The 54,987-nt window shown below is 65.9% G+C and carries 56 protein-coding genes and 1 riboswitch (1 of these 57 cut by a window edge); of the genes, 27 read left to right on the top strand and 29 right to left on the bottom strand.

Annotation, left to right across the window (positions count from 1 at the left end; translation table 11 throughout):
* Nucleotides 1-27 precede the first annotated feature (27 nt).
* From UB43_RS07465 to UB43_RS07475, 3 genes are all read right to left on the bottom strand, one after another.
* Entirely contained in the window at nt 28-1,938 is a 1,911-nt protein-coding gene (locus tag UB43_RS07465) for a M48 family metallopeptidase (RefSeq protein ID WP_045209794.1), read from the bottom strand.
* 21 nt (nt 1,939-1,959) lie between these two features.
* Nucleotides 1,960-2,556, bottom strand: a complete 597-nt coding sequence (locus tag UB43_RS07470) for a LemA family protein (RefSeq protein WP_045209795.1) — start codon at nt 2,554-2,556, stop codon at nt 1,960-1,962.
* Nucleotides 2,557-2,772: 216 nt separating this feature from the next.
* Nucleotides 2,773-3,321, bottom strand: coding sequence for a cysteine hydrolase family protein (locus tag UB43_RS07475; RefSeq protein ID WP_045209796.1), 549 nt, complete (start codon nt 3,319-3,321; stop codon nt 2,773-2,775).
* Nucleotides 3,322-3,430: 109 nt separating this feature from the next.
* On the opposite strand from UB43_RS07475, the gene UB43_RS07480 reads away from it, so the two are divergent.
* Nucleotides 3,431-4,429, top strand: a complete 999-nt coding sequence (locus tag UB43_RS07480) for a GlxA family transcriptional regulator (protein WP_045209797.1) — start codon at nt 3,431-3,433, stop codon at nt 4,427-4,429.
* On the opposite strand, the gene UB43_RS07485 is transcribed toward UB43_RS07480, so the two are convergent.
* Nucleotides 4,419-4,724, bottom strand: a complete 306-nt coding sequence (locus UB43_RS07485) for a DUF3303 domain-containing protein (RefSeq protein ID WP_045209798.1) — start codon at nt 4,722-4,724, stop codon at nt 4,419-4,421. The two genes, UB43_RS07480 and UB43_RS07485, sit on opposite strands and share 11 nt — an antisense overlap.
* 191 nt (nt 4,725-4,915) lie before the next feature.
* Nucleotides 4,916-5,284, bottom strand: coding sequence for a cupin domain-containing protein (locus tag UB43_RS07490; RefSeq protein ID WP_156160367.1), 369 nt, complete (start codon nt 5,282-5,284; stop codon nt 4,916-4,918).
* 172 nt (nt 5,285-5,456) lie between these two features.
* On the opposite strand from UB43_RS07490, the gene UB43_RS07495 reads away from it, so the two are divergent.
* From UB43_RS07495 to UB43_RS07545, 11 genes are all read left to right on the top strand, one after another.
* Nucleotides 5,457-5,885, top strand: coding sequence for a VOC family protein (locus UB43_RS07495; protein WP_045209800.1), 429 nt, complete (start codon nt 5,457-5,459; stop codon nt 5,883-5,885).
* 182 nt (nt 5,886-6,067) lie between these two features.
* Complete coding sequence (locus UB43_RS07500) at nt 6,068-6,739, top strand: hypothetical protein (RefSeq protein ID WP_045209801.1); 672 nt, start codon at nt 6,068-6,070, stop codon at nt 6,737-6,739.
* A 52-nt stretch (nt 6,740-6,791) separates the two neighbouring features.
* Nucleotides 6,792-6,999: riboswitch (cobalamin riboswitch) on the top strand.
* 93 nt (nt 7,000-7,092) lie between these two features.
* Nucleotides 7,093-9,048, top strand: coding sequence for a TonB-dependent receptor (locus UB43_RS07505; RefSeq protein ID WP_082085810.1), 1,956 nt, complete (start codon nt 7,093-7,095; stop codon nt 9,046-9,048).
* The gene (locus UB43_RS07510; protein WP_045209802.1) at nt 9,048-9,752 is read left to right on the top strand and encodes a ferredoxin; all 705 of its coding nucleotides are present in this window, start codon (nt 9,048-9,050) and stop codon (nt 9,750-9,752) included. Before UB43_RS07505 ends, UB43_RS07510 begins: the two co-directional genes overlap by 1 nt.
* A 131-nt stretch (nt 9,753-9,883) precedes the next feature.
* A complete protein-coding gene (locus tag UB43_RS07515; RefSeq protein WP_256204905.1) occupies nt 9,884-10,753 on the top strand; it encodes an ABC transporter substrate-binding protein in 870 nt (289 codons plus the stop codon).
* A gap of 92 nt (nt 10,754-10,845) precedes the next feature.
* On the top strand, nt 10,846-11,940 hold the full coding sequence (gene ddlA / locus UB43_RS07520) for a D-alanine--D-alanine ligase (RefSeq protein WP_045209804.1): 1,095 nt from the start codon (nt 10,846-10,848) through the stop codon (nt 11,938-11,940).
* A gap of 102 nt (nt 11,941-12,042) precedes the next feature.
* On the top strand, nt 12,043-12,867 hold the full coding sequence (locus tag UB43_RS07525) for an aldo/keto reductase (RefSeq protein ID WP_045209805.1): 825 nt from the start codon (nt 12,043-12,045) through the stop codon (nt 12,865-12,867).
* Nucleotides 12,868-12,957: 90 nt separating this feature from the next.
* A complete protein-coding gene (locus tag UB43_RS07530; protein WP_045209806.1) occupies nt 12,958-13,329 on the top strand; it encodes a nuclear transport factor 2 family protein in 372 nt (123 codons plus the stop codon).
* A gap of 1 nt (nt 13,330) precedes the next feature.
* Complete coding sequence (locus UB43_RS07535) at nt 13,331-14,152, top strand: class I SAM-dependent methyltransferase (protein ID WP_082085802.1); 822 nt, start codon at nt 13,331-13,333, stop codon at nt 14,150-14,152.
* A 69-nt stretch (nt 14,153-14,221) separates the two neighbouring features.
* Nucleotides 14,222-14,677, top strand: a complete 456-nt coding sequence (locus UB43_RS07540; protein WP_045209808.1) for a DUF3237 domain-containing protein — start codon at nt 14,222-14,224, stop codon at nt 14,675-14,677.
* A 73-nt stretch (nt 14,678-14,750) separates the two neighbouring features.
* Nucleotides 14,751-15,146 (top strand): thiol-disulfide oxidoreductase DCC family protein, encoded by a 396-nt coding sequence (locus tag UB43_RS07545; RefSeq protein WP_045209809.1) that lies wholly within the window; start codon nt 14,751-14,753, stop codon nt 15,144-15,146.
* A gap of 219 nt (nt 15,147-15,365) precedes the next feature.
* Here UB43_RS07545 and UB43_RS07550 read toward each other — a convergent pair whose 3' ends face one another.
* Both UB43_RS07550 and UB43_RS07555 read right to left on the bottom strand, forming a co-directional pair.
* Complete coding sequence (locus UB43_RS07550) at nt 15,366-16,109, bottom strand: TorF family putative porin (protein ID WP_045209810.1); 744 nt, start codon at nt 16,107-16,109, stop codon at nt 15,366-15,368.
* Nucleotides 16,110-16,257: 148 nt separating this feature from the next.
* The gene (locus UB43_RS07555; protein WP_045209811.1) at nt 16,258-18,015 is read right to left on the bottom strand and encodes an amidohydrolase; all 1,758 of its coding nucleotides are present in this window, start codon (nt 18,013-18,015) and stop codon (nt 16,258-16,260) included.
* Between the two features lie 118 nt (nt 18,016-18,133).
* Here UB43_RS07555 and UB43_RS07560 point away from each other — a divergent pair, with 118 nt between their 5' ends.
* Nucleotides 18,134-19,042, top strand: a complete 909-nt coding sequence (locus UB43_RS07560; protein ID WP_045210235.1) for a LysR substrate-binding domain-containing protein — start codon at nt 18,134-18,136, stop codon at nt 19,040-19,042.
* A gap of 4 nt (nt 19,043-19,046) precedes the next feature.
* Here UB43_RS07560 and UB43_RS07565 read toward each other — a convergent pair whose 3' ends face one another.
* The 6 genes from UB43_RS07565 to UB43_RS07590 all read right to left on the bottom strand — a co-directional run bounded on the left by UB43_RS07565 (nt 19,047) and on the right by UB43_RS07590 (nt 25,597).
* A complete protein-coding gene (locus UB43_RS07565; RefSeq protein WP_045209812.1) occupies nt 19,047-19,655 on the bottom strand; it encodes a LysE family translocator in 609 nt (202 codons plus the stop codon).
* Between the two features lie 52 nt (nt 19,656-19,707).
* Nucleotides 19,708-20,544: an AraC family transcriptional regulator gene (locus UB43_RS07570; protein ID WP_045209813.1), complete on the bottom strand. Its 837-nt coding sequence runs from the start codon at nt 20,542-20,544 to the stop codon at nt 19,708-19,710.
* Between the two features lie 106 nt (nt 20,545-20,650).
* Nucleotides 20,651-21,112 (bottom strand): hypothetical protein, encoded by a 462-nt coding sequence (locus UB43_RS07575; protein ID WP_045209814.1) that lies wholly within the window; start codon nt 21,110-21,112, stop codon nt 20,651-20,653.
* Nucleotides 21,113-21,317: 205 nt separating this feature from the next.
* A complete protein-coding gene (locus tag UB43_RS07580; RefSeq protein ID WP_045209815.1) occupies nt 21,318-22,928 on the bottom strand; it encodes an FMN-binding glutamate synthase family protein in 1,611 nt (536 codons plus the stop codon).
* Between the two features lie 329 nt (nt 22,929-23,257).
* Complete coding sequence (locus tag UB43_RS07585) at nt 23,258-24,637, bottom strand: L-serine ammonia-lyase (RefSeq protein WP_045209816.1); 1,380 nt, start codon at nt 24,635-24,637, stop codon at nt 23,258-23,260.
* Nucleotides 24,638-24,817: 180 nt separating this feature from the next.
* Complete coding sequence (locus tag UB43_RS07590; protein WP_045209817.1) at nt 24,818-25,597, bottom strand: helix-turn-helix transcriptional regulator; 780 nt, start codon at nt 25,595-25,597, stop codon at nt 24,818-24,820.
* A gap of 150 nt (nt 25,598-25,747) precedes the next feature.
* Here UB43_RS07590 and UB43_RS07595 point away from each other — a divergent pair, with 150 nt between their 5' ends.
* The 3 genes from UB43_RS07595 to UB43_RS07605 all read left to right on the top strand — a co-directional run bounded on the left by UB43_RS07595 (nt 25,748) and on the right by UB43_RS07605 (nt 28,753).
* Nucleotides 25,748-26,569, top strand: coding sequence for a carbon-nitrogen hydrolase family protein (locus UB43_RS07595; protein ID WP_045209818.1), 822 nt, complete (start codon nt 25,748-25,750; stop codon nt 26,567-26,569).
* A gap of 159 nt (nt 26,570-26,728) precedes the next feature.
* Nucleotides 26,729-28,051, top strand: a complete 1,323-nt coding sequence (locus UB43_RS07600; RefSeq protein WP_045209819.1) for an APC family permease — start codon at nt 26,729-26,731, stop codon at nt 28,049-28,051.
* A 57-nt stretch (nt 28,052-28,108) separates the two neighbouring features.
* The gene (locus UB43_RS07605) at nt 28,109-28,753 is read left to right on the top strand and encodes a glutathione S-transferase family protein (protein WP_082085803.1); all 645 of its coding nucleotides are present in this window, start codon (nt 28,109-28,111) and stop codon (nt 28,751-28,753) included.
* Nucleotides 28,754-29,382: 629 nt separating this feature from the next.
* On the opposite strand, the gene metR is transcribed toward UB43_RS07605, so the two are convergent.
* Together metR and UB43_RS07615 are read right to left on the bottom strand one after the other, a co-directional pair.
* Nucleotides 29,383-30,303: a transcriptional regulator MetR gene (gene metR / locus UB43_RS07610; protein ID WP_024765378.1), complete on the bottom strand. Its 921-nt coding sequence runs from the start codon at nt 30,301-30,303 to the stop codon at nt 29,383-29,385.
* A gap of 127 nt (nt 30,304-30,430) precedes the next feature.
* Nucleotides 30,431-30,874, bottom strand: coding sequence for a CopD family copper resistance protein (locus UB43_RS07615; protein ID WP_045209821.1), 444 nt, complete (start codon nt 30,872-30,874; stop codon nt 30,431-30,433).
* A gap of 194 nt (nt 30,875-31,068) precedes the next feature.
* Here UB43_RS07615 and UB43_RS07620 point away from each other — a divergent pair, with 194 nt between their 5' ends.
* Nucleotides 31,069-32,079, top strand: coding sequence for an alpha/beta fold hydrolase (locus UB43_RS07620; protein WP_045209822.1), 1,011 nt, complete (start codon nt 31,069-31,071; stop codon nt 32,077-32,079).
* 23 nt (nt 32,080-32,102) lie between these two features.
* Here UB43_RS07620 and UB43_RS07625 read toward each other — a convergent pair whose 3' ends face one another.
* From UB43_RS07625 to glpK, 4 genes are all read right to left on the bottom strand, one after another.
* Nucleotides 32,103-32,429 carry a GlpM family protein gene (locus UB43_RS07625; protein ID WP_177329786.1) on the bottom strand — a complete coding sequence of 109 codons (327 nt, stop codon included), beginning with the start codon at nt 32,427-32,429 and terminating at the stop codon, nt 32,103-32,105.
* A gap of 92 nt (nt 32,430-32,521) precedes the next feature.
* Nucleotides 32,522-34,063, bottom strand: coding sequence for a glycerol-3-phosphate dehydrogenase (gene glpD, locus UB43_RS07630; RefSeq protein ID WP_045209824.1), 1,542 nt, complete (start codon nt 34,061-34,063; stop codon nt 32,522-32,524).
* Between the two features lie 147 nt (nt 34,064-34,210).
* Complete coding sequence (locus tag UB43_RS07635; protein WP_045209825.1) at nt 34,211-34,966, bottom strand: DeoR/GlpR family transcriptional regulator; 756 nt, start codon at nt 34,964-34,966, stop codon at nt 34,211-34,213.
* Nucleotides 34,967-35,144: 178 nt separating this feature from the next.
* Nucleotides 35,145-36,659, bottom strand: coding sequence for a glycerol kinase GlpK (gene glpK / locus UB43_RS07640; RefSeq protein WP_045209826.1), 1,515 nt, complete (start codon nt 36,657-36,659; stop codon nt 35,145-35,147).
* A 171-nt stretch (nt 36,660-36,830) separates the two neighbouring features.
* On the opposite strand from glpK, the gene ybaK reads away from it, so the two are divergent.
* The 3 genes from ybaK (at nt 36,831) to UB43_RS07655 (ending at nt 39,220) form a co-directional block, all read left to right on the top strand.
* A complete protein-coding gene (gene ybaK, locus UB43_RS07645) occupies nt 36,831-37,301 on the top strand; it encodes a Cys-tRNA(Pro) deacylase (protein WP_045209827.1) in 471 nt (156 codons plus the stop codon).
* Between the two features lie 93 nt (nt 37,302-37,394).
* A complete protein-coding gene (locus tag UB43_RS07650) occupies nt 37,395-38,180 on the top strand; it encodes a PhzF family phenazine biosynthesis protein (RefSeq protein ID WP_045209828.1) in 786 nt (261 codons plus the stop codon).
* A 95-nt stretch (nt 38,181-38,275) separates the two neighbouring features.
* The gene (locus UB43_RS07655; protein WP_045209829.1) at nt 38,276-39,220 is read left to right on the top strand and encodes an electron transfer flavoprotein subunit alpha/FixB family protein; all 945 of its coding nucleotides are present in this window, start codon (nt 38,276-38,278) and stop codon (nt 39,218-39,220) included.
* Here UB43_RS07655 and UB43_RS07660 read toward each other — a convergent pair.
* Together UB43_RS07660 and argF are read right to left on the bottom strand one after the other, a co-directional pair.
* Nucleotides 39,217-40,278 (bottom strand): ABC transporter ATP-binding protein, encoded by a 1,062-nt coding sequence (locus UB43_RS07660; RefSeq protein ID WP_045209830.1) that lies wholly within the window; start codon nt 40,276-40,278, stop codon nt 39,217-39,219. The genes UB43_RS07655 and UB43_RS07660 overlap by 4 nt on opposite strands.
* Nucleotides 40,279-40,295: 17 nt before the next feature.
* Nucleotides 40,296-41,213 carry an ornithine carbamoyltransferase gene (argF, locus tag UB43_RS07665; protein ID WP_045209831.1) on the bottom strand — a complete coding sequence of 306 codons (918 nt, stop codon included), beginning with the start codon at nt 41,211-41,213 and terminating at the stop codon, nt 40,296-40,298.
* Nucleotides 41,214-41,527: 314 nt separating this feature from the next.
* On the opposite strand from argF, the gene UB43_RS07670 reads away from it, so the two are divergent.
* The 3 genes from UB43_RS07670 (at nt 41,528) to UB43_RS07680 (ending at nt 45,308) form a co-directional block, all read left to right on the top strand.
* The gene (locus UB43_RS07670) at nt 41,528-43,621 is read left to right on the top strand and encodes a molybdopterin oxidoreductase family protein (RefSeq protein WP_045209832.1); all 2,094 of its coding nucleotides are present in this window, start codon (nt 41,528-41,530) and stop codon (nt 43,619-43,621) included.
* A 132-nt stretch (nt 43,622-43,753) separates the two neighbouring features.
* A complete protein-coding gene (gene grxD, locus UB43_RS07675) occupies nt 43,754-44,080 on the top strand; it encodes a Grx4 family monothiol glutaredoxin (RefSeq protein ID WP_017521010.1) in 327 nt (108 codons plus the stop codon).
* Between the two features lie 64 nt (nt 44,081-44,144).
* Nucleotides 44,145-45,308 carry an MFS transporter gene (locus UB43_RS07680; protein WP_045209833.1) on the top strand — a complete coding sequence of 388 codons (1,164 nt, stop codon included), beginning with the start codon at nt 44,145-44,147 and terminating at the stop codon, nt 45,306-45,308.
* Nucleotides 45,309-45,356: 48 nt separating this feature from the next.
* Here UB43_RS07680 and bfrB read toward each other — a convergent pair whose 3' ends face one another.
* The 4 genes from bfrB to pyrC form a co-directional block, all read right to left on the bottom strand.
* Nucleotides 45,357-45,833, bottom strand: a complete 477-nt coding sequence (gene bfrB, locus UB43_RS07685) for a bacterioferritin BfrB (protein WP_017521012.1) — start codon at nt 45,831-45,833, stop codon at nt 45,357-45,359.
* 218 nt (nt 45,834-46,051) lie between these two features.
* Nucleotides 46,052-46,267, bottom strand: coding sequence for a bacterioferritin-associated ferredoxin (locus UB43_RS07690; RefSeq protein ID WP_045209834.1), 216 nt, complete (start codon nt 46,265-46,267; stop codon nt 46,052-46,054).
* Between the two features lie 363 nt (nt 46,268-46,630).
* Entirely contained in the window at nt 46,631-47,311 is a 681-nt protein-coding gene (rnt, locus tag UB43_RS07695; protein ID WP_045209835.1) for a ribonuclease T, read from the bottom strand.
* Nucleotides 47,308-48,354, bottom strand: coding sequence for a dihydroorotase (gene pyrC / locus UB43_RS07700; RefSeq protein ID WP_045209836.1), 1,047 nt, complete (start codon nt 48,352-48,354; stop codon nt 47,308-47,310). The genes rnt and pyrC overlap by 4 nt, the downstream gene beginning before the upstream one ends.
* A gap of 138 nt (nt 48,355-48,492) precedes the next feature.
* Between pyrC and UB43_RS07705 the strand changes: the two genes are divergently transcribed.
* The 4 genes from UB43_RS07705 to ppnN all read left to right on the top strand — a co-directional run bounded on the left by UB43_RS07705 (nt 48,493) and on the right by ppnN (nt 53,078).
* Entirely contained in the window at nt 48,493-49,491 is a 999-nt protein-coding gene (locus UB43_RS07705) for an OmpA family protein (protein ID WP_045210236.1), read from the top strand.
* Between the two features lie 132 nt (nt 49,492-49,623).
* On the top strand, nt 49,624-50,841 hold the full coding sequence (locus UB43_RS07710) for an argininosuccinate synthase (RefSeq protein WP_045209837.1): 1,218 nt from the start codon (nt 49,624-49,626) through the stop codon (nt 50,839-50,841).
* A gap of 155 nt (nt 50,842-50,996) precedes the next feature.
* On the top strand, nt 50,997-51,389 hold the full coding sequence (gene gloA / locus UB43_RS07715) for a lactoylglutathione lyase (RefSeq protein WP_045209838.1): 393 nt from the start codon (nt 50,997-50,999) through the stop codon (nt 51,387-51,389).
* A gap of 297 nt (nt 51,390-51,686) precedes the next feature.
* A complete protein-coding gene (ppnN, locus tag UB43_RS07720; RefSeq protein WP_045210237.1) occupies nt 51,687-53,078 on the top strand; it encodes a nucleotide 5'-monophosphate nucleosidase PpnN in 1,392 nt (463 codons plus the stop codon).
* A gap of 128 nt (nt 53,079-53,206) precedes the next feature.
* Here ppnN and UB43_RS07725 read toward each other — a convergent pair whose 3' ends face one another.
* The 4 genes from UB43_RS07725 to rsxG all read right to left on the bottom strand — a co-directional run.
* The gene (locus UB43_RS07725) at nt 53,207-53,389 is read right to left on the bottom strand and encodes a PA3496 family putative envelope integrity protein (protein ID WP_017521020.1); all 183 of its coding nucleotides are present in this window, start codon (nt 53,387-53,389) and stop codon (nt 53,207-53,209) included.
* A 107-nt stretch (nt 53,390-53,496) separates the two neighbouring features.
* On the bottom strand, nt 53,497-54,135 hold the full coding sequence (nth, locus tag UB43_RS07730; protein ID WP_045209839.1) for an endonuclease III: 639 nt from the start codon (nt 54,133-54,135) through the stop codon (nt 53,497-53,499).
* Entirely contained in the window at nt 54,132-54,845 is a 714-nt protein-coding gene (locus UB43_RS07735) for an electron transport complex subunit E (RefSeq protein ID WP_045209840.1), read from the bottom strand. The genes nth and UB43_RS07735 overlap by 4 nt, the downstream gene beginning before the upstream one ends.
* Nucleotides 54,838-54,987 carry the end of an electron transport complex subunit RsxG gene (rsxG, locus tag UB43_RS07740; protein ID WP_045209841.1) on the bottom strand. The gene runs 486 nt beyond the window's last position, so only the last 150 of its 636 coding nucleotides appear in the window; the start codon falls outside the window, past its right edge; its stop codon occupies nt 54,838-54,840. The genes UB43_RS07735 and rsxG overlap by 8 nt, the downstream gene beginning before the upstream one ends.

The following is a 54,987-nucleotide window of genomic DNA, read 5'->3' on the forward strand; positions in this document are numbered from 1 at the left end:
GCATGGCGCGCTCCTACAGGGTAACTGTCAGGTGGGCAGCAAGGGCGGCATCGGGCAGTCCAGGATATCCGCCACCGCGCGTATCAGCTCCGCCTCGCCGGCAGTGATGTGGCCGTCATGCTCGATGCAGCGTGCCAGCGCCTTGAGCAGTTGCGGTTTCTGCAGTGGGCGCAGTTGCTCCAGTTGCTTCAGTGCGGTCTCAAGGTCGCGCAGACTGGCAGCAGTTGGGAGCGGCCGCGGCGCGAAGGGCAGGCCGCCCCACGCATCGGCGAATGCCTGCTCGGTCTGCAGGTCGCTGGTTTCGCCAACGCGAGCGAGGAAGGCCAGCAGCGTTGCGCAGGCTTCGGACAGGTCTGCCAGTGCCACGTTGCCGATCTTGCCGCTGCCCGGCCGCAGGTTGCGTTCGATGATGCGCAGCAGCGTCCATTCCAGCAGCTTCACCTTGCCATCCAGCTTGATCAGCAGCGCCATGTTCTCGCGCAGGGCGAGGAAGGCCTTGGCGTCCAGTTGCTTGAGTGCCGGCATCGCCAGGTCCAGCAGCGGCAGGCGCTGGCCGGGGTCGAGTTGCAGCAGCGACTCTTCCAGCAGGTCCAGTTGCAGCGCCAGGCTCAGGTTCAGGCGCTGCTTGATCGCTTCCAGCTGGCGCGTCCGCAGGTCGGGTTCGCTGTCCAGCAGCAGGCCGTACACCAGCGCCTGCGCACCTTCGCTGTCATGGGCGGCGCGCTGCAGGCGCTCGTCCAGGCGCTGCAGGGTGCTGCGGGCTTCCTGCAGGTGCGCAACGGTGGGCGCGCCGACCGCGGCCACCGCCACTTCCACGGCGGAGGGCTGGTAAGGCTGGCCGGTGACGGCGGCGGTCCATGCGTCCTTGTCCATCAGTGCCACGTCCAGGCGCGGCTCGAACTTCGGGTAACGGCCGTCCCAGCCCGGATCGACGCGGCGGATACGATCCTTCAGTGGCGGGTGGGTGTCGAACCAGCTGCTGCCCACGCCATCGCCGAAGTACATGTGGCTGAACTCGGCCGCGCGCGGCGCGCTGAGCAGGGCGCCCAGCGGGTTGCCGCCGATCTTCTTGAGCGCACCGGCGATGGTCGAGGGATCGCGGGTGAACTGTACTGCCGAGGCGTCGGCCAGGTACTCGCGCTGGCGGCTCACCGAAGCCTTGATCAACTGGCCGAAAAAGGTCCCGACATAGCCCAGCACATAGAGCACCACACCGGCGCCAATCACCAGCAGCACCACGCTACCGCCGCCGTTCTTGTCGTTGCTGCTGCTCCGGCTGCTGACACGGATGCCGGTGCTGGTTTCGCTCCAGCCGCGCAACAGCATGCCGCCGATCAGGCCAAGCAGGAGCATGCCGTGGAGCAGGGCGGTCAGCCGTGTGTTGAGCAGCATGTCGCCGTGGTGGATGTGGCTGAACTCGTGGGCGATCACGCCTTGCAGTTCGTTGCGGTCGAGTTGCTCGATGGCGCCACGGGTGATGCCGATCACCGCGTCGCGCGGCGTCAGACCGGCGGCGAAGGCGTTGATCGAGCCGTCCTCCAGCACGTACACCGGCGGCACCGGCGAGCCGGAGGCCAGGGCCATTTCCTCGACGACATTGAGCAGGCGGCGCTCATCGGCATTGCCGGCGCTGAGGTTGAGCAGGCGGCCGCCGAGGCTCTCGGCCACGACCTTGCCGCCGGCGCTCAATTGCACTTGCTTGTACAGCGCGCCCAGCACGACCACGCCGATGATCACGGCGGCCACCGACAGGTACAGCTCCGGGTCGGGCAGGGAGGCGCGCGAGGTCAGGTGCAGCGCCGGCTCACCCAGGTGACGCCAGAGCCAGCCCAGGGCGAAGCTGGTGATGGTGACCAGGCAGACCACCGCGACAGTCAGCAGCAGGACCAGGCGGCCGGTCTGCTTGCGGGCGCGGTCCTGGTGTTCGAAGAAGTTCATCGCGCGTCCTGCGCCGGGGAGTTAGAAGGCGACTTTCGGCGCGGCCTGGATTGCCTTGCTGTCCTCGAAGTCCAGCAGGCTGGCGTCCTTGCTGTGGCCGTAGGTGGCGGCCAGGAAGTTGGCGGGGAACGACTGGCGGTAGGTGTTGTACTCCATCACCGAGTCGTTGTACGCCTGGCGGGCGAAGGCGACCTTGTTCTCGGTGCTCGACAGCTCTTCGCTGACCTGCTGCAGGTTCTGCGAGGCCTTGAGGTCCGGGTAGGCTTCCAGGGTCACGTTCAGGCGCCCCATCGCGCCACCCAGGGCATTCTCGGCGGCGGCCAATTGCGCCATGCGGCCGGCATCGCCGGGTTGTTCGGAAGCGGCTTTCAGGCCGGCGACCGCCGCGTTGCGGGCGGCAATCACTGCCTCCAGGGTCTCGCGCTCGTGCTTGAGGTAGGCCTTGGCGGTTTCCACCAGGTTGGGGATCAGGTCGTAGCGGCGCTTGAGCTGCACCTCGATCTGCGCGAAGGCGTTCTGGTAGCGGTTGCGCAGGGCGACCAGGCGGTTGAACACACTGATCAGCAGGAAGATCACGCCAGCGATGATGGCGAGGGTGATGATCGAGGAAACGCTCATGGGATGTCCTTATCGGCAGGCGATCGAGCGTCGATCATAGCGGAAAGCCAGCAAGGCGGACCTTATCCTTTTTCCGATATTTAGGGCTGATCGCGCTTTTGCCTGGAGCGAGCCCGGCCTGTTCGGTATCTCCCTGTAGGAGCGGGCCATGCGCGCGATCGCGGGNNNGGCCCGCTCCTACAGGAGAGCTTCCGCCGGATAGGCTTTCCCGGCGAATCAGCGGTTCAGGTACTCGGCGACGGACACCACCTCGGCGTAGGCGAAAGCCAGGGATGCCATGTAGGACGCGTGCACCTGGGCTGCCGGAACCTTAACGCCGTTGAACTCCAGGTCCAGGGTGGCGCAGGCGTCGTGCAGCACAGTCACCGGGTAGCCGAAGTCGGCGGCGGCGCGCACCGCGCCATCCACGCACATGTGGCTCATGTGGCCGACCACCACCAGCGATTCCACGCCGTGCTGGTCGAGGATGGCCTTCAGGTCGGTGTCGCGGAAGGCGTTGACGAAGTGCTTGAGCACCACCGGCTCGCCGGGCAGATTGGCGACCTTGCCGTGGATTTTCGCGCCCTCGCTGCCGGGGGCGAAGAACGGCGCGTCGGCGCTTTCGAATTCGTGGCGCACGTGGACCACCAGGTCACCGCGCTCGCGGAACGCGGCCAGCACCTTGGCGGCCTGGTCGGCGGCGGCTTCGATGCCGACCAGCGGCCACTTGCCGGAAGGGAAGTAGTCGTTCTGGATATCCACTAGGATGAGCGCTTGCTTGGCCATTTCCGAAGTCCTTGTTGAACGTTGAGTGGTGAGGAAGTGGAATCAGTATGGTTCGCCGCGCGCCACGCGGGGATCAGGCGGAACGACAATAACCGGGGGAAAACTGACAATGGTTGTGCAACGGAGCGTCGTCGAGATCGGGTTGCTGCTCTACCCCGGTGTGCAGACGGCGGCGCTGCATGGGCTTACCGACCTGTTCGCGGTAGCCGATCGCATCGCCGGCGAAGAAGCCGCGCAGCAGCTGCCCGCTCTGCGCATCAGTCACTGGTCCGGCGAAGAGGGCGGTGAACCCCGCCGTGTCTTCGACACGCATCCGGGGGCAGCCAGCCGGCTGGTCGCCGTGCTGGTGCCGCCTTCGCTGTTCGGCCTGCCCGACGCCGCACCGCTGCGCAACCTCACCGACTGGCTCGCTGCGCGCCACGGCGAGGGCGCCATCGTCGGCTCGGTGTGTATCGGCGGCCTGCTGGTGGCGGAGGCCGGCCTGCTCGACGGGCGCAGCGCCACCGCTCACTGGAGCGGCGCCGAGGCTTTCGGCAAACGCTTCCCTCGCGTGCGGCTGGAAGCGCACAAGCCGATGGTGGACGACGGCGACCTGATCACCTCCGCCGGCCTGATGGCCTGGTCGGAGCTGGGCCTGCGCATCGTCGACCGCCTGCTCGGCCCGAGCATCGCCAGCCGCACCGCGCGTTTCCTGGTGGTCGAACACAGCGACAGCGCCCAGCAATGCGGCAGCAACTTCGCGCCGCTGCTGGGGCATGGCGACGCGGCGATCCTCAAGGTGCAGCACTGGTTGCAGGGCAATGGCGCGGTGGATGTCAGTCTCGCCGCCATGGCCGCCCAGGCCGGGCTGGAGGAGCGCACCTTCCTGCGCCGCTTCCGCGCCGCCACCGGGCTCAAGCCCACCGAGTACTGCCAGCACCTGCGGGTGGGCAAGGCGCGCGAGCTGCTGGAATTCACCAACGGCACCGTGGACCACATCGCCTATACCGTCGGCTACCTCGATCCGGGCTCGTTCCGCAGTACCTTCCGCAAGATCACCGGAATGGCGCCGAGCGACTACCGCAAGCGCTTCGGCGCCAAGCCAGCCGAGGTCGCCCTCAGGGACTGACCGAAGGCGTGTCCGCCGCCTGCTGCAGCATCTGCGCGAGCAGCGGCGCATATTCGGCGTCGGTCATCGCCGGGTGCACCTGCAGGTGCATCAGGTCGGTCCACTGCAACATCCAGCGCTGTACATCGAGCGGGTTCTCGGCTTCCGCCAGGCCGAAGCCGAGCATGTGGCCCATGGCGTGCCAGCGGCCGATCAGCTTCACGCCGGGCGGTGGCTGGCCGCCGGTCTTGAGGAAGCGCTGGATGATCCTGTCGCGGTTCTCGATGGGGATGGTCCAGTTCACCAGATAGAGCATGTCGCACCTCCGGCCCGACTCCGGGCTTCGATGGACGCGGACCCGAACCGGCGACGCCGCCAGAGCCGCGCCTGTGTATCCCAGGCGTGACAGTCTCCGGCTGGGAGCGGCGTTCTTCCGACAGGCATAGCAGCACCCGGCGAAGCGGGAGCGGCCACTGATCGGCGGCCGCCAAGGCAGGTGATCGACGGTCACACCCAGCGATCATTCTCCGCCGTGCGTTCGCCGCCCTGGTCGCCGGTGTTCTTCACGCCGCGCGGTTCGATCAGCATCAGCTGCACCTCGTGTTCGGCGTAGGGCTTGTGCTCCACGCCGCGGGGCACCACGTAGAGTTCGCCGGCGCGCAGGGTCAGCGGGCCGTCGCGGAAGTCGATGCGCAGCTCGCCGTCGAGCACGATGAAGGTCTCGTCGGTGTCGGCGTGGCTGTGCCAGACAAAGTCGCCCTGCAATTTCACCACCTTGAGCTGGTAGTCGTTCATCTCGGCGATGACCCGCGGTTGCCAGGTTTCGCTGATGCGGCCGAGCTTGTCCTGCAGGTTGATCGGTTGGCGTTGGGTCACGGTGGTTTTCTCCTGGGGATCGGTCAGCCCAAACTACTGCCGGCCCCTGGAGCGGTCTTGCAGGAACTTGCGCTTCGGTGTCGCTGTGGCTGCGGGTCGCCGTGTAGCAGCGGGGAGCGAAGAGCGGGCGACTATGCTCAGAACATCGCGCTCGTTTTCTCCGGAGACCGCCATGCCCACGCCCGCTCCCATTGCCCGCCCCAGCGTCATCCCCTGCCTGCGTTACCGCGATGCGCCGCAGGCCATCGACTGGCTGTGCGCCACCTTCGGTTTCCAGCGGCAGCTGGTGGTTGCCGATGAGCACGGCGGCATTGCCCACGCGCAGCTGGCGCTGGCCGACGGCAGTGGGTTGGTGATGCTCGGGTCGCTGCACGACAACGAGTACGGCCGGCTTATGCGCCAGCCCGACGAAATCGGCGGCTGCACCCAGAGCATCTACGTGGTGGTGAGGGATGCCGAGGTGCTGTATCGCGCGGCAATGGACGGCGGCGCGCAGATCGTCATCGACATCAAGGACGAGGACTACGGCGGCCAGGGCTTCACCTGCCGCGATCCAGAAGGGCACATCTGGAGTTTCGGCACCTACGATCCCTGGCACTGATCCACCTCCGTCACAGTCTGTCGATGCCGTTGCGGTTCATTGCCGCAGTTTCCGTACTGCTGAGTGGACACGTGATAAGACCCCCACGGGCTGGGCACGGCAGGTCCTCTCAAGGTCATGGGGGCGGCACAGCGTGCTGCTGGCCCGTTCTTTCAGGAGCCAGGTCAGAAGGGTGTCGTTGGATGGAAAGTGCGATTACGGAATTTACGCCGGTGACCTCACGGCGCAGGCTCATGCCCAGCATGGTCGTATCTGTGCTGGGGATCGTCGTGCTCATGACTCCCACTGTGCTCGCCTTGTTCCTCGCGGGATTTTCCTTCCTCGAAGCGAGTGATTCGAACGCCTTCGATGATCGCGTGGGGGCGGTATTTCTCGGTTTGATCACAGCCCTGTTGATGGCCGTTATCGGCTGGAACATCCGGCGCACAGGCATATATCAGCAGGTGCAGATTGATGAAAGCGGAGTGCATTGCCTGGGCAGGGGCGGCAGGATAACAAGGGAATTCCTCTGGTCAGACTTCACGCCATCCCCGTCCAAGCGGCCTCTTGGATTGTTGCTTCAGTCCGATGTCGACGTGTTGCTCGGCCTCCAGCATGACAGCATGAAAAGGCTCATCTGGTGGTACAGGGGGCAGAAAGTCATCGGGTTCGTGTTCGCCGGCAACTTTCTGTTCCATAACTTTTCCGCCAATAGCGATGAGCTCCATCGCGCCTTTCTTCTCGGCCTGACTCGATATCGCCCGGACTTGAGCATTTCGCCGGCGGTGTTCGCGCTCTATTCGATTTCGCCCGATTCCCTGCACCGTCCTGGCGGAATATCCCCGGCGGCCGGCCCAGTTAAACCCCAGAGTTGAGACGCCTTTGTCGAGAGACGACGTGGCTTGACCCGCCGTGCCTCCCGGTGTTCAGATTCGCCCCGTTTCAGGTGCCCCCCGCCGCCGTGCGTGGGGTGAAACGGGAAGCCGGTGCGTCGCCCTCGTGCGATCAGTCCGGCGCTGCCCCCGCAACGGTAAGCGAGCGGAGCATCCACTAGGCCACTGTGCTCAGGCATGGGAAGGCGGATGCCCCAGGACCCTCGCAAGCCCGGAGACCGGCCTGGAACCTGTTTGGCAAACCCGCGGTGGGCGGGCGTGAGCCGGTTCCCGGGGCGCGCTCGTTCCGGGTGTCGCTGCGCCGCCTGCGAAATCCCGATTTCGAGGCGATCACCTTGCATTCTCCTGCTTTCATCTCCCGGCGCGCCCCGCGCTGGATTCCCGTTTTCTCCCTCTGTGCCCTCAGCTCGCAGCTTGTGGCGGCTCCCCTCGACCTGGCCGATGAAATCGTCAGCGCGCCTTCCGTGGAGTCCACCACGGTGGCCGACATGGCCCGCTACGGCAGCAAGCTGGAGGTCATCGACCGCCAGCAGATCGAGCGCGCCGGCCCCAGCGCCGACATCACCCGCGTGCTGCAGATGTACGTGCCCGGCCTGTTCGTCGCGCCGAAGAACGGCCCGTTCGACTATGGCACCTACTCGCTGCTGGGCGGGCGCAACGATGACACGCTGATCCTGCTGGACGGTGTGCGCCTGAACAACCGCCTCTACGGCGGCATCTACATCGACACCCTGCCGACCACGGCGGTGGAGCGCATCGAGGTGCTCAAGGGCGGCCAGGGCCTGCTGTTCGGCACCCAGGCGGTGAGCGGGGTGATCAACATCGTCACCCGCAGCGCGCGTTCGCGCGAGGCGTCCGGCGAGGTGAACCTCGGCCTGGATACCTTCAAGGGCCGCAGCGGCGATGCCCGCGCCGAGAAGATCGTGCAGAACGGCTTGGGCGACCTCGGCCTGATGGCCTACGTCAGCCACAACCGCTCCGACGGCTACCAGCCGTATCGCGACCGCGACATGACCGACACAGTGAGCGACAAGCGCCGCTCCTATGACGTCAACGTGTTCGGCGCCAAGGCCATCCAGGCCATCGGCGACGCCTTGCGGCTGGAGCTGTTCTACCAGTACGCCGACGCCGAGCTGGATTTTGCCCGGCCGACATCGAACCACCACACCAGCAACAACCGCGTGCAACAGATCGCCACGGCGACCTTCCAGCAGAGCGTCAACGACGACTTCAGCTGGTTCGCCAAGACCCACATCAACGACTGGGATACCCGCTACGACCGCGTCTACAACCTGCAGGGCGGCGGCACCCAGGTGCTCAACCACAACGACTACTGGGGCTTTACCGACTGGGGCGCGCAGCTCGAAGGCAAGGCCAGGTTCGGCGGCGGTCACGAGCTGGTCTTCGGCAGCGACAACCAGTGGTACAAGGGCCAGGACGATGTGCTGATCATCGACAACGACAAGGCCGAGTCCCATGCGCTGTACGCCCAGCTGCGCCCGCGCATCGACGCGCTGCCCGACTGGCACCCGAGCCTGGGCGTGCGCCGCGAGGAAATCTCCGGCGGCGAAGGCGCCACGGTGTGGATGCTGACCTCGCTCTACGACCTCACGCAGCAGCTCAAGCTGCGCGGCCAGTTCGGCACCGCCTTCAAGTTGCCCACCGCCGAGCAACTGTTCGTCAACGAGCCGGGCGACGAAGTCGGCAACCGCGACCTCAAGCCCGAGCGCAGCCGCAATGCCGAGCTGGGCCTGGACTACACCGGCGAGCTGTTCGACCAGCCGTGGAGCGGCAGCGTCACGCTGTTCCGCCGCGAGATCACCGACCTCATCACCCTCGCGGGCGATCAATGGGTGAACGGCAACGGCGAGATCGAAGTGCGCGGCGTGGAAGCCAACGGCCAGTGGCAGTTCGGTCGCCATTGGCAGCTCGCCGCCGATGCCACGCGCAACCTGGTGGACAGCCGCGAGGGCGTGACGGTGAACAACATCCCGCACTTCTTCGCCCGCGTGCGTGCCGGCTACGACGACAACCTCTGGGGCGCCGGTCTTGCCGCGCGCTACGTGGGCTCCATCGTCAGCGCCCAGGACGATGACTACGGCCACTACACCGTGCTCGACGGCGATGCCTATCGCTACCTCGACGCGGCCCGCGCTCACCGCCTGAGCCTGCTGCTGGAGAACCTGCTGGACCGCGACTACGCCACCGGCCGCACCAGCAACGGCATGCGCCAGGTAGACAACCTCGGCCGGCCGCGCACCGCCGAGCTGCGCTACACCTTCAGCTTCTGATGAAGGCCATCCTGCTGGTCGGCCCGTTGGCCGGCGCCCAGGGCGAGCGCCTGCACCGCGAGGTGTCGGCGCACCTGGACGGTGTCGAATGCATCGATACCGGCGAGGGTTTCGACGTGCTCTGGGCGCGAGCGCGCACGCAGCTTGCCGATGGCGTGGCGTTGTTGCTGGTCGACCTGGAACCCGCCACCGATGGCGCCTACCTCGACTGGCTGCGCGCCGAACTGGCGGCACTGGCGGATGAGTTTCCGCAGGCGCCGGTGCCGAATATCACGGCATCGGCGCTGGGCCGGCGTGGGCTCGACGTCGGCGCGGTGCTGGCGGCGATCGATGATCCGGCGCAGCAGCTGGAATGCCGGGGTGTCGGTGTGGTGCCGTCACAGCCGGACTGGTCCGCGCCGCCGCCGCACCGGCATCACCTGTTCCTCTGTACCGGGCCGCGCTGCGTGCGGCGGGGTGCACTGCCGTTGTGGAAGACCTTGCGTCGCGAACTGATTCGCCACGACCTCTACGAGAACGGCGAGGGCGCCTTGCTGACCCGCACCGGCTGCCAGTTCCCCTGCAATCGCGGGCCGGTGCTGACGGTCTACCCCGAACGCGTCTGGTACGGCCTGCGCAGTGATGAGCAGGTTTGCCGTGTAGTGGCGGAGCACCTGCGCGATGGTGTGCCGGTGGCGGAATTGCGCGTGGATGACGAAGCATGAGGCCGGCATGGCTCTTTGTAGGAGCGAGCTTGCTCGCGAACCGCTTGAGGCCATGGGTGCCCGGCTTGGTTCGCGAGCAAGCTCGCTCCTACAGTTCAGTCCTGGCGCTTGGGGTGGCGGCGATGCTGGGCATGGCGACGGCGTCCGCCCAGGACTACCGCAACTGCGGGCAGGACTGGCACATCGACCACCCGCCGCAACGCATCCTCGCCCTCAACCAGCACGCTGCCGACCTGCTGCTGGCGCTGGGCGCCGGGGAGCGGCTGGTCGGCGTGGCCTACATCGATGACGACCTCAACCTGAGTGGCGGCCGCTATCGCGGCGTGCCGCTGCTGGCGCGCCAGTATCCATCGGCGGAAGCGGTCTACGCGCAGCGCCCGGACCTGGTGGTGGCCGGCTTCGCTTCGGCGTTCCGGCTGGGCAACCTGTCTCGCGAAGAGCTGGCCGGCCATGGTGTCGCCAGCTACCTGCTGGATGCGGGTTGTGGCGTGTGGCAGGACGATCTGTTCACAGGCGTCGAGACGGACCTGACGACCCTGGGCGAGCTGCTCGGCGAGCAGCGGCAGGCACAGAAGCTGATCCGCCAGCAACGCACCGCGCTGGCCCAGGCACGCGGCCATTTCTCCGGGACCACACCGCTGGAAGTCTTCTACCTCGACAGCGCCAGCAATGGCCTGGAGAGCCAGGGCCGGCGCGGCGTGGTGACCCAGCTGCTGCACGCCGCCGGCGCGCACAACCTGTTCGAGGATGTCGACCTGGGCAGCTTCACCGCCAACACCGAACAACTGCTGGCGCGCGACCCGGACGTGATCCTGCTGGCCGATGCGCTGTGGTCCACGGCCGAGCACAAGAGGCGAACGCTGCGCGCCGACCCGGTGCTCTCGCGTCTGCGCGCCGTGCGCGAAGGGCGCTTCGTGGCCTTGCCCTTCACCCACCTGTTCCCCGGTGTGCACAGTGGCCAGGCTGCGCGTGAACTGGCGCAGGCATTGAGCCGGTTCTAGGGAGCGGACGTCCGTCTGTTCGCCGGCCACTGTTCCTACCCAAGCGCCGGAGGCCGTGCTAGAAAACGCCGATCGTTCATTGGGAGGCTGTCATGGGCAAGTTGCGCGTTGGGGTGATTTTCGGTGGGCGTTCGGCGGAGCACGAGGTGTCCCTGCAATCGGCGAAGAACATCGTCGATGCGCTGGACCGCGAGCGCTTCGAACCGGTGCTGGTGGGCATCGACAAGGAGGGCCGCTGGCACCTCAACGATGCCTCCGACTACCTGCTCAACCAGGAAAACCCGGCGCTGATCGCCCTCAACCGCTCCAACCGCGAGCTGGCCGTGGTGCCGGGCAAGGCCGAGCAGCAACTGGTGGAAACCGCCAGCCGCCAATTGCTCGACCACGTCGACGTGATCTTCCCCATCGTCCACGGCACCCAGGGCGAGGACGGCTGCCTGCAGGGCCTGTTGCGCATGGCCGATATTCCCTTCGTCGGCTCCGACGTGCTGGGCTCGGCCATCTGCATGGACAAGGACGTGAGCAAGCGCCTGCTGCGCGACGCCGGCATCGCCATCACGCCCTTCATCACCCTGACCCGCGCCAATGCCGCGCGCACGCGGTTCGCCGAGGCGCAGCGCAAGCTCGGCCTGCCGCTGTTCATCAAGCCGGCGAACATGGGCTCGTCGGTGGGCGTCAGCAAGGTCGAGGACGAGGCCGGGTACGACGAAGCCGTGCGCCTGGCGCTGGCCTTCGACGACAAGGTACTGGTGGAGTCCGCCGTGAAGGGCCGCGAGATCGAGTGCGCGGTGCTGGGCAATGAACAGCCGATTGCCAGCGGCTGTGGCGAGATCGTCGTCGGCAGTGGCTTCTACTCCTACGACAGCAAGTACATCGACGAGGAGGCGGCCAAGGTCGTGGTGCCCGCCGATATCCCCGCCGAGGCCAGCGAGCGCATCCGCCAGCTGGCCGTGGACGCCTTCCTCGCCCTGGAGTGCTCCGGCCTGGCGCGGGTCGACGTGTTCCTCACCGAGAGCGGCGAAGTGCTGATCAACGAGCTGAACTCGTTGCCCGGCTTCACCCGCATCAGCATGTATCCCAAGCTCTGGCAGGCCACGGGGATGACCTACAGCGAGCTGGTCAGCCGGTTGATCGACCTGGCCATCGAGCGCCACGCCGCCCGGCGCAATCTGCAGACCAACCGCTGATCCACGCCCCGCCGGCTGCTTCTGCGCTACCCTGAGTGGCCGTCGCCCGGTCTCGGGCGGCCGGCCCCGTGTCCCGTAACGAACAGTCAGAAGGAGCACGAGATGAACACCGTAGTATTTGCCGACGGCACCGTCGTTCCCGCCATCGGCCAGGGCACCTGGCGCATGGGCGAGGACAGCTTCCAGCGCAAGCGCGAGATCGCTGCCCTGCGTGAAGGCATCGAGCGCGGCCTGACCCTGATCGACACCGCCGAGATGTACGGCGAGGGTGGCTCGGAAGAGGTGGTCGGCGAGGCCATTGCCGGTTTGCGCGACAAGGTCTTCCTGGTCAGCAAGGTCTATCCGCACAACGCCAGCCGGCGCGGCGTCCCCGAGGCCTGCGAACGCAGCCTGCGGCGCCTGGGTACCGATTGCCTGGACCTCTACCTGCTGCACTGGCGCGGCCAGTATCCACTGGAGGAGACCGTAGAGGCCTTCGAGCGGCTGCGCGAGGCGGGCAAGATCAAACGCTGGGGCGTCTCCAATTTCGACCTCGACGATATGCAGGAACTGAACGAGCCGGCCTGCGCCACCAACCAGGTGCAGTACAGCCTGGAGGAGCGCGGCATCGAGTGGGACCTGCTGCCCTGGTGCCAGGAACAGCGCATGCCGCTGATGGCCTATTGCCCGGTAGGGCAGGGCGGCAAGCTGCTGCGCCACCGGGTGCTGGGAGAAATCGCCGGTCGCCACGACGCCACCCCGGCGCGCGTGGCGCTGGCCTGGTTGATCCACCAGCCGGGGGTGATCGCCATTCCCAAGGCGGTGGAACCGCTGCATGTGCGCGACAACGCCGCCGCGCTGCAACTGTGCCTGACGCCCGAGGACCTGGAAGCGCTCGATGCCGCCTTCCCGCCGCCGACCCGCAAGCGGCACCTGGCGGTGGTGTGACGCCGCAGCCCCGGTCGTCGCTCGCTAGAGCGCGACCGGGGCGCGGTGCTAGCCTTGCCCCATGGTCACCGACCGGGGAGGGCTGCAGCGATGAGCAACTACACGGCGGACAGCGCCGCCATCAACCGTGTGCTGACGGACTACGTCGAGGGCATGACCTTCGGTGACGAGTCGCGCCTGCGCCTGGCGTTCCATCCGTCCTGCAAGATCATCGGCAACTACCATGGCGCGCTGGAGTGGGCGTCGCTGGACGAGTTCATCGGCGCGATCAAGGCCGAGTCGCCGCCCTCCGAGGGCGCGCCGCCGGCGTGGGAGCTGAAGTCGCTGGATATCACTGGCGACAGCGCCGTGGCCAAGGTTACCGACGAGTTCCTCGGCATGCACTTCACCGACTACCTGGCGCTGCTGCGCATTGGCAATGGCTGGCAGATCGTCAACAAGCTCTATTACCTGCACGAATGACGTGGAACGCATCACCCTGCGCGGCACGCCGGAAACCCTGCTGATCACCCTGTACGCCAAGGCAAAGGAGAGCGAGCTGCCCGATAGCCTGCTGCGCGACCGTTTCTCGCGGCAGGCGGTGGAGCAGATCGACTACGACTTCGCCCGCCTGCACATCGGCCGCGCCGAGCAGGTGGGCATCGCCCTGCGGGCCCGGCTGTTCGATGACTGGGTGCGCGACTTCCTCGCCCGCCACCCGGCCTGCGTGGTCCTGCAACTGGGCTGCGGGCTGGACAGCCGGGTGTGGCGCATCGATCCGCCGTCTTCCGTGCAGTGGTTCGAGGTGGACTTCCCGGAGGTGATCGCCTTGCGCGAGCGCCTGTATCCCGCGCGGGAAAATTGCCACCTGCTGGCCAGTTCCCTGACTGCGCCGGACTGGTGGCGCGCGGTGCCGACCGGGCGACCGGTGCTGATGGTTGCCGAGGGCGTGCTGCCTTATGTGGAGACTGGCGAAGTGTTCCGCCTGTTGGGTGCGCTGACCGGGCGCTTCGGCCAGGGCGAGCTGGTGTTCGACGGCTACAGTCGCCTGGGTATCCGCCTGTTGCAGTGGAACCCGATGATCCGTCGCACCGGCGCGGTGCTGCACTGGGGCATCGACGAGCCGCAGGAGCTTGAGCGACAGGTGCCGGCCCTGCGTTTCGTCGATGCCATCGCCGCCTACGACCGCGCACAGATCGCCCGGCTCTCCCTGGGCATGCGCCTGCTCTACGAGATCACCCTGGCCATTCCGACGCTGCGTCGCATGGGGCGGCTGCTGCGCTATCGCTTCGGCCCCTCATCGTGAGCAGATGGCCGCAGCGCGCCCTGGCTGCTTTACTGATGCGTCTACGACGACCTTGTTCAGGAGCTGGCGATGAAGCTCGAGCCGTTGATGGAGATGAACGTGAAGGCCAGTGTGCCGCTGGAGATCGGCCGCGTGCCGCAGGGCCAGCGGCTGATCTCGGCGGCCGGCGGCGGCACTTTCAAGGGCCAGCGCCTGAGCGGCGAAGTGCTGCCCGGCGGCGGCGACTGGATTCTGGTGGACAGCGACGGCAGCTGGCACCTGGAAGTGCGCCTGGTGCTGCGTACCGACGATGGGGCGCGCATCCTGATGCAGCACATCGGCCTTCTCGTGGCCAACCCGAAGATCATCCACGCGGTCTCGCGGGGCGACAGTACCGAGTTTGGCGATACCTACTTCATGATCCAGCCGCGCTTCGAGGTCGGCGACGACCGCTACCGCTGGCTCAACCATCAGTTGGCGGTGGGCGAGGGAAGGCTGGGGCCGGGGTGGGTGGAGTACCGCATCTTCTCGCTGACCAATAGCTGACACGGATAGTTCCTGCGGGTGTCACAAGCGGTGAGCATAGTGAGGGGCATCAGGTAATCGTCGGAGAAACACGATGCCGCTTCCCCTCGCTATGCATCCGCGCGACAAGGTCGTTCTGTTCGATGGCAATTGCCCGCTCGCCAGCGATTTCAGCCGATTCCTCCGCCATCGGGACCAAGGTCGCCGGATGAGGCTGCACAGCGTGCAGTCTGCCGAGGGGCGGGCGATTCTCGACTGGTTCGGCCTGCCCGGCGATTGCGTGCAAAGCCTGCTGTTCATCGATGACCGGCAAGGTTACGAGCGCAGCGATGCTCTCCTGCGCACGCTCGGGCAACTGCCCCATCCCTGGCGTTGGCTGCGGGTCCTGCAGCTGCTGCCGTGCTCGCTGCGCGAAGGCTGCCTCGATCGCCTTGTCCGCTATCGCTTGCACGGTCGCGGGCAGCGCCAGCCGCTGCCGACGCAATCCTAGCGTCGCCCGCATCGATGGGCTGCGCTGAGTGAGGCAAGCGGTCGAGGCAACTGCCGTATTCCGGGAAGTCCGTGCCTTCGTATCCCACTCACCCCAGCCCGGTCCCGTTTACGGAAGAGGGGGGAGGGCGAGGGGCTTTGCTCCTGCAGGAGCGGGCCATGCCCGCGCTCCTGCATTCGGGCGTTGCGCTGCGTACCACCGGCGCCCCACCCCTGCGCGTCAGAAACTCCTGCTCACGCTGGCGACCACGGTCGCCGTGCACACATCGCCGAAGCCGAACTGGGTGCGGCATTCGTTCTGCGACAGGTCGGTGTCGATGTAGCTCACCGCCCAGTCGAAGCCCAGCAGCTCGTGGCTCAGCTTGGCTTCCCACTCGTGGTAGGTGTCGCGGGTGCTGCCGTCTCCGGAGAGGTAGAGCGGGTCCTTGGCGTCGTTGCGGCCGTAGCGCACGCGCAGCTTGAACTCGGCCGGCAGCTCGGCGTTGTAGGCCAGGTAGGTGTAGAGGTTGGCCTGGTCTTCGCCGAAGTAGGTGGGGTAGTCGTTGCCGTAGTAGGCCCCCACTTCGAAGCCGTAGGCGTGGAGGATGGCGTAGGTGTCGCTCTGGTTGAACTGGGCTTCCTTCGGGTAGGCGTACTTGATGTAGCCCAGGTCCAGGGCGATGTCATCGTTGGCCTGCCAGTACCAGCCGGCGTAGTAGTCGGTTTCCTGACGGGTCTTCAGGCCGCCGCCGAAGTCGACGTTGGAGGTCCACACGCCGAGGTAGGCGCCGGAGGCGTGCTGCAGGGTCAGGCCGAGCTGGGCGGCGGGGTCGTTCTGGGTCTGCGAGATGCCGCGGGTGCGGTAGTCGCTGAGCAGGGCGGTGTCGATCTGCAGGGCGAAGCCTTCGCCGAGCTCCACGGCCAGGGCGGAAGTCAGCGGAGCGCAGGCGAGCAGCGCGCCGACAAGCCATTGCGGGCGATTCATACGGGGTTCCCTTTGTTGTGATTGTCTGTGGGCAGATGAAAAATCCCGCGCAGCGCCGACCCTCCCGGTCAACTCGGGAAGCTGCGGCAAGGGTTGGGCTGGCGGGCAGGGCGCCGGGGGTGTTCACGCCCCGGCGCAGGAGCCCGGCTCAGAGAGCCGGTTGGTCTTCGGCGCGGTAGATTTCGCGGCCTTCGAACAGGGTGTGGAGCACGCGTGCCTCGTTCAGTTGCTGGTCGGGCACGGTGAATACGTCGCGGTCGAGCACGACCATGTCGGCCTGCTTGCCGGGTGCCAGGCTGCCGATCTTGTCGCCCAGGCCGATGGTCTGCGCGGCGTTGCGGGTGTACGCGTAGAACATGGTCTGGCGGTCCACGCTCTCGGCGGCGTTGAGCACGCCTTCCTCGCCCTGGCGGGTGACCGCCTGGTAGATGGCCTTGAGCGGATCAGGCGTGGACACCGGCCAGTCGCTGGCGCCGGCGATGGTGGCGCCGTTGTCCAGCAAGGATTTGGCCGGGTACATGTAGCGGTAGGCCTCGTCGGCGATGTAGGGCTTCACCAGCTCCACGGTGTAGGGCTCGGCGGTGGCCCAGTCCAGCTGCATCGAGGCGATCACCCCGAGCTCCTTGAAGCGCGGGAAGTCCTTGGGGTTGACCAGTTGCAGGTGGGTGATCGAGTGGGTCACGCCACTCTGCCGGTCCTTGCGCGCCTGGGCGAAGCCGTTGAGGGACTCGCGCACCGCGCGGTCGCCGATGGCGTGCACGTGCACCAGCCAGCCGCGCGCATCGGCAGCGCTGACCAGTTCGCCAAAGTGTTTGGGATCGATCAGCAGTTCGCCCGGCTTGTGGCTGTTCTTGTAGTCCTCCAGCAGCGCGGCGGACTGTGCGGGGAATTCGATCACGCCATCGGCGAACACCTTGATGCCCGGCAGCGTCAGGTTCGGGATGCCCTGGAACTGCTGGCGGACCTTCTCGATCACGTCCAGATCGGCCGGCGTGCTTTTCGGGTTAACCACCTGTAGCGCGGCGACGTGGGCGGTGAGCTGGCCGTCGCGGGTCAGGTCGCGGTAGACCGGCAGCACGCCGACGGTCTTCTCGGTGGGCTTGATGGCGAACAGCGCTTCGCCGGGCGTGCCGTTGGCGGCCGGGTCCATCCAGGCGGTGATGCCCAGGCTGTTGTTGTACTTCACCGCGGCCACGCCGGCGCGGTCCATGGTGGCGGTGTCGGGAACCGGCATCGCGGCGGCCACCAGGTCGAAACCGGAGTCGACCAGGAAGCCGGTGGGGTTGAAGTCCTTGTCGTGGGCGACGTTCTCCTGCTCCAGCGGGCTCAGGCCGCGCAGGCGCTTCGCATCCAGCCCGGCGCGCTTGAGCATGGCGGCGTTGGCCCAGGCGGTGTGGTGGTCGCTGCCGATCAGCACCACCGGGGTGTCCTTCCACTCGCCCTGGTTGAAGCGCTTGGCCAGGCCGTCGGCCTGGGACCAGTAGGTGGAGTTCATGCCGTTCATGACCACGGTGTCGTGCACCTTGGCCTTGCCGCTGTCGCGGTCCTGCTTGAGGCGCTTCTCGAAGGCGTCGAGGTCCATCTGCTCGTCCAGCAGGCTGGCGGAGATCAGCTCCAGGCCGCCGAAGATGGAGTGCGAGTGGCTGTCGATGAAGCCGGGCATCAGCACCTTGCCGCCCAGGTCGACCTGCTTGCTGGCGGTGCCGGCGAGCTTGCGGATGTCTTCGTTGGAGCCCACCTGCAGCACCTTGCCACCGGCGACCGCGACGGCCTGCTGCAACGGTTGGCCAGGCTCGGCGGTGAAGACCTTGGCGTTGTACAGGATCAGGTCCGCGTTCTGTGCCTGAGCTTCAAAAGTACCCAGTGCGATGGCGAGCGCCAGCGCGCCCTTGAGCATGCCGTGCATGACTTCCCTCTGCTTTTCGGTGGATTATTGTTGGTCTGCGGCGCAGGCTACTGGCGGACCGGATCGTACGGAAGACGCCGTCAGGCATAACACTTGTGAAGGATTGGCACGAATGACGATGGACAGATTCAGCAGCCTGGCGATGTTCGTCGCCAGTGCCGAGACCGGCAGTTTCAGCCGCGCCGCCGAGCAATTGGGCAAGACGCCCTCGGCGGTGACCAAGGCGGTCGGCCAGCTGGAAATCGAAGTCGGCGCGCGCCTGTTCGAGCGCACCACGCGCAGCATGTCGCTGACCGAAGCCGGCCAGCTCTATCTCGATGGCGCCCGCGAGGTGCTGGCGCGGATGCGCGAGACCACCGAGGAAATCGCCCAGCTGCAGCACAGCCTGCGCGGCGTGCTGCGCATCACCGGGCCGCTGATCGTCGGCCCGGTGTTCCTCGACCAGGCCTGCGCCGAGTTCCTCGACCTGCACCCGGACGTGCGCCTGCAAGTCGATCTTTCCGACAGCTACGTCGACCTGCTCGATGGTCGCTACGACCTCGCCCTGCGCATGGGCAACAGCGACCTGCCGGGGCTGATCGCCCAGCCGCTGGCCGAGAGCCGCCTGATCATGTGCGCCAGCCCGGCCTATCTGGCCCGGCGCGGCACACCGCGGCACCCCAGCGAGATCATCGACCACGATTGCCTGGTCTACCGTCATCCGGCGCTGGATGACCGCTGGTGGTTCGACGTGGAGGGCGAGCGCTTCTCGACCCCGCGCAGCGGTCGCCTGAACAGCGATAACCAGGCGGTGCTGCTCACCGCCTGCCTGGCCGGGCACGGCTTGTTGCCGTGCCCGCACTGGAGCGTGCTGGAGCACCTGCGCAGCGGGCGGCTGGTGACGGTGCTGGAAGACTACTTCTTCGAACCGGACACCTTCGGCGCGCAGATCCTCGCGGTGTACCCGAGCAATCGCCGGGCGACGCGCAAGATCCACGCGTTCATCGAGCATCTGCGCGAGTACCTGCGGCGCAACGGCATCCTCTAGGTTTCTACAGCAATGCCCCGGCCCAGGCCGACACCAGCAGCAGGATCGCCATCAACTGGTTGAGCCGCTGCATCTGCGTGGGCGAGAGCAGGCGCTGGCTGCCGATGCCCAGGCTGGCCCAGACCGCCGTGCAGGGCACCGACACGAGGAAGAACAGCAGGGACAGCAGCTGCACGCGGTCCAGCCGGTCGACGCCGTGGCCGGCGTACACGCTGATTACCGCCAGCGCCATCATCCAGGTCTTGGGGTTGACCAGTTGCAGCGCGGCGGCTCCGAGTGCTCCCAGGCGCGCGGTGCCGGCGTCACGCTCCAGGTCCGCTGGCGGGCTGCGGAAGATCTGCCAGGCCAGCCAGCTCAGCCAGAGAACGCCGACCACGCTCATCGTCTGCTGCACGCGCGGCAGGCCGCCGAGCACTTCGCCCAGCCCGCTGCCCACGGCCAACACCAGCGCGGCGGCGGCCGCGCAGCCACCCAACATGATCGGTAGCGCGGCGCTCCAGCCGAAACGGGCGCTGTTGCTGAAGATCAGCAGGTTGGTCGGCCCCGGCGTGATCGAGGCGACGAACGCAAAGAGGACGAAGGGCAGCCATTGGCCGAGCTGCGAGAAGTGCATGGCGGGAACTCCGGTGAATCCGTGGGAGCTCATCTTCGCCAGTGCGACGGGCTCAGTCTGGAAGCTTTGAGCAGCGTTTGCGGTAGTAGGCAGGTGTCACGCCGTAGGCGCGGCGGAACCAGCGGCCGAGGTGGCTCTGGTCGGCGAAGCCAAGGTCGGCGGCGATGTCCGCCGGGGCCAGGCCGCGGCCGAGCAGCTGCCGTGCGCGGGCCAGGCGCAGCTGGATCAGGTAGGCGTGGGGCGGCAGGCCGAAGGCCTGCTTGAATGCGCGGGTCAGGCGGAAGCGGTCGCAGCCGCTGGCCTTGGCCACGTCGTCGAGGCCGATGTCGGCGGTCAGGTTGGCGTGCAGGAAATCCCGCGCCCGTTGCGCCACCAGCGGCAGGTGCGCCTGCGTGGTGCCGCGCTGGCGCCAGTGCAGGTGGCGGGTCATGCCGTCGAGCAGGTCATCGATGGCGCTTTGCCGGACGATCTTCAGGTCATGCCCGTGCACGGCCTGGAAAGCATGGTCGATACGCCGCGCCAACTGCGGATCGTCGATCAGCAGCTCGGGGACAGCCAGTTGGCAATTGCCCGGCGCTTCCTCGAACAGGGTGGCGATTTCCCGCTCCAGCCAGGGCGCGTCGAGATACAGCGTGCGGTAGGTGAAGCCGCCCTCGGTGGGCGCGTCGCCGTCATGGATGTCGCCGGGTTCGAGGAAGAACACCTTGCCGGTGGTGCTGACATGGCGCTGATTGCGGCTGCGGAACTGCTGCACGCCGGACTCGGTGAAACCGATCAGGTAGCTGTCGTGCCAGTGCGGATCGTAGGCGTGGCCCTTGAAGTGCGCGCGCAGGCTCTGGATGCCGGTGTCGGCATCCTGCAGCAGGTCGATCCAGTTGTCTTTGTGCATGGGCCGCCTCCGCACCGCTTGCCCGGTCGGCCAGCATAGCGCGCGCAAGCGGGCTGTCTGGAAGATTCGTGCAGCCGGTGGTCAGACTGCGCTGAAGCTGGCTGTCTCAGTAGACGAGTCCGTTGACAGTGGCGGCGAGGTTCCACGCGTCCTGGTTGCCGCCTGGGATGAGTTCCATGTAGACGAACTCGAGGTCGGGGTTTTGCGCGTTGGGCTGCGTTAACTTGATGAGGTAGTGCCGACCGGAGGGCATGCTGCAGCCATCGACCACATAACGGTTCTGATTGCGGGGGGAGGTGACGACCCTTCCGCCGCTGTTGATGCAATAGCTGTGCATGCCCTCGATGAAGTAGTTGATGCCCCGGTAAACCTTGAGGCGGGCGACGACGTACTTGAGGTCACTCACCTCGCTCCGGGGCTGGTAGGGCCAGCCGCTCGCGCTTTCCACCAGTTGGCCGAAGTAAGCATCTGGGGTGAGGTTCAACTTCGTATCGTAGGGAGGTGCCGAGGTGCAGCCGGCCAACAGAGACAGAGCGGCCAGCGCGATGGCTGCGGAAATCCTGATCAATTTGCGGTAAGTCCGTATATCGCTCGCAGCGGTGGGGTGGTCACCCAGTGGAACCTCTGCGAGGTTTTGTGGTGGTTGATGGCTTAATGCTATCTGTGATTGCAGGATTTGTCTGTGATCAGGCGATCGCACGATTCGCGAAGTAGTGGGCCACTGCCGTGGCAGAAGGGGCAGTGGCCGGGAAGCAAGGACGGAGAGCTGAGCGTCAGCCTGCGGCAGCCTCGAAGCTGTCGCTGCGCGCCATGCGCCAGATGCGCTCGTAGAACTCGCCTTCGATGTTGCCCGAGAGCAGCTCGCCGGGCTTGAGGAAGTAGTGCAGGTGCGAGAACAGGCGGATCTCAGTGGCCGAGACGCGGCGCACCAGGTGCTTGGCCTCCAGTTGCGACGGGTGCTGGATGCCGGCGGCGGCGAGCATCTCGGCCAGGCCTTTGAGCGTGTTGCGGTGGAAGTGGTAGACGCGCTCGGCCTTGTCCGGCACCACCAGGGCGCGCTGGCGCAGCGGGTCCTGGGTGGCGACGCCGGTGGGGCATTTGTTGGTATGGCAACTCTGCGACTGGATGCAGCCGATGGCGAACATGAAGCCGCGCGCCGAGTTGGCCCAGTCGGCGCCCATGGCCAGCACGCTGGCGATGTCGAAGGCGCTGACGACCTTGCCGCTGGCGCCGATGCGGATCTTGTCGCGCAGGTTCAGGCCGACCAGGGTGTTGTGCACGAACAGCAGGCCTTCGCGCATCGGCAGGCCCATGTGGTCGGTGAACTCCAGGGGCGCAGCGCCTGTGCCGCCTTCCTTGCCGTCGACGACGATGAAGTCGGGGAGGATGCCGGTCTCGTGCATGGCCTTGGCGATGCCCATGAACTCCCACGGATGGCCGATGCACAGCTTGAAGCCCACGGGTTTGCCACCGGACAGTTCGCGCAACTGGACGATGAAGTCGAGCAGGCCGTGGGGCGAGTCGAAGGCGCTGTGGGAGGAGGGCGAGATGCAGTCCTGGCCCATGGGCACGCCACGGGTGGCGGCGATTTCCGGGGTCACCTTGTGCTTGGGCAGGATGCCGCCGTGGCCGGGCTTGGCGCCCTGGCTGAGCTTGATCTCGATCATCTTCACCTGCGGATCGACCGCCTGCTTGGCGAAGCGCTCGGGGCTGAAGGTGCCGTCGTCGTTGCGGCAGCCGAAGTAGCCGCTGCCCAGTTCCCAGGTCAGGTCGCCGCCGTATTCGCGGTGGTAGGGGCTGATGCTGCCTTCGCCGGTGTCATGGATGAAGCCGCCAAGCTTGGCGCCCTTGTTCAGCGCACGGATGGCATTGGCGCTCAGCGAGCCGAAGCTCATTGCCGAGATGTTGAACACCGAGATGGAGTAGGGCTGCTTGCACTCCGGGCCGCCGACGCTGACGCGGAAGGTGCAGGGGTCGGCCACCGGGGCCGGGCGGATCGAGTGGGCGATGAATTCGAAGCCCGACTGGTAGACATCGATCAGGGTGCCGAAGGGTTTGTCGGCGGTCTCGTTCTTCGCCCGCGAGTACACCAGGGCACGCTGGGCGCGGGAGAAGGGCAGGGCCTCCTGGTCGCCTTCGAGCAGGTACTGGCGGATTTCCGGGCGGATGGCCTCCACCAGGTAGCGGATGTTGCCCAGGACCGGGTAGTTGCGGCGTACCGCATGGCGTTCCTGCAGCAGGTCGAAGACCCCGAGCACGCTCAGGGCGAAGGTCGTGAGGGTGAAGGGCCATACCCAGTCATGCCCGAGGAAGGGCAGGCTGAGCACGGTGAACAGGACGCACGCGGCGAAAAAGGCATAGCGGCTGAGCAGCGACAGGTTCATGGAATCTCCAGTCGTCGGGCTTTGATCACGGTAAGGTTGGCCGAAAGGGCCGCCACAGAGCATGGCAGGCATCGCGCAAACGTGCCTGTGCAAAGGTCAATGCGGCGGGTTTTCGGAAGTCTTTCTAGTTCTGGCGGGCATCGACGGTAGCCCGAAGCGACGGAAAAAGAAAGCAAGCTAACGATTTTCTCCGGGGCTGAGAAAGCCTGTTTCAGGCACTGCAAGAAATCTTGTGTCTGGGCTGTTCGCGAGCAAGCTCGCTCCTGCAGGCCTGAAGCCGAGTCGCTCTTCGCAGGAGCGAGCTTGCTCGCGAACCGCCTCCCGCCGGACTAACAGGCAATCACATTCACCGCCAGCCCGCCCTTCGCCGTCTCCTTGTACTTGTCCATCATGTCGCGGCCGGTGTCGCGCAGGGTGTCGATGGCCTTGTCGAGGCTGACCAGGTGCTGGCCATCGCCGCGCAGGGCGAGCTGGGCGGCGTTGATGGCCTTGAGCGAGGCCATGGCATTGCGCTCGATGCAGGGCACCTGGACCAGCCCGGCCACCGGGTCGCAGGTCAGGCCGAGGTTGTGCTCCAGGCCGATCTCGGCAGCGTTCTCCACCTGTTCCAGGCTGCCGCCGAGGACTTCCGCCAGCCCCCCGGCGGCCATGGCGCAGGCTGATCCGACCTCACCCTGGCAACCGACTTCAGCGCCGGAGATGGAGGCATTGAGCTTGCACAGGATGCCGATGGCCGCGGCGGTGAGCAGGTAGCGCTCGATGCCTTCGGCGTTGGCGCTGCTGTCGTAGCGCGCGTAGTAGTGCAGCACCGCCGGGACTATGCCGGCCGCGCCATTGGTGGGCGCTGTCACGACGCGACCGCCGGCGGCATTTTCCTCGTTCACCGCCAGCGCCCAGAGGTCCACCCAGTCCAGGGCGCCCAGGGTGGTGGCGATCAGGTTGCCGCTGTCCGCTTCATTCAGCCGGCGGAACAACATGGGCGCGCGGCGGCGCACCTTGAGGCCGCCGGGCAGCGTGCCTTCGGTCTCCAGGCCGCGGTTCACACAGGCCTGCATCTCATCCCAGATATGCGCCAGGCCGGTGTGGATTTCCTCGTCACTGCGCAGGGCGCGTTCGTTGGCCCACATCAGGTCGCTGATGTGTTTGAAACCGTGCTCGTGGCACAGGCGCAGCAGCTCCTCGGCGCTGTGGAAGGGGTAGGGCATGGGGCTGCCTTGCAGGGCGCGCTCGGTGTTGAAGTCGGCTTCGTCCACCACGAAGCCGCCGCCAACCGAATAACAGATGCGCTCGGCCAGCAGTTCGCCGTTGTCGTCCAGCGCCCGCAGGTGCAGGCCGTTGGGGTGGGCGGGCAGGGTGTCGTCGTGGAAGACCAGCTGGCGCGAGGGGTCGAAGTCGATCTCCTGCACGCCGCCCAGGCGCAGGCGATGGCGCAGCAGGATGTCGTCCACCTGCGGGGCGAGAGCGGCTGGATCGGCTTCGGCCGGGTCGATGCCGAGCAGGCCGATCAGGCAGGCGCGGTCGGTGGCGTGGCCCTTGCCGGTGGCGCTGAGGGAGCCGTAGAGATGCACCTCGACAGCCATGGTTCGGGCCAGCAGGCCGTCGTCGCGCAGGCGGTCGACGAACTCGCGAGTGGCGCGCATCGGCCCGACGGTGTGCGAACTGGACGGCCCGACGCCGGGCTTGAACATGTCGAAGACGCTGAGGCTCATGGGGGTTCCTCCTGTCTCAAGCATGGACCCGTGCGGCCTCGAATGCTCACCGACCGCTCGACGGCCGAGCATTGTCTGTAGGAGCGAGGGGGACGCCCAGTTCTTGCTCGCGAACCGGTTCACCGCGGAGCCGGCCAAGAAACTCTGTTCGCGAGCAAGCTCGCTCCTGCAAATGCGGCTCTAGCCCTGCGCCTGCAGGAACAGCGAGAACAGCTCCGACTGCGACTTGATCCCCAGCTTGGCGTACATGTGCTTGCGGTGGACCTTCACCGTCTCGGCGGAGATCGCCAGCTTGCGGGCGATTTCCTTGCTGGAGCAGCCGCTGAGCATCAACCGGCCGACTTCCAGCTCGCGCGCGGTGAGTGGCGTTTCCATCTGCTGGGCGGTGGACTCCAGGCGGTTCTGCCAGCGTGGCGGCGGGGGCGCTTCCTGCACTTCACGCTCGAAGGCCATGCGCTGGCGCATCAGGCCGGCGACCCAGGGCTGCACCAGGGCGAGCAGGGCGATCTGTTCCGGGGTAAAGCGGCCCTTGCTGCCCACCGAGCAGCACAGGGTGCGCTCGCCGTCGAGTTGCACGTTGATCTGCACCTCATCGGCCACCACGTTGAGGCTGAAGTAGCGCTGGTAGTAATCGGTCTGCTCGAACATCTCCGGCGCCACGTCGTCCAGGCGGAACAGCCCGCTGCCGGGCGCCTCGCGGCTGGCGATGTAGAAGGGGTCGAGCAGGTAGAGACCCTTGAGGTAGTCCTGGAACAGCGAGTCGGGGCCGCCATCCTCGCCCGGGCATTCGGCGAATACCTGTGGCCTGCCATTGCTGAAGAGCAGCACGACCCAGCTGTCGAAAGGCACATACTGGCCCAGCAGGCGCACCAGCGAGGTCCAGAAACCGGGCTTGTCCAGCGCCTCGATCAGCTGCCCGACCGAACGATGCCAGGCGATATCCTGAAGGGAAAGGCTCATGACTCTACCCCCGATGGGTTACCACGCGGGCGTAATTACCCGGTGATGGCACGCCCGGCATACTCGGTGGATGCCTTGAGCCGGCGCGGTGCGCATTTTGACCCTTTTGCGTCGCGCGGTCACTGGAATACAAGCATCCGAGGAAGCCCCATGAAAGTAGAACTCGTCCAACTCGCCGGCCGTGATGGCGATGTGGCCTGGAACCTGGCCCGCACCCTGGAGGCCATCCACGCCTGCGCCGACGACACCCAACTGGTGGTGTTCCCCGAGACCCAGCTGACGGGCTTCCCCACCGAGCGGAATATCGCCGCCATCGCCGAGCCGGTGGACGGCCCCAGCGTGCAGGCTGTGCAGCAGGCCGCACGGGAGAAGAACATCGCCGTTGCCGTGGGCTTCGCCGAAGCCGCTGACGATGGCCGCTTCTACAACACCACGCTGCTGATCACCCCCGAAGGCATCGCCCTGAAGTACCGCAAGACGCACCTGTGGGCGTCGGACCGCGGCATCTTCACCCCCGGCGACCGCTACGCCACCTGCCTGTGGAACGGCATCCGCGTCGGCATCGTCATCTGCTTCGACATCGAATTCCCCGAGTCCGCCCGTGCCCTGGGCCAGCTGGGCGCCGAGCTGATCATCGTGACCAACGGCAACATGGACCCCTACGGCCCGACCCATCGCACTGCGATCATGGGCCGCGCCATGGAAAACCAGGCCTACGCCGTGATGGTCAATCGCGTCGGTGAGGGTGATGACGGCCTGGTCTTCGCCGGCGGCAGCGCCGTGGTCGACCCGTACGGCCAACTGATCGTCGAGGCCGGCCGCGAAGAGTGCCGGCAGATCGTCGAACTGGACTTCGAACGCCTGGCGCAATCACGTCGCGACTACAGCTACCTGGCCGAACGCCGCTTCGTGCTGCCCGGCGAGATGCGCGAGCACGAAGACGGCCAGCGCGAGCTGATCATTCCCGCCTGAGTTTCCCCTCCGGCCTTCTGCAGGGCCGGGGCGCAGGGCTGCGCCGACACAGCGTTATTTCAAGATCGACGGGCGACGAGAGCGCCCGCGGGGCCTGCGGGTGAGCGCAGGCCAGCAACTTAGTACTGCCATAACAAACACAACGCGGAGTAAGCAGTAATGGCTCGACTCAAACGAACCCTGTCGCTGGGTTCGGTGGTGCTGTTCGGCATCGCCTACATGACCCCGATCATCGTCCTCGGCACCTTCGGCATCCTCGCCGACGTCACTCGCGGCGTAGTCCCCTCGGCCTACCTCGTCGCCTCCGTGGCCATGCTTTTCACCGCGCTCAGCTACGGGCGCATGGCCGCTGCCTTCCCGGTGGCCGGTTCCGCCTATACCTACGTACGCAAGTCGATCAGCCCCAAGCTGGGCTTCCTCGCCGGCTGGGCGGTGCTGCTGGACTACCTGTTCCTGCCCATGGCCATCTGGCTGATCGGCGCGGCCTACCTGCATTCCGCCTTCCCGGCCGTGCCACAAGCCCTGTGGGTGCTGGCGTTCATCGGCGTGACCACCGCGATCAACGTGGTCGGCCTGCGCCTGGCGAAGAACATCAACGGCGTGCTGATGCTGGTGCAGTTCCTTGTGCTGATCGCCTTCGTCGGCCTGGCCATCCACTACATCACCGGTGATGGCAGCCGTCCGCTGTGGACCCTGGAGCCCTTCCTCAAGGAGGGCACCCAGTTGCCGCTGATCATGGGCGGCGCGGCCATCGCCTGTTACTCGTTCCTGGGCTTCGACGCCGTCAGCACCCTGACGGAAGAAACCCACGAACCGCGCAAGACCATTCCACGCGCCATCCTGCTGATTACCCTGATTGGTGGCGGCATCTTCATCGCCGCCAGCTACTTCGTACAGCTCGCGCACCCGTCGGTGGAATTCCAGAACGCTGATTCCGCCGCCTACGAAATTGCCCGCAACATCGGCGGCGACCTGTTCGTCAGCTTCTTCCTGATCGGCCTGATCGTCGGTCAGTTCACTTCCGGCCTGTCGGCCCAGGCCAGCGCCTCGCGCCTGCTGTTCGCCATGGGCCGCGACGGCGTGCTGCCGCGGCCGTTCTTCGGGCGCATCAGCAAGCGCTTCGAAACCCCGGTGAACAGTATCGTGCTGTGCGGTGTGGTGGCCCTGCTGGCGCTGCACATGGACGTCACCACTTCCACCTCGTTCATCAACTTCGGTGCCTTCCTGGCCTTCAGCCTGGTGAACCTCTCGGTGATCTTCCACTACTACCTGAACGCCGAGCGCCGCGGGCTGCGCGAGCTGGTGCTGTTCCTGCTGTTCCCGCTGATCGGCCTGCTCGCCGACCTGTGGCTGATGGTCAGCCTCGACCACCTGGCGATCTGGCTCGGCGCCACCTGGCTGGTGCTCGGTGTGATCTACCTCGCGGTGATCACCGGCGGCTTCCGCCAGCAACCGCCGGAGATGCATTTCGAGGAGGCGTAAGCCTCGCGCGGGGCTATGCTGGGGACTCCGAGCCGTGATGACCGAGGAGATCCCGCCATGCCCCGCCTCACTCTCTACCATTCGCCCCAGACACGTTCCAGCGGCACCCTGGTGCTGCTGGAAGAACTGGGCGCCGAGTACGACCTCGAACTGATCAACATGAAGGCCGGCGAGCAGCGCAAGCCGGCGTATCTCGCGGTCAACCCGCTGGGCAAGGTCCCGGCGATCCGCCTCGGCGAGTCGCTGGTCACCGAGCAGGGCGCGATCTTCATCTACCTCGCCGACCTGTTCCCCCGAGCGAACCTCGCCCCGGCCCTCGACGACCCCCTGCGTGGCCCCTATTTGCGCTGGCTGGTGTTCTACGGTTCCAGCTTCGAGCCGGCCATCGTCGACCGTGCCCTGAAACGCGATGCCGCCCCACAGGCCATGAGCCCCTATGGCGACTACGACAGCGTGATGCGCGCCCTCGCCGAACAATTGGAAAACGGCCCCTACCTGCTGGGCAACCGCATGACTGCAGCCGATGTGCTGTGGGGCGCGGCCCTGCGCTGGACCATCGGCTTCGGCGTGGTGCCCAAGCTGCCGGTGTTCGAGCGCTACGTGGAGCTGGTGACCGGTCGCCCGGCCTTCCAGCGAGTGGCACAGCGGGATGCCCAATGGGTGGCTGAGCACGTCAAGGCCGCGGATACCCAGGCGACCTAAGGCGGGCGAAATAGAGCGTCCTCAAAGGTTCTGCTTCAGTTCAAGTTTGAGGAAAGGGTCTCGCTGTAAAGAGGAATATTCCTATTTATTGATTGCTGTATTCCGGTTCGCGAATGGCTGATCAATGATCTCTCCACGCCGCGCCCCCCATCGCGCAGCGTAGGCAGCCATAACGACTATAAGCCGCACTCACTCTCGAGCTATGTCCCCGTAGGCCCATCCGCAAGGATGGGCCTTTTTTTCGCTTGGCCATGGGACATCGACGAGGTCTTCCTACGCACGTTGTTATGGGGCGTGGAGGAAGTGGGAAATTATGTCTGCGAAAGTGGCTCGACGAGATGTCAGTAGAAATTACTGACGATGCGGCGCTTGTCGCAGATGTGCTGGGATCATTTCCTACGCTGATAAGCGGGCTTGGCGAAGGACTTCGGCTGATGGATCATCTGTTTCGCACCTTGTTTCTGCAAGGGGCGTAACGATTGATCGACTAGTCAATTGTTAACTCTTTAGGCTCGCCAGTAATGGCGAGCCTTTTTTCTTTGTGGAGGAGTAGGGCAATTCCTCCGGCCACGTCGGCGAAGATGAGTTGTGCGCCGGGTCGATTCCCTTTTCTTCCGTGGACGCAGTTTTCAGCCCTTGGCCGCGCTGACGCCTTCCAGGGTGGCGAAGGACGTGTCCTTCGCGGTCAACAGGAAATCGCGCATGAACGGCGCGTCCAGCATGTCGGCGCGAATGGCGGCGAACAGCGTGCAGTACAGGCCTTTCTCCCCCAGGCGCTTGGCGGTCACGTAGCCCCGCGAGCTGTACTCGTGCAGCGCCCAGTTGGGCAGGCTGCAGACGCCGCGTCCGGACGCCACCAGTTGCATCATCATCACCGTCAGCTCCGAGGTGCGCACCTGCGCCGGTTCGACGTCGGCGGGCTCGAGGAAGCGGGTGAAGATGTCCAGGCGATCACGCTCGATGGGATAGGTGATCAGGGTCAGGTTGGCCAGGTCTTCCGGGACGATGAAGGACTTGCCGGCCAGCGCGTGGTGGTTGTCCACCGCCAGCAGCGCCTCGTAGGTGAACAGCGGCACGTAGGTGATGCCGGCGATATCCACCGGGTCCGAGGTCACCACCAGGTCCAGGTCGCCGCGGGCCAGTGCCGGCAGCGGGGCGAAGGAGAAGCCGGAGGCGAGGTCCAGTTCCACTTCCGGCCAGGCGTCGCGGAACTGGTCGATGGTCGGCATCAGCCACTGGAAGCAGCTGTGGCACTCGATGGCCATGTGCAGGCGGCCGGCGGTGCCTCCGGCCAGGCGCGCCAGGTCGCGCTCGGCGCCGCGCAGCTGCGGCAGCACGGCGTCGGCCAGTTGCAGCAGGCGCAGGCCGGCGCTGGTGAAGCGCACCGGCTTGGTCTTGCGGATGAAGAGGGACAGGCCGAGGCGCTCCTCCAGCTCCTTGAACTGGTGGGACAGGGCGGACTGCGTCAGGTGCAGTCGTTCGGCGGCTTCCACCAGGCTGTCGGCTTCGCGCAGGGCATGCAGGGTTTTCAGGTGACGGAGTTCAAGCATGGCGCGGCCTCGCCTCACTATGAGGAAATCTTGATGAAACGGGAGAACAATTGAGCTGCTCTCATGATAAGCCGGCGACTGGCACTTCACCAGCACGGTGTCGCCGGCTCCGTCCTCCCGGCTGGAGTCACCAGCTCAGGTAGAACATGCCCTTGGCCAGCAGGACGATCAGCACCACGTGGGCGAACACGCTGTAGTGGATGCGCCGGGAGCGCTGGCCGGTCATGCGCCCGACGCGGAAGGAGTACATGGCAAAGAGGAAGTGGCCCAGGACGCTGCTGGCCAGCAGCAGCTTGAGGCTGAGCAGGGTGGCGAAAGGCGATGCCAGCGGGTCGGCCAGCAGCGGTGCGTAACGCAGGTGCAGCATGCCCAGCCCGCTGCCGAACAGGGTCAGGATCACCCAGGGCATCACCCGGCGCAGGCGACGGCCCAGCGCGCCCTCGACCAGTTTCATCGCCCGTGCCGGCACATGGCGGTGGACGCTTTCCAGGATCAGCACCTCGAAGAACACCGTGCCGACGAACAGGATCGCGGCGAACAGGTGCAGCACCAGCAGGATGGGGTAGGCCATGAGGAAACTTCCGAGCGAGGGTTTCCTATCTTCGCCAGTGCGGGGGGCGACCTCCCTTGATCCGGATCATGGGAAGGTCCGTCGGTGACCGCTCGGCGCCTTTCATCAAACTGTCACGGACCTGTGGCAGAGCGAGCGACGGAAATTCATCAGAATCAGGCTCAACTGGGGTTTTGCGTTCCGGATTTTCATTCATGCGTGCTTTCCTGCTGGCAGTCGCACTTTGTTGCGGCCTGTCCTCTCTTTCTTTTGCCGATCGGGCGGTTGCCGCGGATCGTTGCGACGCGCGGGTGCCGACCGAGCTGGTCGACCTGGGCGACGTGCGCCTGGCCTACCAGAGTATCGGCCGTCCGCAGGACCCGACGCTGCTGCTGGTCATGGGCCTGGGCGGCCAACTGATCCATTGGCCGGACGAAGTGGTCGAGGCGCTCTGCCAGCAGGGCTTCCGGGTGATCCGCTACGACAACCGCGACGTTGGCCTGTCTTCCTGGCGCGTTCCTGCGCCCAGCGGCAACCTGACCTACGAAGTCATTCGCTATCGTCTCGGCCTGCCCGTGAGCGCGCCCTACAGCCTGACCGACATGGCTGGCGACGCACTGCATCTGCTCGATGCCCTGCACGTCGAGCGAGCCCACGTGTTGGGCGCGAGCATGGGCGGGATGATCGCTCAGCATGTGGCCGACATGGCGCCCGACCGTGTGATCAGCCTGACACTGGTGATGACCAGTTCCGGCGCCGAAGGCCTGCCGGCACCCAGCGAGTCATTGCTGCGCCTGCTCGCGCGGCGCGAAGCGGCCAGCCGCGAGCAGGCCATCGAACAGCAGGCCGATCTGCTGGCGGCGCTCGGCAGCCCGGAAGTGCGCGACGACCGTCAGCAATTGCTGCAGCAGGCGGCGCGTTCCTACGACCGTGCCTTCAACCCTGAGGGTGTGCAGCGGCAGATGCTGGCGATCCTCGCCGAGCCGAGCCGCGTGGAACTGCTCAACCGCCTGAATGTGCCGACCCTGGTGGTCCATGGCACGGCCGACCCGCTGCTGCCGGTGATGCACGGGGTGCACGTGGCGGCGCACATCCGTGGTTCGGTGCTCAAGCTGATTCCCGGCATGGCGCACCGCTTCCAGGAAGACTTCAAGGAGCCGCTGCTGGGTGCCGTCTTGCCCTACCTGCGCCAACACCAGGGCGGTGGGCACGTCGCCCAGCTCTGAGTCGAGGCGTCACCGGCAACGCTTCAGTGCAGGCGCACCCAGACGAAGACCAGCAGCGAGGCCGCCACCAGCCAGGCCAGCGCGGCCATCGCCAGCGACAACTCCAGGCGCAGGCGATCCACCATCAGGTAGAGCGCGGCGAGGTAGACGAAGTAGGGGATGATCGACCACATGCCGAACAGGATGGTGGTCTTCAGGTCGTCCAGCGAACGGCTCTTGCCGACAATGTAGTGGGCGATCAGGGCGAAGGTGGGGAATAGCGGCACCAGGCCTGCGATGTAGTAATTGCGCGTCTTCGACAGCGCGGCGAGGATCAGCACCACGCCGGCGCCGATGGTTGCCTTGAGGATCAGGTCCACGTCGTTCTCTTATGCGGCGACGCCACCGGGGCAGTGGCGTCGGGGATTATCCGCGAGTCCGGCTGCCTGCTCCAATTCGACGTTCAGGCAACCTGCGTACTTGGCTCCAGCGGGCTCTCGCTCGCGAGGAACTGCTCAAGGCGCTCCTTCTGTCGGGCATTGAGCAACAGCCCGAGCTTGGTGCGGCGCCAGAGGATGTCTTCGGCCTCGCGCGCCCACTCCTCGCGGACCAGATAGTCCACTTCCCGCGCATAGAGCCCGGCGCCCAGGTGTTCGCCCAGCTCGCTGAGGTTCTGCGCGCCGTCCAGCAGTGCCCAGATGCGGCTGCCATAGGTACTGGCCCAACGCCGGGCAAGTGCCGGGTCGAGCTGGCGCAGGCGGTCCATGAGCTCGATGGCCAGGTCCTCCACGCTGGTCATGCCCTCGCCGCCGGGTAGTGGGGCGCTGGCAGTCCAGCGCGGTTTCATCACGCCGGCGAAATGCGGCGCCAGTTGTTCCAGTGCGGCCTCGGCGAGCTTGCGGTAGGTCGTCAGCTTGCCGCCGAACACCGACAGCAGTGGCGCTTCGCCAGGGGTGTTGTCCAGCGCCAGGGTGTAGTCGCGGGTGACCGCGGACGGATCGTCGGACTCGTCGTCGCACAACGGGCGCACACCGGAGAAGCTGCGCAGGATGTCCTGCCGGCCCAGTTGGCGCTTGAAATGCGCGTTGACCACGTTGAGCAGGTAGTCGGTCTCTGCTTCGCTGATGCTGATCTGCGCCGGGTCGCCCTGATACTCGCGGTCGGTGGTGCCGATCAGGGTGAACTGGCGCAGGTAGGGGATGGCGAAGACGATGCGCCGGTCTTCGTTCTGCAGGATGTACGCGTGCTCGCCCTCGTACAGGCGCGGCACGATCAGGTGGCTGCCCTGGATCAGGCGGATGCCGTAGGGCGGCTTCTGGCGCAGTTCCTCGCGCAGGAAGCGGTCGACCCAGGGGCCGGCGGCGTTGACCAAAGCGCGGGCGCGCACCGAGTACAGGCTGCCGTCGCGGCGTTCCAGGTGCAGGTGCCACAGGCCCTTGCTGCGTCGGGCGCTGACGCAGCGAGTGCGCGGATGCACATGGGCGCCGTTCTCGCGGGCGGCCATGGCGTTGAGCACCACCAGGCGGGCGTCATCCACCGAGCAGTCCGAGTATTCGAAGCCGCGGGTGATTTCGGCCTTCAACGGGCTGTCGAGGCCGAAACGCAGGCCACGGGAGGCCGGCAGCTTCTCGCGCTTGCCCAGGTGGTCATAGAGGAACAGGCCGGCGCGGATCATCCAGGCCGGGCGCAGGTGTGGGCGGTGCGGCAGCACGAAACGCAGCGGGTGGACGATGTGCGGGGCCTTGGCCAGCAGCACTTCGCGCTCGGCGAGGGCTTCGCGGACCAGGCGGAATTCGTAGTGTTCCAGGTAGCGCAGGCCGCCGTGCACCAGCTTGCTGCTGGCGGAGGAGGTGTGGGCGGCGAGGTCGTGCTGTTCGCAAAGGAACACCGACAGCCCGCGTCCGGCGGCGTCCGCCGCGATCCCCGCGCCATTGATGCCGCCACCGACGACGGCCAGGTCATAGACTTCGGCCAGGGGCGCGTGGCGCTTGCTGGTTGGGTTCATGGGGGCCGCCTTGGGGATTGAAAGTGAATCTTGTGATGTTCGTTTTCGAAAATATCCTAGTTCAATGAACGAAATATGACCAGCCTTGAGCGCGAATTCGCGTAGGTATTCGTCTGAATGTTCGAAAGTGAAGGCGGTGAACGCGGCTCAGACCAGTTCGAGCTGGACCTTGTGCTGGTGCAGCAGGCGCGCCACGGCGGTGGGTGGCGGGCTGTCGGTGAACACTCGGCTGACCAGGGAAATCGGCCCCAGCCGCACCACGGCGTTGCGCCCGAACTTGCTGGAGTCGGCGGCGAGGAACACCTGCCGGGCGTTGTCGATGATGGCGCGGGAGACGCGCACTTCCTGGTAGTCGAAGTCCAGCAGGCTGCCGTCCTCGTCGATGCCGCTGATGCCGACCACGGCGAAGTCGACACGGAATTGCTCGATGAAGTCCACTGCCGCCTGCCCGACCACGCCGCCGTCGCCGCGCACGGTGCCGCCGGCGATCAGCACTTCGAAGTCGACCTTGCCGGCGAGGATGCTGGCGACGTGCAGGTTGTTGGTGATGACCTTGAGGTTCTTGTGGCCGAGCAGGGAGCGGGCGATGGCCTCGGTGGTGGTGCCGATGTTGATGAACAGCGAGGCGTTGTCCGGAATATGCGCGGCGATGGCATCGGCGATGCGTTGCTTCTCGTCGCGCATCTGGTCGGCGCGGGTGTTGTAGGCGGTGTTCTCGATGCTCGAGTCCCAGGCCGCGCCGCCGTGGTAACGGCGCAGCAGGTTCTGCTCGGCAAGCTGGTTGATGTCGCGGCGGATGGTCTGCGGGGTCACGGCGAACTGCTGGGCCAGCTCCTCGATGCTCAGGTAGCCGCGTTCGCGGACCAGGTCGAGGATGCTTTGCTGTCGGGGGGGCAGGTTCATGCGGTTCGCTCGTGCGGACGGGCCGGGACGGCAAGGATGCCGCACGGAGCCGACGCTGTCATGCGGCACGGGCTTTACCTGTAGGAGCGAGCTTGCTCGCGAACCCCGCCGGGTACTGTGGAATCAAGCGGTTCGCGAGCAAGGACTGGGCGTCCCCCTCGGTCCTACAGAAGAGCAATCAGTCTTCTGCTGCCCAGCCGCGGGTGCGTTCGACGGCTTTTTGCCAGCCCTTGTATAGCCGCGCGCGCTCGGCTTCGTCGCAGGCCGGCTGGAATACCCGCTCGATCACTGCCTTGTTCTTCAGCTCTGCGAGATCGCCCCAGAAGCCGCAGGCCAGGCCCGCCAGCACGGCGGCGCCGAGGGCTGTGGTCTCGCGCATCTGCGGGCGTTCCACCGGGGTGCCGAGGATGTCGGCCTGGAACTGCATGAGGAAGTTGTTGGCCACCGCGCCGCCGTCAACGCGCAGGGCGCGCAGCGGCTCGCCAGCGTCCTGCTGCATGGCGTCGAGCACGTCGCGGGTCTGGTAGGCGATGGATTCCAGGGTGGCGCGGATCAGGTGGTCGGCCTTCACCCCGCGGGTCAGGCCGAACAGCGCGCCGCGGGCGTAAGGGTCCCAGTAGGGCGCGCCGAGGCCGGTGAAGGCGGGGACCAGGTAGACGCCGTTGCTGTCCTTCACCTTGGTGGCGAAGTACTCCGAATCGTGGGCGTCGTTGATCACCTTCAGTTCGTCACGCAGCCACTGCACGGTGGAGCCGCCGTTGAACACGGCGCCTTCCAGCGCATAGGCGACTTCGCCGCGGGGGCCGCAGGCGATGGTGGTGAGCAGGCCGTGGGTGGACTTCACCGCCTTGGCCCCGGTGTTCATCAGCAGGAAGCAGCCGGTGCCATAGGTGTTCTTCGCCTGGCCCGGCTCGACGCACATCTGGCCGAACAGCGCGGCCTGCTGGTCGCCGGCGATCCCGGCAATCGGCGTGCGGTGCACGCCGAGGCCGCCGACCTTGGCGTGGCCGTAGATTTCGGAAGACGCACGCACCTGCGGCAGCATGGCGCGCGGTACGTCCAGCGCGGCGAGCAGGCGCTCGTCCCAGTCGCGCTGGTGGATATCGAACATCAGGGTGCGCGAGGCGTTGGTGTAGTCGGTGACGTGCACCTCGCCTTCGGTGAGCTTCCAGATCAGCCAGCTGTCGACCGTGCCGAACAGCAGTTCACCGCGCTGCGCGCGTTCGCGGGCGCCCTCGACGTTGTCGAGGATCCACTTCAGCTTGGTGCCGGAGAAGTAGGGGTCGATGACCAGCCCGGTGGTGTCGCGGATGTGCTGTTCCAGGCCGTCGCGCTTGAGCTGCTCGCAGATCGCCGCGCTGCGCCGGCACTGCCAGACGATGGCGTTGTGGATCGGCCGGCCGGTGGCCTTGTCCCACACCAGGGTGGTTTCGCGCTGGTTGGTGATGCCGATGGCCGCCACCTCGGCAACGCTGATATTGGCCTGGGCGAGGGCTTCCACCAGGGTCGAGCTCTGGGTCGCCCAGATTTCCATCGGGTCGTGCTCGACCCAGCCCGGTTGCGGGTAGATCTGCGCGAACTCGCGCTGGGCCGTGCTGACCACGTTGGCGTCATGGTCGAAGATGATGGCGCGCGAGCTGGTGGTGCCCTGGTCGAGGGCGACGATGTATTTCTTGTTCTTCAGGTCGGTCATGTGGGCGGCCTTGTGCGGATTCCGTTCGGCAACCCCGGCGGCAGGGCCGGGTGGGGATTGGCGGTGAACATACGGGATTCATCCGCGTCGGTGAAGCGAACACCGTGCAGTGCGCCACACCTTGGCTTACTGTTATGCGCTGGAAAGCCGCCTGCGAGAAGCCCGCCGATCATGACCCCCGCCATCGACCTGCTGAAGAAGAACCGCGCCGAACACCATGTGCTGAGCTACGAGCACGACCCCAAGGCGCCGTCCTATGGCCTGGAGGCCGCCGAGAAGCTCAACCTCGACCCGGCGCGGGTATTCAAGACGCTGCTGGCGGCAAGCGAGAAGGGCGAGCTGCTGGTAGCGGTGGTGCCGGTGGTGGGCACCCTGGACCTCAAGGCGCTGGCCCACGCGGCGGGCGTGAAGAAGGCAGACATGGCCGACCCCAACGCCGCGCAGCGCGCCACCGGTTACCTGGTGGGCGGCATCAGTCCGCTGGGGCAGAAGAAGCGCCTGCGCACCTTCATCGACGAGACCGCCCAGGGCTTCCCGACCATCCATGTCAGCGCCGGTCGGCGCGGTCTGGAAGTGGAACTGAGCGCCGAGACCCTGGCCGGACTGACCTCGGCGAAGTTCGCGCCCATCGGCCGGCCCTGATCGTTCTACCGCCGGGACTGTGTGGTCCCGACTGTACGGTTCGCCGCCCGTCGGCTTCTGTCATCCTCGGCCATCACTCACAAGGAGATCGCCATGCTGCTCGACTTCCACCAGGTGGACGCCTTCACCGACCGTCCCTTCGCCGGCAACCCGGCCATGGTCTATCGCCTCGAGGCTTGGCTGAACGACGAGCTGATGCAGAAGATCGCCGCCGAGCACAACCTCTCGGAAACCGCCTTTCTGGTGAAGGAGCCCGAGGGCTGGCGCATCCGCTGGTTCACCCCGACCGCCGAAGTGCCGCTGTGCGGCCACGCGACCCTGGCCAGCGCCCATGTGCTGTTCGAGGTGTTCGACGAACCGGGCGAGGTGCTGGAGCTGAATTCCCTGTCCGGACCGCTGCGCGTGACCCGCGAGGAGGGCCGTCTGGCGCTGAACTTCCCGGCGCAGCTGCCGAGCGCGATCGGCGCCACGGTGGAGATCGAGCAGGCGCTGGGTTTGCCAGTAGTGGATGCCTTGTCCACCGCCAAGCATCTGATGGTTCTGCTGGAATCGGAGCAGGCGGTACGCGAGTGCAAACCAGACTTCGCCGCCCTGGCCCGCATGCCTTACCTGGGAGTGATCGTTACTGCCCGTGGAAACGAGCATGACTTCGTCTCGCGCTTCTTCTGTCCTGCTATCGGCATCAACGAGGACCCGGTGACCGGTGCCACGCACTGCAACCTGATCCCTTACTGGTCGCAGCGCCTGAGCAAGCTGCAGATGCGCGCCTTCCAGTGCTCCGCGCGCGGCGGCGAGCTGTGGTGCCGCCTGGAGGACGACCGCGTGAGCATCGCCGGTTACGCGCGTCTGGTGGCCAGCGGTCGTCTGCTGGTTGTTTGATCTGTGACCGGGGGGATTTCGCCTCCCCGGCGTAGGCTGGCCTTCACTGGAAACCGTGCCGTTCTGGCGCTGTTCGCAGATTCGGAGGCAGGCCCGTGGCCCTTCTGCTCATTGCTGACTATCACCGCACCGACGGCTCCGTCGTCCTGGCTCCCGCGACCCTGAACGCGCTGACTGCCGCCCGGCAGATCGGCTGCGAGGTTCATCTGCTGCTGGCCGGTAGCGTCCTCGACGAACTGGCCGCGCAGACTCGCGCCATCGATGGCGTTGACCGTGTGCTGCTGGCGGACGATCCCGCCTACGACCATCTGCTGGCGGAAAGCCTGTCGGCGCTCGTGGTCCAGCTTGCGCCTCGCTACAGCCACATCCTCGCGCCCGCCACCGCAGTAGGCCGCGATTGCCTGCCGCGCATCGCTGCGCTGCTGGATGTAGACGCGGTATCCGACGTCATTGCCGTCCTCGACGAGCAGACCTTCCAGCGACCGATCTACGCCGGCAACGCTATTGCCACCGTGCGCTGCGAGGGGCCGGTGAAAGTGCTGGGCATTCGCCCCACGGCTTTCGAGGCGGTCGCTCTCGGCGGCGGTAGCGCCGAACTGGAATGCATCGGCGGCCCGGGCGACCTCGGCCTGTCGCAGTGGCAGGGCGAGGAACACCCGGACTTCGAGCGCCCCGCGCTGGAGTCGGCGAAAGTCATTGTCGCCGGTGGGCGTGGCCTGCAAACCGAAGAAGGTTTCGCCGCGCTCTATCCGCTGGCGGATCGTCTGCACGGTGCCGTCGGCGCTTCGCTGGCGGCGGTGGACGCCGGCTTCGCGCCGGCAGAGCTGCAGATCGGCCAGTCCGGGCGCATCGTCGCGCCGGAGTTGTATCTGGCCGTAGGCATTTCCGGCGCGGTGCAGCACGTGGCGGGCATGAAGGACGCCAAGGTGATCGCCGCGATCAACCTCGATCCGGACGCGCCGATCTTCGAGATTGCCGACTATGGATTGCAGGGCGACCTGTTCGAGCTGTTGCCGGAGCTGCAGCGAGCCTTGAGCTAGAGCGCCACGCTGCCCTGGGCCGGGAACAGCACCAGGTGCTCGGCGCAGACGCCGATGCCCACTTCATCCCCCGGCTGGTGGTCGGCGTGGCTGGGGAAGAGTGATTCCAGCTGGGTGCCGGTGGGCAGTTGCAGGCGATACAACGTCGCCGCGCCGAGGAACGATTTGCCGACAATCCGTGCCTTCAGCGCGCCATCGGTGGCCGGCACCAGATCGTCCGGGCGCAGCAGTACGTCCACCGCGCTGCCGTCCGGCAGACTGTAGGCACGGTTGCCGCGCAGCAGGCCGAGCTCAGTCTGCACCGCATCGCTTCCGCGCATTTGCCCGCGAATGAAATAACCCTGGCCGACGAAGCTGGCGACGAAGGGCGTCTGCGGCTCGTGGTAGAGGTTGAACGGGGTGTCCCACTGTTCCAGCAGGCCATTGCGGAACACGCCGACGTGGTCGCTGACGGCGAAGGCCTCTTCCTGGTCGTGGGTGACCAGGATGGCGCTGGTGCCGCGCGCCTTGAGGATGTCGCGCACCTCGTGGCTGAGCTGGCGGCGCAGTTCCACGTCGAGGTTGGAGAAGGGTTCGTCGAGCAGCAGCAACTGCGGCTGCGGCGCCAGCGCGCGGGCCAGGGCCACGCGTTGCTGCTGGCCGCCGGAGAGTTCGTGGGGGAAGCGCTGGCCGAGGCCGTCGAGCTTCACCAGCTCCAGCAGTTCGCCGACGATGCGCTCGCGCTCGGGGTGCTTGCGGATGCCGAAGGCGATGTTGTCCGCCACCGACAGGTGCGGGAACAGCGCGTAGTCCTGGAACACCATGCCGATCCGGCGCTTCTCCGGCGACAGGGTGAAACCGGGACGGGAGATGACTTCGCCACCCAGTTCGATGCGACCACCCTGCACCGGCTCGAAACCGGCGATGGCGCGCAGGGTGGTGGTCTTGCCGCAGCCCGAGGGGCCGAGCAGGCAGCCGATGTCGCCGGCGTTCAGGTGCAGGCTGACGCCTTGCACCACTCGCTGCTGTTCATAGCCACAGGAAAGATCGTCGAGGTTGAGCAGCAGCGTCTGGGTCATCGGACTCGAAGTGGGGCTTAAGCGTAGTGCGCGTGCTCGACCAGCAGTTCAAGCAGCGCCTTCTGGGCATGGAGACGGTTTTCCGCCTGGTCCCAGGCCACGGAGCGCGTGTCGTCCAGCAGGTCTTCGCTGATCTCTTCGCCACGGTGGGCCGGCAGGCAGTGCATGAATAGTACATCCGCCGCCGCGCCGTCGAGCAGCGCACGTGTTACCTGATATGGCTGGAACAGGCGCAGGCGCGCAGCCGCTTCGTCTTCCTGGCCCATGGAGGCCCAGACGTCGGTGCTCACCAGGTGCGCGCCGGCCACCGCCTCGCGCGGGTCGCGGAAGACCTTCACGCGCTCGCCGGCCAGTTCCATCAGCGCGGCGTTCGGCTCGTAGCCTTCCGGGCAGGCCACGTTCAGCCGGAAGTCGAAGCGGATCGCCGCCTCGATGTAGCTGTTGCACATGTTGTTGCCGTCGCCGATCCAGGCCACGGTCTTGCCGGCGATGCTGCCCCGGTGTTCGTGGAAGGTCTGCATGTCGGCCAGCAGCTGGCAGGGATGCAGGTCGTCCGACAGGCCGTTGATCACCGGCACGCGGGAGTTCTCGGCGAACTCGATCAGGTTGCTGTGGGCGAAGGTGCGGATCATCACCGCATCGACCATCCGCGACATCACTCGCGCGGCGTCGGCGATCGGCTCGCCACGGCCCAGCTGGGTGTCGCGCGGGGAGAGGAAGATGGCCTGGCCGCCGAGCTGGATCATGCCGGCTTCGAAGGAAATCCGCGTCCGGGTCGAGGCCTTCTCGAAGATCATGCCCAGCACGCGGTTCTTCAGCGGCTCGTAAAGTACGCCTCGGTCACGCAGGTCCTTCAGCTCGGTGGCGCGGCGGATCAGACCGAGCAGTTCTTCGGTCGTGTAATCCAGCATCGAGAGGAAGTGACGTGCGCTCATGGTTCGTACCTACTACTTATTCTCAGAATCAGGCCGAGGTACCGACCGGCTTTCGTGAGAAAAAACGGGCTGAACCTGCGGCGGGACCGCATGGAGCGGAAAATGGGGGAAGGCGCGATCCTATAAGGAAATGACGGATCTACGCAAGTTTCCCCCGGAAGCCCCGTCGGGAGGGGCTTCAACATGGTCGTTCCTGATGCCCCGCGATTCACCCGACGGAAGCTGGTGGTGCTTCGCAATGCCAGGATTCATAGTGCTTGCGACCCTATGACCGGCCCGTCGAATGGCTGGCGACAACAATACCGAGGCGAGCCATGAGCAAGACCCTCCACCACCGTGCGTGCCACCTGTGCGAGGCCATCTGCGGCCTGACCATCGAGACCGAGGACGAGCGCATCCTCTCGATCAAGGGCGACGCCCAGGACAGCTTCAGCCGCGGCCATGTCTGTCCCAAGGCGGTGGCTTTGCAGGACATCCAGAATGACCCGGACCGCCTGCGCCAGCCGGTGCGCCGCGTCGGCAACGAGTGGCAGCCGATCGGCTGGGACGAGGCCTTCGAGCTGGTCGCCACGCGCCTGGCAGAGATTCGTTTACGCCATGGCAACGACGCCGTGGCCGTGTACCAGGGCAACCCCAGCGTGCACAACTACGGGCTGATGACCCACAGCAACTACTTCCTTGGCCAGCTGAAGACGCGCAACCGATACTCGGCAACCTCGGTGGACCAGTTGCCGCATCATCTGGTCAGCCAGCAGATGTTCGGCCATGGCCTGCTGATCCCGATTCCCGACATCGACCACACCGACTTCATGCTGATCCTGGGCGGCAACCCGCTGGCTTCCAACGGCAGCATCATGACCGTGCCGGACGTGGAGAAACGCCTGAAGGCGCTGAAGGCGCGCGGCGGCAAGCTGGTGGTGGTCGACCCGCGCCGCACCGAGACGGCGGCAATGGCGGACCAGCACCTGTTCGTCCGCCCAGGCGAAGATGCGGCGCTGCTGCTGGGCATCCTCGACACGCTGCTCAGCGAGGGCCTGACTCGCGAAACCTCGCTGCCGGTGAACGGCCAGGAAGCGGTGCGCCAAGCGCTGGCGCCGTTCAAGGTCGAAGCCATGGCCGTGCGCTGCGGTGTGCCGGCCGACGACATCCGCCAGTTGGCGCGGGCTTTCGCCGCTGCCGACAAGGCCGTCTGCTACGGACGCATGGGTGTTTCCACGCAGGTCTTCGGCAGCTTGTGCCAGTGGCTGGTGCAACTGATCAACCTGGTCACCGGCAACCTCGACCGTGTTGGCGGCACGCTGTGCACCACGCCGGCGGTGGACCTGGTGGCGACCACCGCGGGCGGCGCGTTCAATCGCTGGCAGAGCCGCGTGTCCGGCCTGCCGGAATACGGCGGTGAGCTGCCGGTGGCGGCGCTGGCCGAGGAAATGCTCACCGAGGGGGAAGGGCAGGTGCGCGCGCTGGTGACGGTGGCCGGCAACCCGGTGCTGTCCACACCCAATGGCCGCCGCCTGGAGCAGGCGCTGGATGGCCTGGAGTTCATGCTCAGCGTCGATCTGTACATCAACGAGACCACCCGCTACGCCGATCTGATCCTGCCGCCCACCGCGCCGCTGGAGCACGATCACTACGACACCACCTTCAACGTCTTCGCGGTACGCAACGTCACCCGTTTCAACGAGGCGATCCTGCCCAAGCCCGAAGGCGCCCTGCACGACTGGGAAATCTTCGTCGGCCTGGCGAAGGCCTACGCCGCGCGCCAGGGCAGCGAGCTGAAGCCGACCATGGCGCCGGAGCAGATGATCGAGATGGGCCTGCGCTTCGGGCCCTATGGCGATGCTTCCGAGCACAAACTGAATCTCGCACGTCTGCGCGAGCATCCCCACGGGCTGGACCTGGGCCCGCTGCAACCGAACCTGGCGCCGCGCCTGAAGACCGCCAGCCGCAGCATCGAGGCGGCGCCGGAGATATTCCTGGGCGACCTGCGTCGTTTCGCCGACACCCAGTCGCCGGCCATCGATCAACTGCTGCTGATCGGTCGTCGCCACGTGCGCAGCAACAATTCCTGGATGCACAACTATCACCGCCTGGTGAAGGGCAAGCCGCGCCACCAGTTGCTGATGCACCCGCAGGACCTGGCCACGCGCGGGCTGGTGGACGGGCAGAAGGTGCGGGTGCGTTCGCGGGTCGGCAGCATCGAGATCGAAGTGGCTGCCAGCGACGAAGTCATGGCCGGCGTGGTCAGCCTGCCCCACGGCTGGGGCCACGGGCGGCCGGGCGTGCAGCTGTCCATCGCCCGCGAGCAGGGCGGTGCCAGCGCCAACGACCTGACGGATGAACGCCACCTGGATGCGCTCTCCGGCAACACCGCGCTCAACGGCGTGCCGGTGGAGGTCGAGGCGGCCTGACAAGCTGACGCGCGTCACCTGCAAAGCCGAGCGTTGCACTCGGCTTTGCAGTACAATGCGCGGTACCGTGCCGGCCTATGCCCCGAGAGGCGACCGCCGGGTCAGTGTCTGATAGTTAAGCCGAGGAAGTTCATGGATATCATCGATACCATCAAAGAGCAGATCTCCAGCAACCCTGTTCTGCTGTACATGAAGGGTTCGCCGAACGCTCCCCAGTGCGGTTTCTCGTCCCGCGCCGCGCAGGTGCTGATGGCTTGCGGCGAAAAATTCGCCTATGTCGACATCCTGCAGAACCCGGAAATCCGCGCCAACCTGCCCAAGTACGCCAACTGGCCGACCTTCCCGCAACTGTGGGTCGGTGGCGAGCTGGTCGGCGGCAGCGACATCCTGGCCGAGATGTTCGAGAAGGGTGAGCTGCAACCGCTGATCAAGGACGCCGTGAGCAAGGCCAACGCCTGAGTCTTTCGTGCTGTCGCACAAAGCCCCGCCTTGGCGGGGCTTTGTTTTTGGGAAGAAATAAAAGATGACTGAACAGACGCGGGCCAACGCCGCGCGCTGGGCGTGCGGATACTGCTTTGCCATGGGCGGGATGGTCCATGGCAGCGTGATGGGGCGGGTTCCAGCCCTCAAGAGCATGACCGGGGTGGACGAGCAGCAACTGGGCCAGGCCCTGCTGGGCGCGGGCTTCGGCGCGCTGCTGGCATTTGCCTTCGCCGGCGCGCTGGTGCGCCGCCATGGCAGCCGGGCGATCACCGTGATCTCGGGACTGGCGCTGATGGCGACCTTCCCGCTGCTCGGGCTGGCGCAGGACGTCTGGGTGCTGGCGGCGGGCTTCCTCGCCGTCGGCCTGACCTTCGCGACCATGGACGTGGCGATGAACACCCAGGCGGTGGAGGTCGAACGGCGCCTCGGCCGCCCGTGCATCTCCAGTCTGCATGGCATGTACAGCCTGGGTGGTCTGGTCGGTGCTGTGGGAGCGGCGGCTTTCGCCGACCTGGCGCCGATCTGGCACTTCAGCCTGCTGGCGCTGATCGCCGTGGCGATCCTGCCGTTCTTCGCCCGTCATCTGTTCGAGGGCCGCCCGGAGCCCATGGAGGAGGAGGCGCCAGCCCAACGTGGCTGGCGCCTGCCGCCACCGGCGCTGATCGGCCTGGGTCTGCTGACTCTCTGCGCGTTCGTGTCCGAAGGGGCGGTCGCCGACTGGGGCGCCTTGCTGCTGCACCAGGTTCTGGGCGCATCCGAACGCCTGGCAGCATTGGGCTTCGCGGCATTCTCCGCGACCATGGTGCTGGGGCGGCTTTTTGGTGACCGTCTGCGCGTACGCTTCGCCGACGAGGCGCTGGTGCGCAACCTGGCGCTGCTGGCCATCGCGGGCATGTTCCTGGCGCTGTTCAGCCCGTGGGTTGCCGGCGCGATTGCCGGTTTCGCCCTGGTGGGCGCGGGGCTGTCGGTGGTGGTGCCGATCCTGATCGGCGCGGCAGGCAACCGGCCGGGCGTCGAGCCTTCGCGCGGCGTGGCGGCGGTAGCGTCGTTCGGCTATGGCGGCTTGTTGCTGGGCCCGCCGCTGATCGGCTTCCTCGCCGAGCACGTGGGGCTGCGCCTGTCGCTGCTGGTGGTAATCGGGCTTTGCGCTGGCCTGGTGTTCAAGGCCGGGCTGGTGCGGCGTCCGCCGAAGGCGAACGGCTAGAAGGGAAGGGCACCGGCGTCCACAACAGCGCCGGTGCCTTTTGCCTGATCAGTCGTCTTCGTGCATGTGCGACTGCAGGTAGTTTTCCAGACCGACTTTCTGGATCAGGCCCAGCTGGGTTTCCAGGTAGTCGATGTGCTCTTCCTCGGACTCGAGGATGTCCTTGAGCAGGTCGCGGCTGACGTAGTCATGCACGCTTTCGCAATGCACGATGGCGTCGCGCAGGTCCTTGCAGGCCTTGAGTTCCAGGTTCAGGTCGCACTGCAGCATTTCCTGGGTGTTCTCGCCGATCAGCAGCTTGCCCAGGTCCTGCAGGTTGGGCAGCCCTTCGAGGAACAGGATGCGTTCGATGAGCTTGTCGGCGTGCTTCATCTCATCGATGGATTCGTGGTACTCGTGCGCGCCGAGGCGCTTCAGGCCCCAGTCGTTCCACATGCGCGAGTGCAGGAAGTACTGGTTGATGGCGATCAGCTCGTTGCCGAGGATCTTGTTCAGATGCTGGATGACTTTCTTGTCGCCTTTCATGCCGGGGTCCTGCCGTGTGGAGTGGGAGAGATTGAAATTCTCGCCCCCTTATAACCACATGTCAAACATAAGTGCTTGAATTTGTTATAAAAAGGAATATGAATGCGAATGTTTTCATTCCGCATCCCGGCGCTAAATCCCTGAATTTCAGGCATAAAAAAACCGGGCCAGTGCCCGGTTTCTTCGGAATCCCTGCTGAACTGATCAGCGGTATTTTCTCAACCCGCGGCGTAGGCCAGGTTGTAGTTCATGCTCTGGGCGCTTTGCAGTTCGCCGAGGGTATCGCGAACCACCTGTTTGGCCAGGCAAGCGCACTTGCCACATTGAGTGCCAACGCCGGTGCACTCGCGCACTTCGCGGTAATTGCAGGCGCCGTCGTAGATCGCATCGCGGATCTGGGTATCGGTAACACCGTTGCAGAGGCAGACGTACATGGTTGCACTACAGTCGCTGTGGGGTTGTTGGAAGCGATACTAATAGTAATGAGAATGATTGTCAAAAGTTCCCGAGTACGCATCCAGGCAGTCTGACAAATGGTCATCGGGTTCAATGACTTAGGGCGAAAGCACTGTGGTTATTGGGCTGTAGCGCTATCTGCAGGAAACGGCGGAGCCCGGTTGCAGGAGCGAGCTTGCTCGCGAACAGGGCCAGCTATGGCGCCAATCCCGCCTGCCAGGCATCCGAAGGCGCTGGGGTTCGCGAGCAAGCTCGCTGCTACCGGTAAGGCGGGGTGTTGATGTAGACCCAATGAAAAAGCCCCGCAAGTGCGGGGCTTTTTCATGGGGCGTTGAAGCCGATCAGTGATCGTCTTCCATCCAGCCGCCGAACTCCTTCCAGCGGTTGACGATGCCGCAGAACAGCTCGGCGGTCTTCTCGGTGTCGTAACGGGCCGAGTGCGCTTCGCGGTTGTCGAACTCGATGCCGGCGGTCTGGCAGGCTTTCGCCAGGACAGTCTGGCCGTAGGCGAGGCCGGCGAGGGTCGCGGTGTCGAAGCTGGAGAAGGGGTGGAACGGATTGCGCTTCACGCCGCTGCGGTTGACTGCTGCGTTGAGGAAGCCCAGGTCGAAGCTGCTGTTGTGGCCGACCAGGATCGCCCGCTTGCAGCCGTTGGACTTCAGCGACTTGCGGATGCCACGGAAGATCTCGGTCAGTGCCTGTTCTTCCGGCACGGCCATGCGCAGCGGGTGGTCCAGCTTGATGCCGGTGAACTCCAGCGCAGCCTGTTCGATGTTGGCGCCTTCGAAGGGCTCCACACGGAAGAAGTAGGTGTGCTCGGGAAACAGGTAGCCGCTCTCGTCCATGCCGATGGTGACGGCGGCGATTTCCAGCAGGGCGTCGGTGCCGGCGTTGAAGCCGCCGGTCTCGACGTCCACCACGACCGGCAGGTAGCCGCGGAAGCGGCGTGCCATCGGGTGGCGCGGGCCCGGCGGGAAGGAGCCGTCGAGTTCTTCTTCGAAGGTTTCGTTCTCGTCACTCATGCCACGGTCTCCAGCAGGCGCCAGCGCAGTTTCTCGCCGGCACGCAGCGGGACTACATCGAAATCGCCGAACGGCAGGGCCGCCGGGGCTTCCCATTCTTCACGCACCAGGGTGATGCGGTCGCTGTTGCGCGGCAGGCCGTAGAAGTCCGGGCCGTACAGGCTGGCGAAGCCTTCCAGTTTGTCCAGCGCGTTGCGTTGCTCGAAGGCTTCCGCGTAGAGCTCGATGGCGGCGTAGGCGGTGTAGCAGCCGGCGCAACCGCAGGCGGCTTCCTTGGCGTGGCGCGCGTGGGGTGCCGAGTCGGTGCCGAGGAAGAACTTCGGGCTGCCGCTGGTGGCCGCATCCAGCAGGGCTTCCTGGTGGGTGTTGCGCTTGAGGATCGGCAGGCAATAGAAGTGCGGGCGAATGCCGCCCACCAGCATGTGGTTGCGGTTGTACAGCAGGTGGTGCGCGGTGATGGTGGCGCCGACGTTGGCCGGGGCGGCCTTGACGAAGGCGGCGGCATCGCCGGTGGTGATGTGCTCGAAGACCACCTTGAGGGTCGGGAAACGCTCGACCACGCGGGTCAGGTGCTCGTCGATGAAGCGCTTCTCGCGGTCGAACACGTCGACTTCGGCGCGGGTCACCTCGCCGTGCACCAGCAGCGGCAGGCCGACTTCGGCCATGGCTTCGAGCACGTGGAAGATGTTGTCGACGCTGGTCACGCCGGAGTCGGAGTTGGTGGTGGCGCCGGCCGGGTACAGCTTGGCGGCGTGCACGAAGCCCGAGGCCTTGGCGGCGCGGACTTCCTCGGCGCTGGTGCGATCGGTGAGGTACAGCACCATCAGCGGCTCGAAGCGACTGCCGGCCGGACGGGCGGCCAGGATGCGCTGGCGATAGGCGTCGGCTTCGGCGGCGTTGCGTACCGGCGGAACCAGGTTCGGCATGATGATGGCACGGCCGAAGGTGCGGGCGGCGTCGCCGACGGTTTGCGCGAGCGCAGCGCCGTCGCGCAGGTGGATGTGCCAGTCGTCGGGGCGCAGGAGTGTCAGGCGGTCGGACATGCGGATTCCAGGGGTGCGGTTGCAGCGGGAAGAGGGTGAAATGCTACCGGAAAAGCCCGCCGCCGGCACTCGCTATCAAGTTTTGCCGAGGCCGACCGATAGAATCTGGGACGCCTTTTTACCTGTGTGGAAGCCATCGTGCGCCAGCCCTCTCTTCTACTGCTTGCTCTCTGCGCCAGCCTTCCGGCCTGGGGGCTGACCTTCCAGACGCGCATGGAAAGCGCGCAATGGACGGTGGAGGGCGACCAGTTCGAGTGCCGGCTGTCGCAGAGTGTGGCCGGTTTCGGACTGGGCGAGTTCGTCTGGCGCGCTGGCGAGCAGCCGACCTTCCGTCTCAAGCCGCAGACGGGCTGGCTGGGCAGCGGCTCGGCGACCCTGCTGGCGGCCGCGCCGCCGTGGCGGCCGGGGCAGGGCGACCTGAACCTGGGGGCGGTGCAGGTGGGTTCGGGCGATGTTCCTTTCAACAGCACCCAGCAGCAGGCCGGGCGCCTGCTCGGTGGCCTGCTGGAGGGGCGCGCTCCGGAGGTGCGCCACCGCACGCGCACCGGCGAGAACCTGCTGGTACGGCTGATGCCAACGCGTTTCGCTGACGGATACGTAAAGTTTCAGGACTGTTCAACGAAGATGCTCCCGGTGAACTTCGACCAGGTACGCCAGAGCCAGGTCGGCTTCCCGGACGGCGGCACCGAGGTCGACCCGCTGGGCCGCGCCAAGCTGGACATCATCCTGCAGTACATGAAGGCCGACCCGACGGTGAATCGCATCGAACTGGACGGCCACTCCGACAACAGCGGCAACCGCCTGGCCAACCGCGAGGCTTCGCGCCGTCGTGCCGTCGCGGTGATGGAGTACCTCAAGGCCAACGGCGTGGCGGAATCGCAGATCACCGTGCGTTTCTATGGCGAGCGCTATCCGCTGGTGAAGAACAATTCCGCCGCCAACCGGGCGAAGAACCGCCGGGTGACGGTGAACCTGTCCCGCGAGGCGGTCGTCGAGCAGGCGCCCGCCGAAGCCCCAGCAGCCCCCGCGGCATCGGCTCCCAGCCCCGCCAGCGCGCCCGCTCAGGGTGCGCCGGCAGCGCCTGCCGCCAATGCTGCCAACCCGCCCGCCACGCCGCCCGCTACGCCCAAGGGGTAAGCCGCGGCGACAGGTCGCACCGACGATAGTATCTGTCGCTTTGTCGTCAAAAGCTGTCGCCCCTCTGTAAATTATTCCGAGCGGACAGTAGAATCGGTCCCTTTCGTGACAACCCCCGTGGAGTTGAGTGGCATGGCGGACGTGAAGAAGGTAGTCCTGGCGTATTCCGGTGGCCTGGACACCTCGGTAATTCTGAAGTGGCTGCAGGATACCTATAACTGTGAAGTGGTGACCTTCACCGCCGACCTGGGGCAGGGCGAGGAGGTCGAACCGGCCCGCGCCAAGGCCAAGCAGATGGGCGTGAAAGAGGTCTTCATCGAGGACCTGCGAGAAGAGTTCGTCCGCGACTTCGTCTTCCCGATGTTCCGTGCCAACACCGTCTACGAAGGCGAGTACCTGCTGGGTACTTCCATCGCTCGCCCGCTGATCGCCAAGCGCCTGATCGAGATCGCCAACGCCACCGGCGCTGACGCCATCTCCCACGGCGCCACCGGCAAGGGCAACGACCAGGTGCGTTTCGAACTGGGCGCCTATGCGCTCAAGCCGGGCGTGAAGGTGATTGCTCCCTGGCGTGAGTGGGACCTGCTGTCCCGCGAGAAGCTGATGGACTACGCCGAAGCCCACAACATCCCGATCGAGCGCCACGGCAAGAAGAAATCGCCGTACTCCATGGATGCCAACCTGCTGCACATCTCCTATGAAGGCGGCGTGCTGGAAGACACCTGGACCGAGCACGAAGAAGACATGTGGAAGTGGACCGTCTCCCCGGAGAAGGCTCCTGACACCGCTACCTACATCGAGCTGACCTACCGCAAGGGCGACATCGTTGCCATCGACGGCAAGGACATGAGCCCGGCGCAGGTACTGACCGAGCTGAACCGCATCGGCGGCGCCAACGGCATCGGCCGCCTGGACATCGTCGAGAACCGTTACGTCGGCATGAAGTCCCGCGGCTGCTACGAGACCCCCGGCGGCACCATCATGCTCAAGGCGCACCGCGCCATCGAGTCGATCACCCTGGACCGCGAAGTCGCTCACCTGAAGGACGAGCTGATGCCGCGCTACGCCAAGCTGATCTACACCGGCTACTGGTGGAGCCCGGAGCGCGAAATGCTCCAGCAGATGATCGATGCCTCCCAGGAACACGTGAACGGCGTCGTGCGCCTGAAGCTGTACAAGGGCAACGTCATCGTGGTCGGCCGCAAGTCCGACGACTCGCTGTTCGATGCCAACATCGCGACCTTCGAGGAAGATGGCGGCGCCTACAACCAGGCCGATGCCGCTGGCTTCATCAAGCTCAACGCGCTGCGCATGCGTATCGCCGCGAACAAGGGCCGCAAGCTGTTCTAAGCGACCTGTGTAGGAGCGAGCCTGCTCGCGAAGTTTTTGCTTTTTGCGCAGTTCGCGAGCAAGCTCGCTCCTACAGAAAAACAACAATCCCCGGCCACGAGCCGGGGTTTGTGTTTATAAGCCCGCTATCCGGGCACCTGATGAGGAAAGAACCGATGAGACTGCTGCACACCATGCTGCGCGTCGGCGACATGGACAAATCCATCGCCTTCTACACCGAAGTCCTGGGCATGACCCTGCTGCGTCGCAAGGATTATCCGGACGGCCAGTTCACCCTGGCTTTCGTGGGCTACGGCAACGAAGACGACAACAGCGTCATCGAGCTGACCTACAACTGGGGCGTGGACCAGTACGAGCTGGGCACCGGCTACGGCCATATCGCCCTGGAAGTGGCCGACGTCTACAAGGCCTGCGAGGACATCCGCTCCCGTGGCGGCAAGATCACCCGCGAGCCGGGCCCGATGAAGCACGGCACCAGCATCCTGGCCTTCGTCGAAGACCCGGACGGCTACAAGATCGAGCTGCTGAGCCCGCAGCGCAAGGATTGATCCTTCGGCTGTCGTCGAAGCGTCCTCGGAAAACCCCGCCCACGCCGGCGGGGTTTTTCTTTTCCGGCTGTCATCAGAAAGTCACCGCAGCGTTCATACTCAAGGGGCATCGACGTCGGACGCGTCGATTGCGGAAGCAGTTTCCGCCATTCGCTTGTCACAGTCAGAAGGAGCGCGCTGCGGGCCGGAGAATCCCCGCCGCGACGCCCCGGCAATGACGGTCGAATGAACGGCCGCATCGATTTATCGGAAGGCCTCGCGCTTTGGCGCCCGGCTTCCATCGTCAAGGAATACAGCATGTCCCCAAGACCGGTAAACAATGCCTCGGTCAGCCCCAAGGGCAGCCTCGAAACCCTCTCCCAACGTGAAGTCCACCAGCTCAGCGAAGCGGGCTCGGGCAGTACCTACAAGCTCTTCCGCCAGTGTGCCCTGGCCATCCTCAACACCGGCACGCAGATCGACAACGCCAAGCACATCCTCGACGCCTACCGCGACTTCGAGCTGGAAATCCACCAGCAGGACCGCGGCGTGCGCCTGGAACTGTTCAACGCGCCGGCCGACGCCTTCGTCGACGGCGAGATGATCGCCAGCACCCGCGAGATGCTCTTCAGCGCCCTGCGCGACATCGTCTACACCCAGAACGCGCTGAACAGCCGGCGCTTCGGCCTGGACAGCTCGGCCGGCATTACCGACTACGTCTTTCACCTGCTGCGCAACGCCCGTGCCCTGCACGCCGGCGTGGAGCCGAAGATCGTCGTGTGCTGGGGTGGCCACTCCATCAGTACCAACGAGTACAAGTACACCAAGAAGGTCGGCCACGAGCTGGGCCTGCGCAGTCTCGACGTCTGCACCGGCTGCGGCCCGGGCGTGATGAAGGGCCCGATGAAGGGCGCCACCATCGGCCACGCCAAGCAGCGCATCACTGACGGCCGCTATATCGGCCTGACCGAGCCGGGGATCATCGCCGCCGAGGCGCCGAACCCCATCGTCAATGAACTGGTGATCCTGCCGGACATCGAGAAGCGCCTGGAGGCCTTCGTCCGCGTCGGCCACGGCATCATCGTGTTCCCCGGCGGCGTCGGCACGGCGGAGGAGTTCCTCTATCTGCTGGGCATCCTCATGCACCCGGATAACCAGGACATGCCGTTCCCCCTGGTGCTCACCGGCCCGCGCAGTGCGGCGGCCTACATCGAGCAGTTGCATGCCTTCGTTGGTGCGACCCTGGGCGAGGCAGCGCAGCAGCGCTACCGCATCATCATCGATGACCCGGCCGAAGTGGCGCGGGAAATGAGCGAAGGGCTCAAGCGGGTCAAGCAGTTCCGCCGCGAGCGCAACGACGCCTATCACTTCAACTGGCTGCTGAAGATCGACGAGGGCTTCCAGCGTCCCTTCGAGCCGACCCACGAGAACATGGCCGCCCTCGACCTGGGCCGCGACGTGCCGTCCCACGAGCTGGCAGCGAACCTGCGCCGGGCGTTCTCCGGCATCGTCGCGGGCAACGTGAAGGACCGTGGCATCCGCATGATCGAGGAGTTCGGCCCGTACGAGATCCACGGTGACGCGGCCATCATGGAGCCGCTGGATGCGCTGCTGCAGGCCTTCGTCGAGCAGCACCGCATGAAGTTGCCGGGCGGCGCGGCCTACGAGCCCTGCTACCGGGTGGTGCAGCGCGCCGGCGTCGCAGTGTGAGCCTGTAGGCGCGGGCCGAGCCCGCGATCGCGCGCATGGCGCGCTCCTACAAGGAGCAGGAAACAAAAAGCCCCGCCAGGATGCGGGGCTTTTTCATACGGGCTTTACGTTCAGGATCAGGGAAAGGCTTACAGATCGAAATCGTAGTCGGACAGTTGGCGTTGCAGGCGACGCTCTTCCAGGTAGTTGTCGATGATGCGGCGCTTGGTCAGGTTGGTCTTGGCGACCTCTGCCGTGGCTTCTGCGCCGTCATCGCTGTCGTCTGTGCTGACATCGTCCTCGAGTTCGAGGTCTTCTTTGTCGTTTGCCATTCGGTGCACTCCACAACACGGGGTGTGTTGGCGCCCCTTATATCGACAAAGGCGTAAGCGGTAAAAAAGATTTTTTCAATCAGGCTGAAGGAATTTTCCCATAACGCTCAATCGTCCGAAGTCTTGTGCTTGAACTCGCACAGGTCCTCGATTCGGCAGCTGCCGCACTGCGGCTTGCGCGCCTTGCAGACGTAGCGCCCATGCAGGATCAGCCAGTGGTGCGCATCCAGCAGGTATTCCTTGGGCACGAACTTGAGCAGCTTGCGCTCCACCTCCAGCACATTGCGCCCCGGCGCGATGTTGGTGCGGTTGGAAACGCGGAAGATGTGGGTGTCCACCGCCATCGCCGGCTGTCGGAAAGCCGTGTTGAGGACCACGTTGGCGGTCTTGCGGCCCACGCCGGGCAAGGCTTCCAGGTCTTCGCGGTTCTCCGGCACCTGGCCGCCGTGCTTCTCGATGAGGATGCGGCAGGTCTCGATGGTGTTCTTCGCCTTGCTGTTGTACAGGCCGATGGTCTTGATGTACTCCGACAGGCCCTCCACGCCCAGTGCGTAGATGGCCTCCGGGGTATTGGCCACCGGGTAGAGCCTGGCGGTGGCCTTGTTCACCCCGACGTCGGTGGCCTGGGCGGAGAGCAGCACGGCGATGAGCAACTCGAAGGGCGTGCTGTAGGCCAGCTCGGTTTCGGGGTTGGGATTGTCTTCCTTGAGTCGGCGGAAAATCTCCGCGCGCTTGGCGGCATTCATTCGATCACTCCAGTCACGCGGACGCGTTGGCGCTCGGTCGCGGGTACGTCGCCCGCCTGCGCCTTGGCGCGGTCCGCCAGGCTTTCATCAATACGGTTCTTCAGGGCGATCAGCAGGCCCAGCAGCAGGAACGCCCCGGGCGGCAATACGGCCAGTAGCAGGCCCGGGTAGCCGGGAATGTGCAGCTTCCAGTCGGCGGCAGCGGGGCCGAACAGCAGGTCCATGCCGGCGAACAGCGTCCCATGGCCCAGCAGTTCGCGCAGGGTGCCGAGGATCAGCAGGACGAAGGCGAAGCCCAGCCCCATCATCAAACCGTCGAACGCCGAGCGCACCACGCTGTTGTTCACGGCGAAGGATTGCGCGCGGCCGAGGATCACGCAATTGGTGGTGATCAGCGGCACGAAGATGCCCAGCACCTGGTAGAGCTCGAAGCGCCACGCCTGCATCAGCAGTTCGACGCAGGTGGTCAGGGTGGCGATGACCAGCAGGAAGGCCGGCAGGCGCACGGCCTCGCTCAGCGTGCCGCGGATCAGCGCTACGGCGACGCTGGAGCAGACCAGCACGAAGAGTGTCGCCAGCCCCAGGCCGAGGGCGTTGACCATGGAACTGCTGGTGCCCAGCAGCGGGCACAGGCCGAGCAATTGCACCAGGCCGGGGTTGTTCTTCCACAGGCCCTGCAGGGCGATTTCGCGGTAGCCGGGATTACTCATGCTGGTCTCCCGAGGTGGCGGGGGCGAGCAGCTCTGTCTTGTGTGCGTCGAAGTACTGCAGCGCCAGGTGCGTGGCCTTGACCACCGCGCGCGGGGTCACGGTGGCGCCGGCGAACTGGTCGAACTGGCCGCCGTCCTTCCT

It is taken from the genome of Pseudomonas sp. 21 (assembly GCF_000955805.1).
Taxonomy (GTDB): domain Bacteria; phylum Pseudomonadota; class Gammaproteobacteria; order Pseudomonadales; family Pseudomonadaceae; genus Pseudomonas.

Excerpts from the sequence above, each read along its gene's own strand:
- UB43_RS07465 (WP_045209794.1), bottom strand. The coding sequence starts at position 1,938 with ATGAACTTCTTCGAACACCAGGACCGCGCCCGCAAGCAGACCGGCCGC.
- UB43_RS07470 (WP_045209795.1), bottom strand. The coding sequence starts at position 2,556 with ATGAGCGTTTCCTCGATCATCACCCTCGCCATCATCGCTGGCGTGATC.
- UB43_RS07475 (WP_045209796.1), bottom strand. The coding sequence starts at position 3,321 with ATGGCCAAGCAAGCGCTCATCCTAGTGGATATCCAGAACGACTACTTC.
- UB43_RS07480 (WP_045209797.1), top strand. The coding sequence starts at position 3,431 with ATGGTTGTGCAACGGAGCGTCGTCGAGATCGGGTTGCTGCTCTACCCC.
- UB43_RS07485 (WP_045209798.1), bottom strand. The coding sequence starts at position 4,724 with ATGCTCTATCTGGTGAACTGGACCATCCCCATCGAGAACCGCGACAGG.
- UB43_RS07495 (WP_045209800.1), top strand. The coding sequence starts at position 5,457 with ATGCCCACGCCCGCTCCCATTGCCCGCCCCAGCGTCATCCCCTGCCTG.
- UB43_RS07500 (WP_045209801.1), top strand. The coding sequence starts at position 6,068 with ATGGAAAGTGCGATTACGGAATTTACGCCGGTGACCTCACGGCGCAGG.
- UB43_RS07510 (WP_045209802.1), top strand. The coding sequence starts at position 9,048 with ATGAAGGCCATCCTGCTGGTCGGCCCGTTGGCCGGCGCCCAGGGCGAG.
- UB43_RS07515 (WP_256204905.1), top strand. The coding sequence starts at position 9,884 with ATGGCGACGGCGTCCGCCCAGGACTACCGCAACTGCGGGCAGGACTGG.
- ddlA (WP_045209804.1), top strand. The coding sequence starts at position 10,846 with ATGGGCAAGTTGCGCGTTGGGGTGATTTTCGGTGGGCGTTCGGCGGAG.
- UB43_RS07525 (WP_045209805.1), top strand. The coding sequence starts at position 12,043 with ATGAACACCGTAGTATTTGCCGACGGCACCGTCGTTCCCGCCATCGGC.
- UB43_RS07530 (WP_045209806.1), top strand. The coding sequence starts at position 12,958 with ATGAGCAACTACACGGCGGACAGCGCCGCCATCAACCGTGTGCTGACG.
- UB43_RS07540 (WP_045209808.1), top strand. The coding sequence starts at position 14,222 with ATGAAGCTCGAGCCGTTGATGGAGATGAACGTGAAGGCCAGTGTGCCG.
- UB43_RS07545 (WP_045209809.1), top strand. The coding sequence starts at position 14,751 with ATGCCGCTTCCCCTCGCTATGCATCCGCGCGACAAGGTCGTTCTGTTC.
- UB43_RS07550 (WP_045209810.1), bottom strand. The coding sequence starts at position 16,109 with ATGAATCGCCCGCAATGGCTTGTCGGCGCGCTGCTCGCCTGCGCTCCG.
- UB43_RS07555 (WP_045209811.1), bottom strand. The coding sequence starts at position 18,015 with ATGCACGGCATGCTCAAGGGCGCGCTGGCGCTCGCCATCGCACTGGGT.
- UB43_RS07560 (WP_045210235.1), top strand. The coding sequence starts at position 18,134 with ATGGACAGATTCAGCAGCCTGGCGATGTTCGTCGCCAGTGCCGAGACC.
- UB43_RS07565 (WP_045209812.1), bottom strand. The coding sequence starts at position 19,655 with ATGCACTTCTCGCAGCTCGGCCAATGGCTGCCCTTCGTCCTCTTTGCG.
- UB43_RS07570 (WP_045209813.1), bottom strand. The coding sequence starts at position 20,544 with ATGCACAAAGACAACTGGATCGACCTGCTGCAGGATGCCGACACCGGC.
- UB43_RS07580 (WP_045209815.1), bottom strand. The coding sequence starts at position 22,928 with ATGAACCTGTCGCTGCTCAGCCGCTATGCCTTTTTCGCCGCGTGCGTC.
- UB43_RS07585 (WP_045209816.1), bottom strand. The coding sequence starts at position 24,637 with ATGAGCCTCAGCGTCTTCGACATGTTCAAGCCCGGCGTCGGGCCGTCC.
- UB43_RS07590 (WP_045209817.1), bottom strand. The coding sequence starts at position 25,597 with ATGAGCCTTTCCCTTCAGGATATCGCCTGGCATCGTTCGGTCGGGCAG.
- UB43_RS07595 (WP_045209818.1), top strand. The coding sequence starts at position 25,748 with ATGAAAGTAGAACTCGTCCAACTCGCCGGCCGTGATGGCGATGTGGCC.
- UB43_RS07600 (WP_045209819.1), top strand. The coding sequence starts at position 26,729 with ATGGCTCGACTCAAACGAACCCTGTCGCTGGGTTCGGTGGTGCTGTTC.
- UB43_RS07605 (WP_082085803.1), top strand. The coding sequence starts at position 28,109 with ATGCCCCGCCTCACTCTCTACCATTCGCCCCAGACACGTTCCAGCGGC.
- metR (WP_024765378.1), bottom strand. The coding sequence starts at position 30,303 with ATGCTTGAACTCCGTCACCTGAAAACCCTGCATGCCCTGCGCGAAGCC.
- UB43_RS07615 (WP_045209821.1), bottom strand. The coding sequence starts at position 30,874 with ATGGCCTACCCCATCCTGCTGGTGCTGCACCTGTTCGCCGCGATCCTG.
- UB43_RS07620 (WP_045209822.1), top strand. The coding sequence starts at position 31,069 with ATGCGTGCTTTCCTGCTGGCAGTCGCACTTTGTTGCGGCCTGTCCTCT.
- glpD (WP_045209824.1), bottom strand. The coding sequence starts at position 34,063 with ATGAACCCAACCAGCAAGCGCCACGCGCCCCTGGCCGAAGTCTATGAC.
- UB43_RS07635 (WP_045209825.1), bottom strand. The coding sequence starts at position 34,966 with ATGAACCTGCCCCCCCGACAGCAAAGCATCCTCGACCTGGTCCGCGAA.
- glpK (WP_045209826.1), bottom strand. The coding sequence starts at position 36,659 with ATGACCGACCTGAAGAACAAGAAATACATCGTCGCCCTCGACCAGGGC.
- ybaK (WP_045209827.1), top strand. The coding sequence starts at position 36,831 with ATGACCCCCGCCATCGACCTGCTGAAGAAGAACCGCGCCGAACACCAT.
- UB43_RS07650 (WP_045209828.1), top strand. The coding sequence starts at position 37,395 with ATGCTGCTCGACTTCCACCAGGTGGACGCCTTCACCGACCGTCCCTTC.
- UB43_RS07660 (WP_045209830.1), bottom strand. The coding sequence starts at position 40,278 with ATGACCCAGACGCTGCTGCTCAACCTCGACGATCTTTCCTGTGGCTAT.
- argF (WP_045209831.1), bottom strand. The coding sequence starts at position 41,213 with ATGAGCGCACGTCACTTCCTCTCGATGCTGGATTACACGACCGAAGAA.
- UB43_RS07670 (WP_045209832.1), top strand. The coding sequence starts at position 41,528 with ATGAGCAAGACCCTCCACCACCGTGCGTGCCACCTGTGCGAGGCCATC.
- grxD (WP_017521010.1), top strand. The coding sequence starts at position 43,754 with ATGGATATCATCGATACCATCAAAGAGCAGATCTCCAGCAACCCTGTT.
- UB43_RS07680 (WP_045209833.1), top strand. The coding sequence starts at position 44,145 with ATGACTGAACAGACGCGGGCCAACGCCGCGCGCTGGGCGTGCGGATAC.
- bfrB (WP_017521012.1), bottom strand. The coding sequence starts at position 45,833 with ATGAAAGGCGACAAGAAAGTCATCCAGCATCTGAACAAGATCCTCGGC.
- UB43_RS07690 (WP_045209834.1), bottom strand. The coding sequence starts at position 46,267 with ATGTACGTCTGCCTCTGCAACGGTGTTACCGATACCCAGATCCGCGAT.
- rnt (WP_045209835.1), bottom strand. The coding sequence starts at position 47,311 with ATGAGTGACGAGAACGAAACCTTCGAAGAAGAACTCGACGGCTCCTTC.
- pyrC (WP_045209836.1), bottom strand. The coding sequence starts at position 48,354 with ATGTCCGACCGCCTGACACTCCTGCGCCCCGACGACTGGCACATCCAC.
- UB43_RS07710 (WP_045209837.1), top strand. The coding sequence starts at position 49,624 with ATGGCGGACGTGAAGAAGGTAGTCCTGGCGTATTCCGGTGGCCTGGAC.
- gloA (WP_045209838.1), top strand. The coding sequence starts at position 50,997 with ATGAGACTGCTGCACACCATGCTGCGCGTCGGCGACATGGACAAATCC.
- ppnN (WP_045210237.1), top strand. The coding sequence starts at position 51,687 with ATGTCCCCAAGACCGGTAAACAATGCCTCGGTCAGCCCCAAGGGCAGC.
- UB43_RS07725 (WP_017521020.1), bottom strand. The coding sequence starts at position 53,389 with ATGGCAAACGACAAAGAAGACCTCGAACTCGAGGACGATGTCAGCACA.
- nth (WP_045209839.1), bottom strand. The coding sequence starts at position 54,135 with ATGAATGCCGCCAAGCGCGCGGAGATTTTCCGCCGACTCAAGGAAGAC.
- UB43_RS07735 (WP_045209840.1), bottom strand. The coding sequence starts at position 54,845 with ATGAGTAATCCCGGCTACCGCGAAATCGCCCTGCAGGGCCTGTGGAAG.